The sequence below is a fragment of the Sphingomonas parapaucimobilis NBRC 15100 genome (assembly GCF_000787715.1).
GTDB lineage: Bacteria > Pseudomonadota > Alphaproteobacteria > Sphingomonadales > Sphingomonadaceae > Sphingomonas > Sphingomonas parapaucimobilis.
The window spans coordinates 1-57671 of sequence record NZ_BBPI01000097.1 but is presented as its reverse complement, the minus strand read 5'-3'; the positions used below and the strand labels follow the sequence as shown (position 1 = coordinate 57671).

Annotated in this window: 48 protein-coding genes and 1 riboswitch (1 of these 49 running past the window's edge); of the genes, 35 read left to right on the top strand and 13 right to left on the bottom strand. The window is 65.2% G+C overall.

Translation table 11 applies throughout. The annotated features are described in order from the left end of the window. Positions 1-735: the 5' portion of an aminotransferase-like domain-containing protein gene (locus SP5_RS16805; protein WP_042490839.1), read on the bottom strand. 678 nt of this gene lie to the left of the window's left edge; 735 of the gene's 1413 nt are visible here — the first part of the coding sequence; its start codon is at positions 733-735; the stop codon falls past the left edge of the window. Between the two features lie 106 nt (positions 736-841). On the opposite strand from SP5_RS16805, the gene SP5_RS16800 reads away from it, so the two are divergent. Next, on the top strand, positions 842-1684 hold the full coding sequence (locus SP5_RS16800; RefSeq protein ID WP_042490905.1) for a PhzF family phenazine biosynthesis protein: 843 nt from the start codon (positions 842-844) through the stop codon (positions 1682-1684). After that, positions 1684-2289 (top strand): DJ-1/PfpI family protein, encoded by a 606-nt coding sequence (locus tag SP5_RS16795; protein WP_042490836.1) that lies wholly within the window; start codon positions 1684-1686, stop codon positions 2287-2289. Before SP5_RS16800 ends, SP5_RS16795 begins: the two co-directional genes overlap by 1 nt. A gap of 39 nt (positions 2290-2328) precedes the next feature. On the opposite strand, the gene SP5_RS16790 is transcribed toward SP5_RS16795, so the two are convergent. Beyond that, positions 2329-3360 (bottom strand): zinc-binding alcohol dehydrogenase family protein, encoded by a 1032-nt coding sequence (locus tag SP5_RS16790; RefSeq protein ID WP_042490835.1) that lies wholly within the window; start codon positions 3358-3360, stop codon positions 2329-2331. Between the two features lie 100 nt (positions 3361-3460). Here SP5_RS16790 and SP5_RS16785 point away from each other — a divergent pair, with 100 nt between their 5' ends. The 13 genes from SP5_RS16785 (at position 3461) to SP5_RS20005 (ending at position 16971) form a co-directional block, all read left to right on the top strand. Continuing rightward, positions 3461-3808 (top strand): winged helix-turn-helix transcriptional regulator, encoded by a 348-nt coding sequence (locus tag SP5_RS16785; RefSeq protein ID WP_042490832.1) that lies wholly within the window; start codon positions 3461-3463, stop codon positions 3806-3808. 156 nt (positions 3809-3964) lie between these two features. Then, positions 3965-5047, top strand: a complete 1083-nt coding sequence (dinB, locus tag SP5_RS16780) for a DNA polymerase IV (protein ID WP_042490830.1) — start codon at positions 3965-3967, stop codon at positions 5045-5047. After that, positions 5047-5607, top strand: a complete 561-nt coding sequence (locus tag SP5_RS16775; protein ID WP_042490828.1) for an alpha-ketoglutarate-dependent dioxygenase AlkB — start codon at positions 5047-5049, stop codon at positions 5605-5607. Before dinB ends, SP5_RS16775 begins: the two co-directional genes overlap by 1 nt. A 264-nt stretch (positions 5608-5871) precedes the next feature. Then, a complete protein-coding gene (locus SP5_RS19335; protein WP_157013787.1) occupies positions 5872-6444 on the top strand; it encodes a restriction endonuclease subunit S in 573 nt (190 codons plus the stop codon). Further along, complete coding sequence (locus SP5_RS16770) at positions 6432-7985, top strand: type I restriction-modification system subunit M (RefSeq protein WP_042490825.1); 1554 nt, start codon at positions 6432-6434, stop codon at positions 7983-7985. The genes SP5_RS19335 and SP5_RS16770 overlap by 13 nt, the downstream gene beginning before the upstream one ends. A gap of 40 nt (positions 7986-8025) precedes the next feature. Further along, positions 8026-9234, top strand: coding sequence for a restriction endonuclease subunit S (locus SP5_RS16765; protein ID WP_157013786.1), 1209 nt, complete (start codon positions 8026-8028; stop codon positions 9232-9234). Then, positions 9231-12467 carry a type I restriction endonuclease subunit R gene (locus SP5_RS16760; RefSeq protein WP_042490822.1) on the top strand — a complete coding sequence of 1079 codons (3237 nt, stop codon included), beginning with the start codon at positions 9231-9233 and terminating at the stop codon, positions 12465-12467. The genes SP5_RS16765 and SP5_RS16760 overlap by 4 nt, the downstream gene beginning before the upstream one ends. After that, on the top strand, positions 12464-13171 hold the full coding sequence (locus tag SP5_RS16755; RefSeq protein WP_042490819.1) for a M48 family metallopeptidase: 708 nt from the start codon (positions 12464-12466) through the stop codon (positions 13169-13171). Before SP5_RS16760 ends, SP5_RS16755 begins: the two co-directional genes overlap by 4 nt. Beyond that, positions 13129-13986, top strand: coding sequence for a hypothetical protein (locus SP5_RS16750; RefSeq protein ID WP_245613531.1), 858 nt, complete (start codon positions 13129-13131; stop codon positions 13984-13986). Before SP5_RS16755 ends, SP5_RS16750 begins: the two co-directional genes overlap by 43 nt. Positions 13987-14400: 414 nt before the next feature. Beyond that, on the top strand, positions 14401-14979 hold the full coding sequence (locus SP5_RS19675) for a KwaA family protein (protein WP_042490816.1): 579 nt from the start codon (positions 14401-14403) through the stop codon (positions 14977-14979). Between the two features lie 8 nt (positions 14980-14987). Then, on the top strand, positions 14988-15911 hold the full coding sequence (locus SP5_RS16740) for a Kiwa anti-phage protein KwaB-like domain-containing protein (protein ID WP_042490813.1): 924 nt from the start codon (positions 14988-14990) through the stop codon (positions 15909-15911). A gap of 744 nt (positions 15912-16655) precedes the next feature. Next, entirely contained in the window at positions 16656-16796 is a 141-nt protein-coding gene (locus SP5_RS19575; protein WP_167334732.1) for a hypothetical protein, read from the top strand. After that, on the top strand, positions 16774-16971 hold the full coding sequence (locus SP5_RS20005; protein WP_042490810.1) for a GIY-YIG nuclease family protein: 198 nt from the start codon (positions 16774-16776) through the stop codon (positions 16969-16971). The genes SP5_RS19575 and SP5_RS20005 overlap by 23 nt, the downstream gene beginning before the upstream one ends. Positions 16972-17121: 150 nt before the next feature. Here the strand turns inward: SP5_RS20005 and SP5_RS16730 are convergent, their stop codons facing one another. From SP5_RS16730 to SP5_RS16720, 3 genes are read right to left on the bottom strand one after another with little or no spacing between them, the layout of a single operon-like run. Next, entirely contained in the window at positions 17122-18501 is a 1380-nt protein-coding gene (locus tag SP5_RS16730) for a family 4 glycosyl hydrolase (RefSeq protein WP_042490809.1), read from the bottom strand. Beyond that, positions 18485-19408 (bottom strand): carbohydrate kinase family protein, encoded by a 924-nt coding sequence (locus tag SP5_RS16725; RefSeq protein ID WP_042490807.1) that lies wholly within the window; start codon positions 19406-19408, stop codon positions 18485-18487. The genes SP5_RS16730 and SP5_RS16725 overlap by 17 nt, the downstream gene beginning before the upstream one ends. Then, positions 19405-20796: an APC family permease gene (locus SP5_RS16720; protein ID WP_042490805.1), complete on the bottom strand. Its 1392-nt coding sequence runs from the start codon at positions 20794-20796 to the stop codon at positions 19405-19407. The genes SP5_RS16725 and SP5_RS16720 overlap by 4 nt, the downstream gene beginning before the upstream one ends. Before the next feature lie 206 nt (positions 20797-21002). Between SP5_RS16720 and SP5_RS16715 the strand changes: the two genes are divergently transcribed. The 4 genes from SP5_RS16715 (at position 21003) to SP5_RS16700 (ending at position 28680) form a co-directional block, all read left to right on the top strand. After that, on the top strand, positions 21003-21896 hold the full coding sequence (locus tag SP5_RS16715; RefSeq protein ID WP_042490802.1) for a MurR/RpiR family transcriptional regulator: 894 nt from the start codon (positions 21003-21005) through the stop codon (positions 21894-21896). Positions 21897-22046: 150 nt separating this feature from the next. After that, complete coding sequence (locus SP5_RS16710) at positions 22047-24812, top strand: TonB-dependent receptor (RefSeq protein WP_042490799.1); 2766 nt, start codon at positions 22047-22049, stop codon at positions 24810-24812. A 15-nt stretch (positions 24813-24827) separates the two neighbouring features. Continuing rightward, a complete protein-coding gene (locus SP5_RS16705; RefSeq protein ID WP_042490797.1) occupies positions 24828-26330 on the top strand; it encodes a CehA/McbA family metallohydrolase in 1503 nt (500 codons plus the stop codon). A 1-nt stretch (position 26331) separates the two neighbouring features. Further along, on the top strand, positions 26332-28680 hold the full coding sequence (locus SP5_RS16700) for a GH92 family glycosyl hydrolase (protein WP_042490795.1): 2349 nt from the start codon (positions 26332-26334) through the stop codon (positions 28678-28680). A gap of 35 nt (positions 28681-28715) precedes the next feature. On the opposite strand, the gene iolG is transcribed toward SP5_RS16700, so the two are convergent. Beyond that, positions 28716-29699 (bottom strand): inositol 2-dehydrogenase, encoded by a 984-nt coding sequence (gene iolG / locus SP5_RS16695; RefSeq protein WP_042490792.1) that lies wholly within the window; start codon positions 29697-29699, stop codon positions 28716-28718. A gap of 77 nt (positions 29700-29776) precedes the next feature. On the opposite strand from iolG, the gene SP5_RS16690 reads away from it, so the two are divergent. From SP5_RS16690 to SP5_RS16655, 8 genes are all read left to right on the top strand, one after another. Further along, positions 29777-31705 carry a bifunctional 5-dehydro-2-deoxygluconokinase/5-dehydro-2-deoxyphosphogluconate aldolase gene (locus SP5_RS16690; RefSeq protein ID WP_042490789.1) on the top strand — a complete coding sequence of 643 codons (1929 nt, stop codon included), beginning with the start codon at positions 29777-29779 and terminating at the stop codon, positions 31703-31705. Between the two features lie 3 nt (positions 31706-31708). Further along, positions 31709-33535, top strand: a complete 1827-nt coding sequence (gene iolD / locus SP5_RS16685; protein ID WP_042490786.1) for a 3D-(3,5/4)-trihydroxycyclohexane-1,2-dione acylhydrolase (decyclizing) — start codon at positions 31709-31711, stop codon at positions 33533-33535. A 111-nt stretch (positions 33536-33646) separates the two neighbouring features. Further along, positions 33647-34540 (top strand): myo-inosose-2 dehydratase, encoded by an 894-nt coding sequence (iolE, locus tag SP5_RS16680; protein ID WP_042490784.1) that lies wholly within the window; start codon positions 33647-33649, stop codon positions 34538-34540. Continuing rightward, positions 34537-35340 carry a 5-deoxy-glucuronate isomerase gene (iolB, locus tag SP5_RS16675; protein WP_042490782.1) on the top strand — a complete coding sequence of 268 codons (804 nt, stop codon included), beginning with the start codon at positions 34537-34539 and terminating at the stop codon, positions 35338-35340. The genes iolE and iolB overlap by 4 nt, the downstream gene beginning before the upstream one ends. Positions 35341-35565: 225 nt before the next feature. Further along, positions 35566-35973, top strand: a complete 408-nt coding sequence (locus SP5_RS19830) for an L-lactate permease (protein ID WP_369386098.1) — start codon at positions 35566-35568, stop codon at positions 35971-35973. A 2-nt stretch (positions 35974-35975) separates the two neighbouring features. After that, positions 35976-36749: an FCD domain-containing protein gene (locus SP5_RS16665; protein ID WP_245613530.1), complete on the top strand. Its 774-nt coding sequence runs from the start codon at positions 35976-35978 to the stop codon at positions 36747-36749. Between the two features lie 16 nt (positions 36750-36765). Then, positions 36766-37899 (top strand): FMN-dependent L-lactate dehydrogenase LldD, encoded by a 1134-nt coding sequence (lldD, locus tag SP5_RS16660; RefSeq protein ID WP_042490777.1) that lies wholly within the window; start codon positions 36766-36768, stop codon positions 37897-37899. Between the two features lie 334 nt (positions 37900-38233). Continuing rightward, positions 38234-38488, top strand: a complete 255-nt coding sequence (locus SP5_RS16655) for a hypothetical protein (protein ID WP_157013785.1) — start codon at positions 38234-38236, stop codon at positions 38486-38488. Here SP5_RS16655 and SP5_RS16650 read toward each other — a convergent pair. Together SP5_RS16650 and SP5_RS16645 are read right to left on the bottom strand one after the other, a co-directional pair. Next, on the bottom strand, positions 38451-38969 hold the full coding sequence (locus SP5_RS16650; protein ID WP_042490773.1) for an isoprenylcysteine carboxyl methyltransferase family protein: 519 nt from the start codon (positions 38967-38969) through the stop codon (positions 38451-38453). The genes SP5_RS16655 and SP5_RS16650 overlap by 38 nt on opposite strands. After that, positions 38966-40018 carry a type III polyketide synthase gene (locus SP5_RS16645; protein ID WP_042490771.1) on the bottom strand — a complete coding sequence of 351 codons (1053 nt, stop codon included), beginning with the start codon at positions 40016-40018 and terminating at the stop codon, positions 38966-38968. The genes SP5_RS16650 and SP5_RS16645 overlap by 4 nt, the downstream gene beginning before the upstream one ends. A gap of 125 nt (positions 40019-40143) precedes the next feature. On the opposite strand from SP5_RS16645, the gene SP5_RS16640 reads away from it, so the two are divergent. From SP5_RS16640 to SP5_RS16630, 3 genes are all read left to right on the top strand, one after another. Then, complete coding sequence (locus SP5_RS16640) at positions 40144-41700, top strand: DHA2 family efflux MFS transporter permease subunit (protein ID WP_042490769.1); 1557 nt, start codon at positions 40144-40146, stop codon at positions 41698-41700. Between the two features lie 162 nt (positions 41701-41862). Beyond that, complete coding sequence (gene katG, locus SP5_RS16635; RefSeq protein WP_042490767.1) at positions 41863-44088, top strand: catalase/peroxidase HPI; 2226 nt, start codon at positions 41863-41865, stop codon at positions 44086-44088. A gap of 161 nt (positions 44089-44249) precedes the next feature. Continuing rightward, positions 44250-44507 carry a hypothetical protein gene (locus SP5_RS16630; protein WP_042490765.1) on the top strand — a complete coding sequence of 86 codons (258 nt, stop codon included), beginning with the start codon at positions 44250-44252 and terminating at the stop codon, positions 44505-44507. On the opposite strand, the gene SP5_RS16625 is transcribed toward SP5_RS16630, so the two are convergent. After that, positions 44504-45691 (bottom strand): DUF2252 family protein, encoded by a 1188-nt coding sequence (locus SP5_RS16625; RefSeq protein WP_042490764.1) that lies wholly within the window; start codon positions 45689-45691, stop codon positions 44504-44506. The genes SP5_RS16630 and SP5_RS16625 overlap by 4 nt on opposite strands. A gap of 166 nt (positions 45692-45857) precedes the next feature. On the opposite strand from SP5_RS16625, the gene SP5_RS16620 reads away from it, so the two are divergent. Beyond that, positions 45858-47666: a M14 family metallopeptidase gene (locus tag SP5_RS16620; RefSeq protein ID WP_042490762.1), complete on the top strand. Its 1809-nt coding sequence runs from the start codon at positions 45858-45860 to the stop codon at positions 47664-47666. 9 nt (positions 47667-47675) lie between these two features. Here SP5_RS16620 and SP5_RS16615 read toward each other — a convergent pair whose 3' ends face one another. Then, a complete protein-coding gene (locus SP5_RS16615) occupies positions 47676-49502 on the bottom strand; it encodes a DUF885 domain-containing protein (RefSeq protein WP_042490760.1) in 1827 nt (608 codons plus the stop codon). A gap of 246 nt (positions 49503-49748) precedes the next feature. Then, positions 49749-49858: riboswitch (TPP riboswitch) on the top strand. A gap of 82 nt (positions 49859-49940) precedes the next feature. Here SP5_RS16615 and SP5_RS16610 point away from each other — a divergent pair. From SP5_RS16610 to SP5_RS16595, 4 genes are all read left to right on the top strand, one after another. Continuing rightward, positions 49941-52190 carry a TonB-dependent receptor gene (locus SP5_RS16610; protein ID WP_052811616.1) on the top strand — a complete coding sequence of 750 codons (2250 nt, stop codon included), beginning with the start codon at positions 49941-49943 and terminating at the stop codon, positions 52188-52190. 2 nt (positions 52191-52192) lie between these two features. Further along, positions 52193-53350 (top strand): phosphotransferase enzyme family protein, encoded by a 1158-nt coding sequence (locus SP5_RS16605; protein ID WP_042490759.1) that lies wholly within the window; start codon positions 52193-52195, stop codon positions 53348-53350. After that, positions 53347-53907, top strand: coding sequence for a nicotinamide riboside transporter PnuC (pnuC, locus tag SP5_RS16600; protein WP_042490757.1), 561 nt, complete (start codon positions 53347-53349; stop codon positions 53905-53907). Before SP5_RS16605 ends, pnuC begins: the two co-directional genes overlap by 4 nt. 103 nt (positions 53908-54010) lie before the next feature. Continuing rightward, entirely contained in the window at positions 54011-54505 is a 495-nt protein-coding gene (locus tag SP5_RS16595; RefSeq protein WP_245613527.1) for a cupin domain-containing protein, read from the top strand. On the opposite strand, the gene SP5_RS16590 is transcribed toward SP5_RS16595, so the two are convergent. From SP5_RS16590 to SP5_RS16580, 3 genes are all read right to left on the bottom strand, one after another. Then, positions 54456-55151, bottom strand: coding sequence for a nicotinamidase (locus SP5_RS16590; protein ID WP_217995711.1), 696 nt, complete (start codon positions 55149-55151; stop codon positions 54456-54458). The two genes, SP5_RS16595 and SP5_RS16590, sit on opposite strands and share 50 nt — an antisense overlap. 105 nt (positions 55152-55256) lie before the next feature. Further along, the gene (locus tag SP5_RS16585; protein WP_042490753.1) at positions 55257-55499 is read right to left on the bottom strand and encodes a hypothetical protein; all 243 of its coding nucleotides are present in this window, start codon (positions 55497-55499) and stop codon (positions 55257-55259) included. Positions 55500-56073: 574 nt separating this feature from the next. Continuing rightward, on the bottom strand, positions 56074-57606 hold the full coding sequence (locus SP5_RS16580; RefSeq protein ID WP_084220738.1) for a porin: 1533 nt from the start codon (positions 57604-57606) through the stop codon (positions 56074-56076). Positions 57607-57671 lie beyond the last annotated feature (65 nt).

The following is a 57671-nucleotide window of genomic DNA, read 5'->3' as shown; positions in this document are numbered from 1 at the left end:
GAAGCGCGGCCGATGCGTCGCGGCGGCCTCGGTGAAGGCGGTGACGTCCGGCCCGGTCGGCGTCATCGGTACGCCCACCACCGTTGCCCGGTGCGCCCGCAACAACGCCAGAAAGTTGAAATAGCACGGGTCGTCAACCAGCACGGTATCGCCCGGCTGAAGCAGGAAGCGGCACACCAGATCGAGCGCATGGGTGCCGCTGTCGGTCAGCAGGATCTGGTCGGGGCCGGCTTCGATCCCCTGATCCGCCATCCGCCTCGCCAACAACGCCCGGAGCGGGGGCGAGCCCAAGGGGGATGCATAGCCCGCCAGCGTGCCGTTCTCGTCGGATCGCGCTGCCCGGCGCATCGCCTTGCGCAGCGCGTCGCCCGCCAGCCAGTCATCGGGCAGCCAGCCGCATCCCGGCATCATTTCGTGCCGTCGTTCGCCGAGCGACTGACGCAGCATCCAGAGCGGGTCGACCTCGCGCTCCTTCGTGCTGACCAGCCGATCCAATGCCAGCGGGGCCAAGGGCGCGGCGACATAAAAGCCCGATCCCGGTCGCGACCGGATCACCCCCTCAGCGGCGAGGCGATCATAGGCCTCGACCACCGTCGAGCGCGCGACGCCGCTCGTCTCGGCCATGGCGCGGATCGACGGCAGCCGGGCGCCCGGCGTCAGCGTGCGGGCGTCGATCCGGTCACGGATCGCACGGACCACCATGCCGGTGCGGGTTTCGTCGGGCGCGCTCGCCATCGTACTGCCAATCCCACCAATACAGTTCGGCATGATCGTACCGATGTGTATCTGTCGGCGCCAGTCGCTCCGCGATAGGACCAGCCATCATCAACAGGAGATGACCGTGACCCGCCCCTTTCGCCTCGTCGACGTATTCGGCACCGATCCGCTGACCGGCAATCCCTTGGCCGTTATCGCCGATGCCGATGGCCTGACGACGGACGAGATGCAGGCGATCGCAAGCTGGTTGAACTTTTCGGAGACGACCTTCCTGCTGCCGCCGACCGATCCATCGGCCGACTATCGCGTGCGGATCTTCACCATGGCGCACGAACTGCCGTTCGCCGGGCACCCGACCTTGGGCAGCGCGCATGCGTGGGCGGAAGCGGGCGGGCAGCCGAAGCAGGACGGCGTGATCGTGCAGGAATGCGGCGTGGGACTGGTGACGATCCGGCGCGATGGCGATCAGCTTGCTTTTGCCGCCCCACCGCTGCTGCGCGGCGGCACGCCAACCAAGGCGGAGATCGCACAGGTCGCCGATCTGCTGCGGATCGACCGCGCGGCGATCGTCGATGCTGCCTGGGCCGACAATGGCCCCGGCTGGATCGCGGTCATGCTGGCGTCGGCCGAGGCGGTGCTGGCGGTCGAGCCGGCGCGGTACCACCCCGAGCATATCGACATCGGCATCGTCGGACCACATGCACCCGGCAGCGAGGTCGCGTTCGAACTGCGTGCGCTCTTCACCGACGCGCATGGCGGGCTGATCGAGGACCCGGTGACCGGCAGCCTCAACGCGTCCGTCGGCCAGTGGCTGTTCGCCAGCGGCCGGGCCAGCGGCAGCTATGTCGCTGCACAGGGCACGCGCCTCGGGCGGAGCGGGCGTATCCATGTCTCGCAGGATGAAACCGGCCAGGTTTGGGTCGCCGGTGCGACGCGGACGCTGTTCTCCGGACGGACGCAAGGGTGATGCAGGTCGCGGTCCTGACCTTCGACGGCTTCAACGAACTGGATTCGTTCGTGGCTGCCGCGATCATCAACCGGCTGCGCCCGCATGGCTGGGCCGCGCACATCACGGCGCCGACCGAGACGGTGACGTCGATGAACGGCGTCGTGGTCCATCGCCAACGGCCGCTCGCATTTCTCGAGGAGGCGGATGCGGTGCTGATCGGCAGTGGTGTCCGCACGCGGGAGATCGCCAACGATCCGGCGATGCTCGCCCGGCTTCGCCTTGATCCGGCGCGGCAGTTGATCGCGGCGCAATGTTCGGGAACGCTGTTGTTGGCCAGGCTCGGCCTGATCGGTGATTTGCCCGCGTGCACCGACCTCACCACCAAGCCATGGGTGGTGGAGGCCGGTGTCACGGTCATCGACGCACCGTTCGCCGCTTATGGCAATGTCGCGACGGCGGGCGGTTGTCTTGCCGCGCCCTATCTCGCCGCATGGCTGATCGCGCGCAGAGGCGAGCCCGAACTCGCGCGCGAGGCACTTCATTACGTCGCGCCGGTCGGGGAGAAGGCGCGCTTCGTCGACCATGCCATGGCGGTCGTCGCGGGCGAGTTGGCATTCGCCTGACCCGCCCGCGCGCGCATCTCGTAGGGACCCGCGTCGAGCTTACGCCTGCCGGCTGTCCCAGCCTTCCAGGACGATCTTGCCCCGCGTGGTGGCGCTCTCGATGCGGCGGTGCGCCTCGATCAGGTTGGCGGCATTGATCGGTGACAGCGTTTCGGTGGCCGTGGTGCGAATGCGCCCCTCGTCCGCCAGTTCGGCCACCGCATCCAACAGTCGACCCTGCTCGCCGACGTCCGGTGTGTCGAAGAGCGACCGGGTGAACATCAATTCCCAATGAACGGACACCGCCTTGCGCTTGAAGGCGACGATGTCGAGGCTGGCGGGATCATCGATCAGCGCGAAGCGCCCCTGCGGCGCGATCAGCTCGGCGATATCGGCCAGATGGCGATCGGTATGGGTGGTCGAGAAGACGAAGGCGGGCGCGCCGATCTCCAGCGCGGCGATCTGCGGTGCCATCGGCCGGGAATGATCGATGACATGATGCGCGCCGAGGTCGCGCACCCAGCCTTGCGTCTCGGCGCGCGAGGCAGTGGCGATCACGGTCAGGTCGGTCCGAGCACGCGCGATCTGGATCGCCGCGGAACCGACGCCGCCCGCGCCGCCGATGATCAGGATGGCACGGGCGCCGCCGGCCGGCTGGTCGTCGACCTTCAACCGGTCGAACAGGGTTTCCCAAGCCGTGATCGCCGTCAGCGGCAGCGCCGCCGCTTCCGCGAAGCCGATGCTGTGGGGGCGATGGCCAACGATCCGCTCGTCGACCAGCTGATATTCCGCATTGCTGCCGTCGCGCATCAGGTCGCCTGCATAGAAGACCTCGTCACCCACCTTGAAGCGGGTGGCCTCAGGGCCGACCGCCTCGACCAAGCCCGCCGCATCCCAGCCGAGAATGCGCTCGTCACGTCCGTCGAATGGCGCGGCGCCAGTGCGAACCTTCGCGTCGACGGGGTTCACCGAGATGGCCCGAACCGCGACCAGAATGTCGCGCCCGGTCGGAACGGGTCGTGGCAGTTCGACCTCGACAAGGGCTTCGTCCCGGTCAATCGGGCCGGGCTGGCGATAGGCTATGGCGCGCATGGGTCTTGCTCCTTTTGCTGACACACGCGAGATAGGGACGGTGTCAGCTTATGTCGTAGGCACAAAAAACGCTCATAGTGTCGAAAAGGATACCGCCCTGATGGCGAAAGCCCGTCACTCCCGCCTCGATTGTGCCCCGGGTTGCGCCGTCGAGGCGGCGGTGAGCCTGATCGACGGCAAGTGGAAGGCGGTGATCCTCTACCATCTGCAGGACGGACGCACGCGCTTCAACGAACTGCGCCGCCGTGCCGGGGACGTGACGCCGCGCATGCTGACCAACCAGCTGCGCGAGCTGGAGGCCGATGGCCTGATCGAGCGCGAGGTCTTCGCTCAGGTGCCGCCGCGGGTAGAATATAGCCTGTCCGATCGCGGCCGATCCCTATCGCCGATCATCGCGGCGCTGAAGGCTTGGGGCGATGCGAATATGGACCTCTTCGCACGGCGGTGATCATCCGGCTGATGCGGCGGCGACGTTCGCGGCATCGCTCGAACGGCGTCGTGCTCGGATCTAGGCCAAGAGATGGGCAGGTGGGATAAGCGACGGGTTTCCGACGTTTTTGCACAATATGTTCACATCTTGTTCTGCATGCGTTAAAAGGAGCGCATGGCGGTGCGTAAGATCATTCACGTCGACATGGACGCCTTCTTCGCCTCGGTGGAGCAGCGTGACGATCCGTCGCTGCGCGGCAAGCCGGTTGCGGTCGGTCATGCCGCGGCACGGGGCGTGGTGGCGGCGGCCAGCTACGAGGCCCGCACTTTCGGCGTTCGCTCCGCTTTGCCTTCAGTCACCGCACTGCGCCGCTGTCCCGACCTAATCTTCGTGCCGCCCCGCTTCGAAGTGTATCGCGACGTCTCGCGCCAGATCCATGACGTGTTCGCGCGCTATACCGACGTGATCCAGCCCTTGTCGCTCGACGAGGCCTATCTCGACGTCACCGCGAACAAGCGCGGCCTGGAAACCGCATGGTTGACCGCCAAGGCGATCCGCGCCGACATTCTGGCGGAGACCGGCCTGACCGCATCGGCGGGCATCTCGTACAACAAGTTCCTGGCCAAGCTCGCCTCGGATCACCGCAAGCCTAACGGCCAATTTGCAGTCACGCCGGACATGGGCGCCGCCTGGGTCGAGACGCTGCCCGTCAGCCGCTTCCACGGCGTCGGGCCGGTGACGGCGGAGAAGATGAAGCGGCTGGGGATCGAGACCGGGGCTGATCTGCGCGCTAAGTCGCTGGCGTTCCTGCAGCAGCATTTCGGCAGTTCGGCGGAATGGTATTACGCCATCGCGCGCGGGGAAGATGACCGTTCGGTCAATCCGAACCGCGTGCGCAAGTCGTCGGGGTCGGAAACGACGTTCAACCGCGACCTGACCGAACCCAGGGAGATTGAGGCCGGCGTACTCAAGATGGCGGACGATGTCTGGGACTGGTGCGAGGGACGGCAAGCCTTTGGCCGCACCGTCACGGTGAAGGTCAAGTACGCTGACTTCCATCAGATCACCCGGCGGCGCAGCCAGCCCGTGGCGGTCATCAGTCGCGAAGGCCTGCGCCGCGCGGCGCTCGACCTGATCCGGTCAATCCTGCCGACCCAGAAGGGGATACGACTGGTCGGCGTAACGGTGTCGAACTTCGTCGAGGCCGGGGCAGCGGCACCGACCGAATTGCCGATCTTCGCGGAGGCGGCGGCGTGATGCTCGACCTCTTTGACGCGCCGCTCCTGCCGGGGCTCGCCATGCGGGCGAACCTGATCACCGCGGACGAGGAGCGCATGCTGATCGACCGGATCGACGCGACCGGCCTCGAGCCGTTCCGCTTTCAGGGCTGGACAGGCAAGCGGCTGACAACTTCCTTCGGATGGAGTTACGACTTCGAGGTCGGGTGCCCAAAGGATGCGCCACCGATGCCGGACTGGCTTCTCCCCATTCGCGACAGGGCCGCCAATTTCGCCGGGCTCCCGCCCGAAGCACTGATCCAGGCGCTGCTCATTCGCTACGACCCGGGCGCCGGGATCGGCTGGCATCGCGACCGGCCGATCTACGGCCATGTCCTCGGCATCTCCCTCGGCGAACCGGCGACGATGCGCTTCCGGCGGCGGCGAGCCGGCGGCTTCGACCGCGCGTCGTTGCCGCTCGAACCGCGGGGCGGCTATCACATGAGCGGACCTGCTCGGCATGAATGGGAACACAGCATCGCACCGATGGAACGCCCGCGATGGTCGATTACGTTTCGCAGTCTCGTGAAACGGCGGTGACCACTAAAACAGATTACACCTGATGGGCGCCGGTCAATCATGTGGCATGCTGTTCGAATGCAAGCCCGTATAGGGCCTTTCCGCCGCCTAGGTGGTCTACACGGGGGGCGGCAGTGGTGGATTGCGGCCTGTCCGGTTTAAAGCGCGGCAGAGGCTTAGCCGCCGCTCGTTCAGGTCAGGTTTCACATGCTCCTGAGCCTCCTGCATCGCGCCCGTCCCGACTTTCCGTTTGACCTATGGAAACTGGTTCCATAGACAGCGTGTGTGCTACATGCTTTTGCCCTTCGTAGTGGTTCAACAAAGGCCAGCGGCGAGGACGCGCTGTTTGCCTCGGCGCGGACAATCTCGACCGGCGCCTTTGATGACAGCGCTCTTGAGCCAGGAAGGGCACCAAACCGCTCTGCGAAAGAAGCCGAGGTGCAGCCGGGTGATGTCCTGGTTGCGTTGCGCGGCCCGGTCAACTCCGCGGCTGCAATGCGTGATAAGCTGCCGCAGCCAGTGTTCGCGACTTTAGACCTGGCCGTTCTTCGCCCCCACGTCCAGTTGGATGGGGGCTACCTTGCTTGGTTTATCAATCTGCCGACAACTCAGACGGCTCTCGCCGGTCAGCGTGTAAGCGGCGGCGTTCCTCGTCTGCCTCTATCGGCTCTGGCATCACTGGCGCTGTCACTTCCTCCGTTGGAGGCGCAACGTCGCATCGCCGCGGTCAGCGATCTGTCCCGCGAAGAAGCCCGCATCACCGGGACATTGCTACGGCTGCGCGCCACGCTACTTCAAACCACTCTTTCCACCGTTGCTTCGCAAGCCGCTCAGGAGGCGATCTCATGCACGCCGTAAATCAGAAGAGCCTCAACGATGCCGCATGGAAGGCATGCGACACCTTCCGCGGCGTCGTCGATCCGGCGCAGTACAAGGATTACATCCTCATCTTCCTGTTCTGGAAGTATGTCAGCGACCTGTGGCTCGACCATAAGGCGGCGTATGAGCGCGAGTTCGGCGGCGATGCCGAACGCGTGCAGCGCAAGCTACGGTACGAGCGGTTCAACCTGACCGAGGAGACCACGTTCCAAGCGATCTACCGCCAGCGCAACGCGGACAATGTCGGCGAGCTAATAAACATCGCGCTGCACGCGATCGAGGAGGCGAACCGGGCCAAGCTGGCCGGCGTCCTGACCAACATCGACTTCAACTCGACCAACAACCTGGGGGAGACGGCCGACCGCAACCGCCGCCTCAAACACCTGTTCGACGATTTCGCCAAACCCGAGCTCGATTTCAGCCCTTCGCGGTTCAGCGGCGAGCACAAGGCCGAGGACGCGATCGGCGAAACCTACATCTACCTCATCAGCCAGTTCGCATCGGACGCGGGCAAGAAGGCGGGCGAATTCTTTACACCCCGGCGCGTGTCCGAGCTACTGGTCCGCCTCGGCGATCCGCAGCCGGGCAGCCGCATCTGCGACCCCGCCTGCGGTTCATCGACCCTGCTGATCCGCGCAGCCGAGCACGTCGCCCATATTCAAGGCGTCGAGACGGCACGTGCCGATGTGAAGCTTTTCGGGCAGGAGGCGACCCGGCAGACGCAGGGCCTGGCGCGCATGAACATGTTCCTCCACGGGTTAGACGACGCGCGGATCGAGTGGGGCGACACGATCAACAACCCCAAGCTGATCGACGGCGATGCGCTGATACGCTTCGACCTAGTGGTCGCAAACCCGCCGTTCAGCCTGGACAAGTGGGGCGCGGAGAACGCTGCCAACGATCGCTTCCGCCGCTTTCATCGCGGCGTGCCGCCCAAGGGGCGCGGCGACTTTGCCTTCATCAGCCACATGGTGGAGGCGGCCAAGCCCCGCGGGGGTCGCGTCGCGGTGATCGCGCCGCATGGCGTGCTGTTTCGTGGCGGTGCGGAGGGGCGCATCCGCGAGCAGCTTATCGAGGAAAATCTACTCGACGGAGTGGTCGGCCTGCCCGCGCAGCTCTTCCCTTCCACCGGCATCCCCGTGGTCATGCTGATGTTCGATCGCGCGCGCGAGAAGGGCGGCGCGCGCGCGGGTGCCGACGACGTGCTGTTCATCGACGCGAGCCGCGACTTCGTGCCGGGCAAGAAGCAGAACCAGCTCGGCCTCGAGCAGCTCGATCGCATCGTCGCCGCCTGGCGCGCGCGCGAGGACGTGGAACGCTACGCCGCCGTCGTGCCGCGCGCACGGTTGCGCGAGAACGGATTCAACCTCAACATCCCGCGTTACGTCGACACGTTCGAGGCCGAGGAGGCGATCGACGTGGCCGCGGTGCAGCGCGAGATTGAGGCGCTGGAAGCGCAGCTGGCGGCGACGCGGGTAAAGATGGACGGCTATCTGCGGGAGCTGGGCATTGTTGCCTGAGGGAACCACGGAAAGATGGCCTCGTGTAGCTCTGGCCGAGGTGATCGAGAGTATCCGAGGCGGAGTCAGTGTTCTTTGTGACGATGGTGTTTGTGATGAAACTAATCCTGGCGTCCTGACGCTATCTGCCGTCACGTCTGGAGAGTTCCGGCCGGAAGCTTGCAAGCGAGCTCTTACTGCGGAAATAGGGCGTCTTTCTGTTCCTGTTCGAGCTGGAACGATCCTAATAACACGCAAGAACACGCCTGAACTGGTCGGCAGGGTTGCGCTTGTACGCAAAGATTATCCGCACTTACACCTTCCAGACCTTATTTGGGAGATCTGCCCGAAAGCAGGAGTGGATGCGCGGTGGCTCTATGCGTTCCTTTCTAGTCCCTCATTTCGAGCCATCGTGGAGCAGGGTGCCGCCGGTTCCAGTCAGTCAATGGTTGGCATCAGTCGAGATGTGGTCTTGACGGCGAGAGCGCAATTGCCCTCGCTAGATGAGCAGCAGCGGATTTCGGCGGTGCTCGACATGTGGGATGACGCCATTTCTTCTGCCGATCGGCTAATCATAGCTCGTTCATTACTGTTGGCGGGACATGCCAAAGAGGTTTTTTTTCCGGCGTTTTCTGGTCAGCCGCCGCAAGGCTGGACTACATTTCGGCTTGGCGCCTTATTTGACGAGCGGGATGAACGCGGGGGATCAGGACGACTGCTTTCCGTCACGGGAGATCGGGGCATCATTGACAGAGACGATTTAGGCCGCAAAGATACCTCGAACAACGACAAATCAACTTACAAGCGGGTCGGCGTTGGTGACATCGCGTACAATACGATGCGAATGTGGCAAGGCGTATCGGCGTTGTCCACGCTGGATGGCCTAGTCAGCCCCGCATACACCGTAGTTGCGCCTCGCGCGAACATTGATGGTGTTTATGCCGCCTTTCTGTTCAAGCAGCAGCATATGATCGACCGCTTTTGGCGATACTCGCAGGGGCTAGTCGATGACACGCTTAACTTGAAGTATCCGCATTTCTCTGAGGTGATTGTAAACATCCCCACTCTCGCTCAGCAACGTCGGGATGTGAACGCATTGGCCTTATTTTCTAAGGCAACATCGGCAGCTGTTGAGCTGGCCGCACTCCTCCGCCGCCAGAAGCGCGGCCTTATGCAGAAGCTACTCACCGGCGAGTGGTGTGTGCCTGTCACCGGCGACGCCTTGGCCCCCGGCGGCCCCGCCGCCGACCGGCTGGAAGCCGCCGAATGAACGCGCCAGACTTCGCCACGTCGGAAGCGGGCGGGGTCCAGCTTCAAGCGCTGCACACGCTCGCCAATCTCGGCTGGCGCTATCTCACCCGCGTAGAGGGCGAGGCGCAGAGGCGCGGGCGGCTGGCCGAGACGCTGCTGGACGACGTGCTTGCCGAACGGCTCCGCGCGCTCAACCCGCTGCGCCAGGGCAATGCCCGCCACGCGCTGCCGGACGAGGCCGCGAAGGAGGCAATCGGGCGGCTGCGACGTGCGGTCGCCGACCGGGGCAAGGGGCTGCTCGGCGGTAACGCGGCCGTCACCGACCTGCTGCGGCTCGGCACCTCGGTCGACGTGACGCTCCCCAACGAGCGCGGCGAGATGCGCGCGCAGGGCCGCCAGCTCCGGTTCGTCGACTGGGACGCCCCCGAAAAGAACGTCCTCCACATGACGGCCGAGTTCCCCGTGCAGCGCGAGGGCGCCGCCGACACCCGCCGACCCGACATCGTGCTGTTCGTGAATGGCGTGCCGCTGGTCGTGATCGAGGTGAAGGCATCCAGCGTCGCCACCGATCAGGGCATCAGCCAGCAACTGCGCAACCAGAACGCCGACGAGATCCCGCGCCTGTTCGCCAGCGCGCAGCTGCTGATCGCCGCCAACGCCGCCGATCCGCGCTATGCTACCACCGGCACTCCCGCGCAGTTCTGGGCCTTGTGGCGCGAGCAGGAGGTCGGCGAGGCGCAGATGCACCGCGTGGTGAACGCCGGGCTCGCCCCCCCGACCGCGTCCGCGATCTTCGCCGACTTCTCGCCCCACCGTGGGCGCCACGAGCGGATGATGGAGGCGGGCGGCGGGCGCCAGCCGACCGCGCTTGACCGGCTGCTGGTTTCGCTCTGCTCGCCCGAGCGGTTGCTAGATGTCGTCCGCCACTACACGCTGTTCGACGCGGGCGAGAAGAAGGTGCCCCGCTACCAGCAGTTCTTCGGCGTGCGCCGCACGATCGAGCGGCTGCGCACCCGCGATGACGCTGGCCGACGGCGCGGGGGCGTGATCTGGCATACCCAGGGCTCGGGCAAATCGCTGACCATGGTCATGCTGGCGGGCGAGATCATACGCGCGGTGCCGACGGCGCGACTGCTGCTGGTCACCGATCGCACCGACCTCGACATCCAGATCGGCGATACGTTCAAGGCTACGGGCAAGCGGGTGGTGCAGGCCGGTAGCGGCGCAGACCTCGGCAAGCTAATCCGCGACAAGGCCGACATCGTCACGACGCTTATCCACAAGTTCCGCAGCCTAGTCGAGCGCGGCGGCCTGCGCGACGATGATCCCGACGTCTTCCTGCTCGTCGACGAGAGCCATCGCAGCCAGACGGTGAAGGACGACGAGAGCCTGCACCGGCAGATGCGGACCGTATTCCCCGCCGCCTGCTACATCGGCTTCACCGGCACGCCGCTGCTGAAGCGCGAGCGGTCGACCTTCACCACCTTCGGCGGGCTGATCCACAGCTACAAGATTGATGAGGCGGTGCGCGACAAGGCCGTGGTGCCGCTGCTCTACGAGGGGCGGCACGTCGAGATGGACGTCGAGCAAGACGGGCTCGACCGCTGGTTCGACCGTGTCACCAAGGGGCTGACCAACGAGCAGAAGGCCGACCTCAAGCGCCGCATGGGTCGCACCAACGAGGTGCTGGGTGCTGCGCCTTGGCTCAAGGAGGTAGCGTTCGACGTCTCTGAAGACTTCGCGCGCAACTGGAAGGACACTCCCTTCCGCGGCCAGCTGGTCGCGCGTGGCAAGCGCGAGGCGGTGCTGCTCAAGCAGCTGATCGAAGGCTTTGGCGACGTAACGGCTGAGGTCGTCATCTCCGATATTGACGACCGCGAGGGTCACGAGGAGGTCGGCGAGGAAGACGATCTGGTTCGCGCCCACCTGAAGCGCGCCAAGGCGCTCCAGGGCGACTTGAAAACCTTCGAGCGGTACGTGATCGACCGCTTCAAGAAAGGCACGGGCGCCGACCTACTGATCGTGGTCGACAAGCTGCTCACTGGGTTCGACGCGCCTCGCAACCGCGTGCTCTACCTCGCCAAGCCGCTGCGTGAGCACGGCCTGCTTCAGGCGATCGCGCGGGTGAACCGGCTGTATCAGGATGATGAGGCTGAAAAAACGCACGGCCATATTGTCGATTATGCTGGCGTGCTCGGCGAGCTCGACCGCGCGATGACCAGCTACCAGGCCTTCGCGGATTACGACGAGGGCGACGTCGCGCAGGCCCTGGTGGCGATCCGCGAGGAAACCGAGCGGTTACCTGACACGCACTCCGCGCTGCTCGACCTGTTCAAGGGCATCGCGAACACGGCCGACCAGGAAGCCTATGAACGCTACCTCGCAGATGAGCTGATCCGGCGCGACTTCTACGGTCGGCTACGCGCCTTTGCCGGCGCGCTGCAGGCGGCGTTCACCTCGCAGGACTGGGTTGAGCGTACCTCCGAGCGGGCGATCTGCGGCTACAAGGAGGATTTGAAGCGGCATGAAGCGCTGCGCCGTGCGGTCGCGCGCCGCTATGCTGATGCCGCTAACGACTACGACGCGCGCGAATACCAGGCGCGTATCCGCAAGCTGCTCGACCAGCACATCACCGCGACCGGCATGGTGGAGCTAGTCGGGCCGGTCGATATCTTCGACGAGAGCACCTTCAAGGCGGCTGTGGAGGAGGCGACCGGCGGCTCGGCTTCTGTCGCGGACGCGATCGCCAGCGCGACGGCCCGCACCATCACGGAGCGGATGGAAGAGGACCCGATCCGCTTCCAGCGCTTCTCCGCCATCGTTGCGCAGGCAATCGAGGAATTCCGCGCAGGCAGGCTGTGCGAAGCGGACTATCTTGCCCGCGTGACGGCGGTGCGCGACGAGATCGTCGGCGCCAAGGTCGCCGATGATTTGCCCGACGTAGTGCGCGGAGACGATTTCGCTGCCGCGGTTTGGCGGCTGCTGCGCGAGACGCTGGCACCGATCGCCCGGTCGGACTTGGACGAGGTCGCGGCCGAGGCCGCGCTCGCCATAGCGATCCTGGTACGCGCGGAGTGCCGGGTCGGCTGGCAGGACGACGCCGGCCCGCAAAACGTAATGCGTGCCGGCATCGACGACTATCTCTACGCCGAGGTGAAAGGCCAGCGCGGGCTGTGGGCCCTCGATGCAGCCGGCATGGACCGGATCGCTGATGGCGTGATCAGCATCGCCCGTCGCCAGTTGGCGAGATGATGGGCGAAACCGTCACGCTTGGCGCGACCGAGGTCGCCTATGACCTCGCATTCAGCGAACGGCGCACGCTTGGCATTACTGTCAGACCGGATGGAATGTTGTGCGTGACGGCACCCGTCGGCACGCCGCTCGAGGCGATCGAGGCGAAGCTTGTCAGGCGCGGTGCTTGGATCTTGAGCACGAAGCGTGATTTCGACCGATTGCGTCCCGCAACCCCGCCCCGTCGCCATGTCGCAGGCGAAACGTACCGCTTTCTCGGCCGCCAGTATCGTCTGCGTGTCGAACCGGATGCGCCGCGCGGAGTGGTGCTATCCCCGGAACACCTGACGATCGGCGGCATTGCCGCGGACGAACCACGTCGCATCGCCGTCCGGCTCGGTCTCTGGTACCAGCGCGAGGCGCGCCGCGTCCTGTACGAGCGGTTCGATCGGTGCTGGCTGCTTTTCGGCGAGGGGGCCCGTCCGCCTCGGCTGACTGTGCGTCCGATGGAGAAACGCTGGGGCAGCCTTTCCGCCAGCGGCCAATCGCTGATCCTCAATCGGCGGCTGGTGGAGGCCGACGTTGATGCAATTGACTTCGTGATCGTCCATGAGCTCTGCCACCTGCGCCATCACGACCATGGTGAAGCTTTCCATGCACTTTTGGCAACGCGCATGCCGGATTGGCGAGCCCGCAAGGCTCGCTTGGAGCGCTGGATGGCGTAACGAACGTAAGTGAGAAGATTTTGCCGAAATTAAACCGCAATCAAATTCAGGATGAAGCCCGCGCTATCCTTGCAGCAAATCCCGGAGGAATGCGCTGGGCCGAGGTGCTGAAGGCCATCGGAGCAGCTCACCCGGAGACGCCCACCAACAGCGTTCGCGGTGCGACGCACGTCCTCTTCCAAAGCGCCGACGACATCGTGAAGATTGCACGCGGCACCTACCAGCTCGCCCGCTTCGCTCAGGCCGACGCTGCCGAAGCCGTCGCGCAGGATGAGGCGGTCGCCGCCGCCCCAATCACGGTCGACGCAGACGTGCCCGGCACGGCATCGGCCTCTGAGCAAGCCTTCTACGCCAGCTTCGCCGAATGGCTCGAGGAGAATGACGAGGTGACCGTCGCCGGCGCGCTCGGCGGCAGCGTCCTGGGTGGGAAGTGGGGCACCCCTGACGTGATTGGCGTTCTGAAACCCCGTGCGCAGGACATCTTCAAATTCGAGCCGCAGATCGTGACGGCAGAAATCAAGGCCACACCAGGCCAGCCTGTCGTCGCCTTCGGCCAGGCGGTCGCTTACCGGTTGTTCAGCCACAAGAGCTACATCGTCGTACCCCGCACAACCACCAGCGACGACATGAACCGTCTGACCTCGCTCTGCAGCATTCACGGCGTTGGCCTGGTGGTCTTCACTCTCGACATCGACCAACCGGATTATGGCGTCGTCGTCCTCCCCGCCCTCGCCAACCCCGATATGTTCTACGTCAACACCATGCTGGACCGGCTGAAGGCCAGTGAGCCTCGTCTGCTGAACCGGCTGTTCTGATAACGCGCCGCAAGGACTCTCAAGGTAACCACCGGGCGGTTGTGACACCAGCGAATCACCACTCGGCCATGAGGCGGAGTTGACACGCGTCGCTTGCACGCCACCTGCGGCAGCGGCTGAACCTAATGAATGACGGCAACAATGGGGAAGGGGAACAAGCGTCCCGAGTGTCCGCAATAGGGTCAGCGCCGCCGCGAAGTTGACGGCATCTCTCGACCAGCGCCGGCCATCCAGATCAGCTATCGCAAACATCTGCTCATGCCAAAAGTTGCCGGTGGGGCGCTTCGAGACGGACCAGCGGAAATCAGTGGGAAATCGCGCTCGGTTGCCCTTACAGTTTACGCCCCTCCAATTTTGCGACTTGCGAATGAATAAAGGCAAATTAGAAAGGAAGGGCTTGGCGAGAGGGCTGGGATGCAATTCAGGCTCCTGACTGCGATTATGGTATTCCTGGGGTCATACCTGCCGTTGGCAGTCATTCTGTTCTCGCAGAATGTCGATTACGCAGCGTGGCGACGTGCTTTTTGTTGGCCTCTCGAATCCGGTGGCTGTTCCCTCCCCATCACCGAGGCATGGTATTCGCTGACTCTGCTTGTAGTTACTCTCGTCTGTTTTGGTATGACGATCCTGTCGCTGGCGCTTGTTCGTCCGAAACAGGACGTCATCGTTAGAGAGGCCGAATACGTCCCGACAGACCTCATGAACTATACGCTGCCGTACATTGTGTCGTTTATGGGAATAAACTACAATGAAACCAGCAAGTTTGTAGGTTTTTGCGTATTTTTAGCATGGATGTTTTGGATTACCCATCGCTCTGGGCAAATCCTTCTCAACCCTGTTCTGATTGCACTTGGCTGGCGGCTTTACAACGTCACCTACAATTTTCCCGGCAGTTCGGAGCAATACAAAGGTCGGGCGCTCGTCAGAGGCTATCTCGATCCCGGACGTTACAAGCAATGGCCGGTTCAGGACATCCAGATCATCAAACCCTAGGGACCTCGATGCCGATTCCAGCAGCTCTCACCCAGTTCAACATTCAGAACGCTGGCTTGACCGTATGGCTCTTTAAGAAGTCAGGCGGCGGTGCCGGCTCAGCTCCGACTTACACAGGTCGCTGGATCACGACCGAGCCGGATCTGGATGCTGCGCTCAAGGCTTCCTTGATCGCCGCTAGAGCGCGCATCACAGAAGTTCACGAATATGGATTGCTCGCCCAAAATAACGAGGCGAGCGCGCTTCTTATCGATACCGTCGAGACGCATGCAGGCTTGATCGTTGCTCAGTCGGCCAATCCAGTCATTCAAAAAAAGGTCAGGAGCGAGAAAGAGGTCACAAACACCAGCTTCTTCGTGGTTCGTCTGACGGACGGAGACAAGGTCCTTCTGTCGGTACGAAAAACTGATGCCTCCTGGAGGAGTAAGCAGCGCAAAGGGATTATTGACATCGGCTTTCGCGACAATGCTCTGGAATTGGATCAGGCTCCGAGCTTCTCTCTATCTAAGGAAGTCGACTTCTTCATCGTCGATGATAAGATCATCATCCCCCATAAGGGAAATTTCGAATCCGTCCTAAGCTATCGTCAAGCACACGCCGAAGATTTCACAAGCCTCAAAGCAGAGCCCGAGTTTACGCAGATCTTCACCGACCTTGCGCCTCTCACTGCATTTGTGGGTGACAATAAAATCCACCTTCGTCGCATGTGCTCAATCCGGCAGAAGGGTCATTACAAAGACCAGAATTTCATGGCAAAACTCAGGCAGCATCATGCCGCGAACAGCCTGAATCTGGACTTTGATGTGAATGGTCTGATCGTATGTACCGAAGAAAGCTGCAGCGATATCATCACGGCTCTGCTGGATCATCGGCTTGCATCGGCTTTCTCGACCAACGTCTATGACGTTCCCGATGCGACGAAAATCGCATGATGAAATACAGCAGCGACTGTTAAATCGCATTACGAAATTCAAAGCCGCTGTGCTGTAGGCGGCCCAATTGCAGCTGATGTGCGAGGTCGACCGGGCAAGGGCTGAACGTCCGATCGCGGTGATATCTGACGTTCAGCGCAGGCTTTAGAACGACGGCTTAGTCCCGCTTCTCGCCAACTTCACCATCGCTAGTCGAGCGTCGGACGAACGTGAATGGATGTCCGAAGTTGGGGAGCTTGAAACGACCGCTGAATGTCCAATACTGGGTCTTTGTACCGCCTTCGGTTTCCCGCTGCGTGGCGTTCGATCACTTGTATACCTGCACACCCTGTTGTACCCATCACTGTGCAACTCGCTGGCAGACGGGTTGTGCGGCAACGCAAAATCAATGACTTAGTGCGCGGCAAAAGTAGGTCAGGAATCCTGTCTCCCCGACCAGAATGGCTGTTATTCGCCATTCTTGCGCTGACGAAAGCGTCACCAGTCATCTGAAACCGGAACAGACCGGAGACAGGTGAAAATCATGGGAAATCAAAACCACGGAATAGTCCCGGAACGGGTTGGCAGTTCGCTCGCGGATGCCGAACAGGCTTGGGTGGATTGGCGCGGCGGTGAACGCCCCGTTGATGCAAACGCGCTGATACGTCCGCGCTATGGCGATCGCGAACTGTTCATCCGATCGGCATGGGCGCACGACTGGTCCCGGCCGTGCCAATATCGCGTCGCCGTCTTCGGAGACAATCCATGACGACGACTGAGGAGGGGCTGCGGCATTTGCGCAAATTGGCTTCTGGAAAAGGTGCCAAGCCTCAGCCGCTCAAGCAGGGCTACGTTTATTTTCTGCGGTCAGGAAGCCGGGCCGGTGAAAATCGGTTGGTCGACTGACCCGAGCGAGCGCCTCTATCGCCTGCAAACCGGCAGGGCCTCACGTCTGCATATCTGGGCTGACGTGTCGGGCACAAAGGCTGACGAGAGCGTCTATCACAACCGCTTTGCCGATGCTTGGGTTGGCGGCGAGTGGTTTGCGCGAACCCCGGCGCCGGAGGCCCTTATCGCCTAGGCCGCCTCGTGGTCGAGGGCCGTGGGCGCGGCCCCTGATGCGCCGGTGACGCTCAGCCCGACCAGACCGGCCGAACCGAGCATCAGGGTCCGCCGCGTGGTGCCCGTTACCACGCGGGCGCGATCCGTCGTCACTGCGCCGCGTCCCGGCTCAACAATGCTGGCAGGTCGGGTCCAGCAGGTCGGCCAGCAGCGCGCCGGTCGGGTCCCACTCGCCGATCGCCGGATGGATCAACAGCGCCTTGCGGGCGGTCGGCCGTTCGCCGGTCAGTGCGGCTTCAATGGCGGCGCGCTCATAGGCTTTGATCCCGTGGACCAGTCCGATGGCCGGATCGGGCAAGGGCGCGATCGGCAGCGGGGTGATCGAGTCCCGTTCGATCCGGGAGGACGTCTCGACGATCGAACGTTCGGGAAGGTCGGGCAGGGCGCCCCGGTTGCGCGTGTTGACCACGATCGTGGCGGGCTTCGCGCCGGTCAGCGCGCTCATCACGTCGATCGCGATCCGGTGATAGCCGCTGGCGACGCGGAACGGATCGATGTCGAAGGTCGACTCGGGATCGAAGGCGGAGCCGCCCTCGGCTTCCAGCTTCATATAGGAGCCCGACCGCCGGTTCAGATAGGCCGCATAGGCCGCGATCGCACCCGCGCCGTCATCCGCCGACAGGCGATCGCGCAGCGTCGCGATCAGGTCGACGTTCAACGCCTCGACCTCGGTGCCGCGGCTGGCGCCGTGCTTGCACTGGTTGGCCAGAGCGCGGCGGCGTTCGTAATAGAAGAACAGATATTCGGTCGGGATCAGCCGCAGGGCGCGGATCATCGCCTTGTCGAAGACGGGGGCCGAGTAGAGCTTGTCCAGGACCGCGTCGTCACCCAATACGCGGTCGAACACGTCTTCGCCGTGCAGCCGGATCCCGCGCACCCAGCCGAGATGGTTCAGGCCGACATAGTCGCATTCGACATCGGCCAGCGTCGCGCCCAGGGCATGGGCGATGTTATGGAACAGCTCGGTCGGCGTGTCGCAGATGCCGACGATCTTCGCATTGGTATGATCGCTGATCGCCTGGGTGATGAGGCCGGCGGGATTGGTGAAATTCACCACCCAGCCGTCGGGGCTCAGGCGTTCGACCAGCCGGGCCTGTTCGATGGCGATCGGCACCGTACGCAGGGCCATCGCCGCACCCGCCGGGCCGGTCGTTTCCTGTCCGGGAAAGCCGTGTTCGATGGCCGTGCGCTCATCGGCGGCGCGACCGGCGATGCCACCGACGCGGATCGAGTTCATGACGAACGACGCGCCCTCGACCGCATCCTCGATCGAGGATGCCTCGCGGACGATCAGGTCGCCGCCCTCGGCCTTGACGATGGCCCGGCCGAGCGCTGCCATGATCGCGAGACGGTCGGCGTCCGGATCCCACAGGACCAGTTCGCGCGCCCCCAGCGCCTCGGCGGCATCGTTCACGCCGAAGGTGACGAGTGGCGTGCGGACACCGCCGCCGCCGATGAGCGTCAGCTTGCGGTCAGTAGGTGCGGTCATAAAAACTCCGAAGTTCTTGGGTATCGGGAATGGCGGCCAGTGCGCCGGGCTGGCGGGTGGACAGCGCGCCGGTCAGGCAGCCACGACGCAAGCGGGCAAGCGCGTCGCCACCATCGAGCAGCGCGTCGATGAACCCTGCGTCAAAGGCATCGCCCGCGCCGGTGGCGTCCACGGCCACGACGGCGGGCGGAGCGGCCTGGACGATGATGCCATGCTCCAACGCGGCGGCCCCGCGCGCACCCAGTTTCACCATGGGGTGACGCAGTCCGATGCGGGCGGCATGGTCGAGATAGGCAGCCGGGTCGGCGCTGCCGCAGATCAGCTCGGCCTCCTTCTCGTTGGGCATCAGATGGTCGATGGCGGTCAGCGTCGGGCCATTGGCCGGATCGGCGAGCCAGGCGGGTTGATAGCCCATGTCGAGTGAGGTGGTGATCCCGGCGGCGGTTAGTTCCGGCAGCACGATATCGGCCACGTCGCGGGGCAGGGGCATGGCGAAATGCACATGCCGGGCATTCTTCAGCGTCTTCAATCCCTCGCCAACGGCCAGGACGCCGACCTGACGGTTGACCCCGATATGGGTGAAGAAGGACCGGTCCTGCGCTGTGGAAACGCTGATCGAGGTACCCGTCGCGCCGTCGCCGATGCTCAGGCCGTCACTGGCCACACCGAAGCGAGCAAGGCGTTCGCGGAACCATGGCATGTCATCCGCGCCGACCAGTCCGACCAGCGCCACGCTGCGCCCCAGTTTCGCCAGACCGCAGGCGGTGGCCGCCGCCCCGCCGCCCATCTCACGCACATAGGAGTCGGTGACGATTTCCTCGCCGGGCTGCGGCCAGGTCGGAAAGCCGCTGAAGACATGATCGACATAGATCTCGCCGATCACGGCGACGTCGTGGTGGTGGGTCATAGGACAGGCTCGGGCTTCGGGGCGAAGGGCCAGCTCGCGCGGGCACGGGCGACCGCGAGGAACACGATGGTGCCGATCATCATCGCGGCGATGCCGCCCAGGACATGGACGGGGCGGCTGGTGCCGACGATGAACAGCCATCCGATCAGGGTGACGATGACCGGCAGGGGATAAAGCGGCATGCGGAAAGTGTGCGCGGCGTCCGCCTTGCGTTGGCGGCGAAGCAGTACGACCGCGAAACACTGCGCCGTGTACTGGAACAGCGTCTGCACGACGATCAGCGCCGCGATCAGATTGTCCAGCGACATCAGGCAGGCCACGGCCGATGCCCCTCCCATGAACAGCAGGGCGACGGTCGGGAAATTCCCGCGGGGATGTAGTCGGGCGAAGCGGGCGAAGAATTCCCCTTCGACGGCCGCGGCATAGGGAACGCGCGAATAGCCGAGCAGGACGATCAGCGCCGATCCCCAGCTGGCGATCAGGATCAGGACGGCCACGGTGACCCCGCCCGCCGAGCCGTAGATGGCCTGCATGAAGTCGGCGACCACGGCATTACTCTTCATCGCCTGTTGCCAGGGCAGCACGCCCAGGATCGACAGGTTCAGGCCGATATAGAGGAAAGCGACGAGCGGTATCGATATCAGCACCGCGCGCGGAATGGTGCGGCGGGGCTCGCGCACTTCGCCGCCCAGCATACAGACGGCATTATAGCCACCATAATCATACACGCCGACCAGCGTCGCCGCGCCTAGGCCCGTCCAGAAGGCGGTGGTCGGCGAGAAGGCCCCCTTGGGAAAGGAAAAGGCGCGCCCGGCGTCGAAATGCAAAGCGCCGCTGAGAATGATCCACAGACAGGCGGCGATCACGATCACGCTGACCGTGATCGACAGGCGCTCGATCGACCGCACATCGCGCCACAACAAACCGGTGTTGAGCAGACAGATCCCCGCTGCCAGGGCCGCGATGCCCCATCCGGTCAGCGAGGGCCAGACGAAGGTCGCATAATGCGCCAGTCCGACAGTGCCCGATGCGATCGACATCGGGCCGATCAGCATGGTCTGCCACAGGTAGAGAAAGCCGAACAGACGTCCCAGCCTGGCGGGGCCATAGGCTTCGCGCAGGTAATGGAATGGACCACCCGAGCGCGGCACGGCGGAGCCTAGCTCGGCCCAGACCATTCCGTCGCAGATGCACAACAGCGCGCCCAGCAACCAGCCGAGCAGCGCCTGTGGACCGCCCATGGCGGACAGGGCCAGCGGAATGGTGATGAAGGGGCCGATGCCGATCATGTTCAGCAGATTGGCGGAAAGTCCGCCAGCCAGTCCCAGCGTGCGCGGCGTCGCCTCGACAGGCGCAGAGCGCTCGGACGGCATCGCCAGGCCGGTCATTCGGGATAAGCTCCGACCATGTTCGCCGCCACTTTGGAAGGCATGCAATGCTGTCGTTCCTGGTACGTCATGGCCGCCCTCCCAGATTTGCCCCTATTTAGACAAATAATGTCAAATATAAGTCAATATGAAAATTACATTTCATAAATGCGCTTTGTAATCGACGTGGTCCCATTTATGATGGCGGCATCGATGCGGAGACGATCATGACCGATGCCGGTATTACGGTGCCCCAGACGGCGGCGGAATTGCGCCAGGCCATTCTCGATCGGCACGACTCGCTCAGCAAAAGGCTTCAGCATGTCGCGCGCTATGTCCTGGATCATCCGGACGACATGGCGCTCCAGCCGCTGAGCGTCATTGCCACGCGATCGGGCACGCAGCCGTCCGCCATCGTCCGATTTGCCAAGTCGCTGGGCTTCACCGGGGCGGGGCCGATGCAGCGATTGTTGCGCGACAGCCTGCTCGCGAACAATGCCGCTCTGGGTTATGGTGAGCGGGTTCATCAGTTCACGGCGTCGGTCGACCAGTCGGTTTCCGAGCGGGGTGTCGGTTCGCTCATCGACGAGTTCACCGAGGCCGATATCCTGGCGTTGCAGAATACCCGGGCTACAGTCGGTGAGGACGGCCTGGCCGAGGCGGTGGCGATGATCCGCAAGGCCCAGGTCGTGCATCTGGCCGGTATGCGCCGGGCCTTTCCCGTTGCTGCCTATCTGGCCTATGCCATTCCGCAGGCGGGCAAGCCGACCATGTTGATCGACGGGATTGGCGGACTCGCCTTTCAACAGTTTCGCGCCATGTCGTCCCGCGACCTGCTGGTCGCGATCAGCTATCATTCCTATGCCCCCGAAACCGTGAGCGCGGTTGAGGCAGCGGCGGCGGCGGGGGCCAGCATCCTCGCCATCTCGGACAGTCTGGCCAGCCCGATTGCGCGACATGCGACCCACACGCTGATCGTCCGCGAGGCGGAGGTGCGGGGATTTCGATCCCTCGCGGCGTCGCTGTGCGTTGCCCAGGCGCTCGTCGTCGGCTTGGCTTATGAGAAGCAGCGCGGCGCGCGCCGGGCCAAGGCGGCCAAGGCGGGGACCGATGCCTCCTGAGGCTGGGGTCTCGGCAGTATCCTGGAATGTGAAACTCCGTAAATTTTTAAAATGAAATATTCAGATTGACACAAAACTGACCAATCTATTTTCTAACGGCCGTGCATTGGGGTGCTCATACCGGGCACTGTAAAAGTGCAGGGGGTTCAGATGCGGAATCGGTCGGGCAAGGGGCGTTTGCTGTCGGGCGTCGTGATGGCAGTGGCAGTGGAAATGGTGGCGCCTGCCGCCATGGCGCAGACGGTTCCGTCGCCCGCCGTGGACGCCGCGGATGCCGATGCGACCCAGCAGACCGCCAGTGAGTCGCTGACCAGCGATATCGTTGTCAATGGTCGCCGCCAGCGGACCGCGCTGGACGAAGAGCGTAACGCCATCGCGACGATCGACATCGTGACCACCGGCGACGTGGCGATCAATTCGCAGACCGGCGTCGCCGATCTGGCCAAGGCCCTGCCGGGCGTGTCGGTCAGCCGCGACCAGGGGCGCAACCAGAGCGCGACCGGCGAAGCGCAGTTCGTCTCGATCCGCGGCTTCGACACCAGCTACAATGCCTATACGCTGGACGGCCTTCGCCTGCCCCAGACCGCGGGCAACACGCGCGCCATTTCGCTGAACCTGTTCTCGCCCTTCGCGATCGGTGGCATCGCCGTCGACAAGACGCCGGGCGCGGCCAAGGATGCCGACGCGATCGCCGGTATCGTCGACCTGCGCTCCCCGACCGCATTCGACTTCAGCAAGTCCTTCACCCGTGCGCGGGTGCTCGGTCAGGGGGCGCAACTTGCCCTCGATCACAAGATGGAGGGCATGGGCGGTGCCATCGGTCTGGACGCGGCACGCCGGTTCGGGAGCGCGGGCCAGTTCGGCGTCTATGTCGCGGGCTATTACGAGGAGCGCGCGAACACGGCCGAGTCCACCGCCGTGCAGAACGACTATAAGGCGGCGAACCGGACCACGGATACCGTTCGTACCGTGCTGGCCAATGGCGGCGCCCTTGCGGCGGACGGCGTGCAGTGGAATTTCTACAACAACCGGATCAAGCGTTATGGCGCGACCGGATCGTTCGACTTCCGCAGCGAGTCGTTCGATGCCTTCGCGCGGGTGAACTACGCCACCTATCTCAACACCAACACGATGAACCAGACCGCGCTCCGCAACGAGCTGACGCGCGGCCAGACCAATCCGAATGGCGGTTCCTATAATGCGGCGGGCGTCTACACGCCGCTGGGCATCAATCCGGCCAGCTATTTCCGCACCGAGGACGTCGAGCAGGAACTGCTGTCGACGCAGATCGGTGCGAAGTGGCATCATGACGGCTTCACTGCCTCGCTCGAGGGGGCCTATGCCGATGGCCGCTTCGATCAGCCGCGCCGTATCGAGGCAGCGTTCCGTGGGATTGCCTATAACGGTGCCGCGGGCAACACGGGGGCGTCGACCGAGGGTGTCGTCGTCGACCTGTCGGACAATCGTTCGCCCCGTCCCGTCCTGTCGCAGGGCGCCATCGCCTATGTCGGCTCGCTCGACCGGCCGACCCAGCTCTATGTCCAGGCGGGCTATGACTATCTGTCCGAGGTCAAGAAGACCGTGAAGGGCAGCGTGGGATGGGAAGGCGAGGGCCTGATCTCGAGCGTGTCGGTCGGTGGCCTGTATGAGGATTCGGATCGTGACGGCCGCTCGCTGGCCCCGGATGCGACGCGGTATCGCTTCCTTACCCCGCTTCAGGCGGGAACGGTGCAGGGACCGTCGATCTCGCAATATCTCGGCACCGTGCTGACCGATTTCCTGAGCTACTACCCCGCGCGTCCCATCAAGGTGCTCGAGCGTTCGCAGCTCGACTCGCAGGTCACGCAGTTCGTGAACTATGCCGCCCTGTCGGCGACCACGATCAACCAGGGGCTGCTCAAGGGCGTCGAAAAGCGCAAGGCGGTGTATGCGACTGCGACCCTGAAGGCGGGCAATCTCGAAGTGATGCCGGGCATTCGTTACGAGGATAATGATTTCACCGCGCGTTTCTACTCGCTCGGGAATCTCGTCAACGCCGGACGCAAATATGATCATGTCGATCCGTCGTTGCTGGCGTCGTGGAAGCCGGACAGCCGCATCGTCGTTCGCGGCGCCATCCGGTCGAGCTATTCGCGTCCGGCCTTCGGCCTGCTGGCGGGGCCGACCACGACGAGCGATCCGAGCGGCGGTTTCGTGACGGTCACGCGGCCCAACCCCGATCTGAAGCCGGTCGAGGCGTGGAGCTATGATGCGGGTCTCGATTATTATGGCGGCGTCGGACGCTATTTCCAGATTGCGTTGTATTACAAGGATCTGAAGAACATCCTGGTGCCGTCGGGCACTCGTTCGGTCGGCACCGATGGCGGCACCGACGCCAATGGCAACCGGATCATCCTGTTGCAGACGGCCAATGGTCGCAGCGGCAATGCCAAGGGGGTCGAGGTCTCGGGCCGCTACACGCTGGGCGATCTGGTCGGCGGCGGCGTGCTGGGCAATTTCGGCTTCGGCGGCAACGTCACCTATCAGCAGACGCGTGCAACCTATCAGGTCGCGGCCAACGATATCCGCACGACGAACCTGCCCCAGGCCCCGGACCTGATCTATAACGCCGAAGTCTTCTATGCGGGCGGCGGTCTGCGCACCAACTTGTGGTACAACTATACCAGCCGTATCCTCGCCACCGTGCAGGACAGCCAGCCGGACATCTATGTCCAGCCGGTCGGCGAATTGAATCTGGGTCTGGCCTATGAAGTTACGGCGAACCTGGAAGTAGGTTTTGCGGCGCGCAACCTGCTGAACCAGCACACCTACTGGGCGACGGTAGGTAAGGAAAAGACCTATATCTCGAACGATCGGAACGGCGGCTATATGAAGACCGGCCGCGTGTTCCAGTTCAGCCTCACGATGAAGATGTAAGAAGGAGTCCGAACGATGCGGTGGCTGCTCCTGATCTGCATGGCCCTGATGGCCGTGCCCGCCACCGCATCGGATCGGGCACCCGATATAGTCCTGCAAGGCGTCGTCCGCAGTGCCGACCGCGCCACGACCAGGGACCTGACCTTCGCCGTTCCCGAAGGGATGGCGCAGGTCCGGGTCGTCTTCACGTTCGAGGGGCGCGACCGGGGCGTTGCGATCAACCTGGGCGTGACCGACCCGCAACGCTTTCGCGGCTGGGGCGGGGGCACCAAATATGCCTTCACCATCGGTGAAGCTTTCGCCTCGCCCTCCTTCCTGCCGGGTCCCATTCCGGCAGGGCCGTGGCGCCTGACGCTCAGCGTACCGTCGATCCGGCCCCATGATGCGGCGAAATGGTCGGCGAAGATCTGGTTCTCGCGTTTTTCCAACCTGGATGAAGTCGCCTTTTCCGCCACGCCGATCCGGTCGGGTCCGGGCTGGTATCGCGGCGACCTGCACAGTCATAGCGGGCAGAGCGATGCGCGATGCCGCAGTCTGGCAGGCCGCGAGGCGGGCTGTCCCCCCTTCCTGACCTTTCAGGAAGCGGCCGACCACGGTCTCGATTTCATCGCCTTGACCGACCATAATGTGACGTCGCACTTCATCGAGATGGGCTATCTCCAGCCGCATTTCGACACGCTGCTGCTGATGCCGGGCCGCGAACTCACCACGCGTGACGGACATGCCAACCTGCTGGGTTATATGGGCTTCGTCGATACAGAGATCGGTCGCCCCGGCACGCCGACCGTCAATGCGCTGCTGTCGGCCGCTCATGCCACGGGTGGCTTCCTGACGATCAATCATCCCTCGCGCCCGACCGGCGAGGATTGCCTGGGCTGCGGCTGGGCGCCGCGCGATACCGATTATTCCAAGGTCGATGCGATCGAGGTGGTCAACGGCGGCAGCACGATCGAGACGCCGGGCGACCGCGAGGCGGCGATCACGAAGCAGGTCCGCTATTGGGAGGGGCTGCTCGATCGGGGATATCGGCTGGTCGGCGTCGCGGGCTCGGACAATCACGACGCGATCCAGTATCGCGGCAGGTCGCCCATCGGCCCCCAGGCCGCGATCGGCAGCCTGGCGACGGTCGTGCGGGCGGATGATCTTTCGCAGGGCGCGGTCCTGCGGGGCCTGAAGGGCGGTCGGGTCTTCGTCGATCTGGACGAGGGGCGTGGACGCGTGCTCGACCTGTCGGCGCGTCGCGGTGCGGCGCAGGCGGTGATGGGCGGCACGTTGCCCGCCGGGCGCGACCCGATCACGGGCAGCGTTCATGTCGAGGGCGTGGAGGGCGGCACGGTCGACCTGGTGGTCGATGGTCGTCATGTCCGCCCCCACACTAAGGCCGGGCCGTTGGGGCGTGGGGCGGCGGACATCGCCTTCACCCTGCCGCAGGGATCGGTACGACACTGGTTTCGCGCCGATGTGCGGCGGGCGGACGGCAGGCTCTGGCTGATCGGAAATCCCATCTATGTCCGGTGACATGGCCATTTCCCGCCGGGCATTGATCGGCGGCACCGGAGCGGCGGCGCTGACTGCGTCCATGCCCGCCATCGCTGCGCCCAGGACAGGCAAGCGGCCGGTGGATTGGGTCGATCCGTTCATCGGAACCGGCGGCCATGGCCATACCTATCCGGGCGCGACCCGCCCGTTCGGCATGGTGCAGCTGAGCCCCGACACGGACAATGCACGGTGGGACGCCTGTTCGGGCTATCACCATGACGACACCACGATGCTGGGCTTTTCGCACACGCATCTGTCGGGGACCGGAGTCGGCGACCTGATGGATGTGCTGCTCGTACCCCGCACCGGCCCGATCATCCTGGATCCCGGCAGCCTGGAGCGGCCCGAGGGTAGCTATCGCCAACGTTTCGTCCATACCGACGAGCGCGCGAGGCCCGGCTATTATGCGGTGCGCTTCCCCGATAGCGGGATCGCGGCGGAACTGACCGTCACCGACCGGGTCGGTTATCATCGCTACCGCTTTCCGGGGTCGGGCCATATCCTGGTCGATCTGGCGCATGGCGCACGTGACGAGCCCGATCCCGCCAGCATCGGCTTCGATCCGCCGCGTCCCACGCCGGTCAGCGATGCGTCGCTCCGCCTGATCGGTCGCGATACGCTGGTCGGATCGCGGCGGGTGCAGCAATGGGCGAACGGGCGGGTGATCCACTTCGCGCTGCGGGTGTCGCGGCCTTTCGCCGAGGCGCGCTTCTTCAGCAATGACCGGGCGGTGGCACCGACCGGGGAGGGCGTATCGGGGGCGTCCCTGAAGGCCGCACTGCTCTTTCCCGACGCCGCCACGGGGCCGATCGTCGTTCGCGTCGCGTTGTCGGGCGTCGATGTCGACGGTGCGCTGGCCAACCTGACGGCGAACGGCGCATCGGAAGATTTCGACCGCGTCGTCCGGGAGGCCGATGCGGCCTGGGACGTGGCGCTGGACGGCCTGTCGATCGAGGGCGCGAGCGAGGCCGAGGAGCGGATATTCTACACGGCGGCCTATCACGCGATGCTGGCGCCGACGCTGTTTTCGGACAGCGACGGTCGTTATCGCGGCATGGATACCGCCGTTCACCGGCTGTCCGACGGTGACCATAATTACAGCACCTATTCGCTATGGGATAGCTATCGCACCCTGCATCCGCTGCTGGGGCTGATCCGGCCGGAGCGGAACGCCGATCTGGTTCGCGGTCTGGCCCGCATGACGCTGGAAACCCCGGCCGGGCCGCCGGTATGGCCGCTTCAGGGGATCGAGACCCATTGCATGATCGGCTGGCACTCGGCGGTGGTGATCGCCGAGGGCTTGGTGAAGGGCGTGCCGGGTCTCGACGCGGCGGCCATCTGGCCCGCTATTCGCGAACTCGCCTTTCACAGCGAGGCGCGCGGCCTGCGGCCTTATCGGGAGCTTGGCTATATTCCGTCCGACAAGGTCGGGGAGGCGGCCAGCAAGACCCTGGAATATGCCTATGACGACTGGGCGATGGCGGTCATCGCCGAGCGGGCGGGGGCCAGCGGGGATGCGGCGCGACTGCGCGCCCGGTCGCGCAACTATCGCAACCTGTTCGACCACAAGACGGGTTTCATCCGTCCGCGCCTGGCCGACGGGACATGGGCCGAGCCGTTCGACCCTCGCGCGCTGGGCCATGATACGGCGCACTGGCGCGACTTCACCGAATGTAACGCGTGGCAGGCGACATTCCTCAACCAGCATGACGTCTATGGCCTGATCGACCTGTTCGGCGGGGATGCGGCGTTCGAGGCGAAGCTGGATGCGCTTTTCGCCGCCGACAGCAGCCTTCCCAAGGACGCACCACCCGATGTCAGCGGATTGGTCGGCCAATATGCGCATGGCAACGAACCGAGCCACCACGTCGCCTATCTCTACGCCTATTGCGGCGTTCCGTGGAAGACGCAGGCGCGGGTCCGCATGTTGCTGGAGGGGCAGTATCGCGCCGCGCCGGACGGTCTGTCGGGCAATGAGGATTGCGGCCAGATGAGCGCCTGGTACGTGATGAGCGCATTGGGGCTCTATCCCGTCGATCCGGTCAGCGGGGCCTATGTCTTTGGTGCGCCGCTTCATCCCCGCGCCACGGTGCCGGTCGGGCGGGGCCGCAGCCTGGTGGTCGAGGCACCCGGCATTTCCGCCGATGCCGTCTATGTTCAGCGGGTCAGCTGGAATGGGCAGCCCTGGACGCGCAGCTGGATCGGCCATGGCGAACTGGTTAAGGGCGGGCGGCTGATCTTCCAGATGGGGTCGAGGCCCAATCCCGCCTTTGGCCGCGATCCGGCCGATCGCCCGCCCTCGTTCGGAATGGTCGGGCGCTCCGCATGACCTCTACCGGCGGGAGCGATCGCGACCGGTCAGGGTCAGACGGGCTCCATCCGGCCGGAGGCCATCGACCGGCGGGCGGCTTCGGCGAGGGCGAGCGCCGCCACCCCGTCATGATGATCGATCAGCGGCGCCGCGCCTTCGAGCATGTCGGCGAAGTGGGCGATCTCGTGACGATAGGCATCGGCATAGCGATCGAGGAAGAATGTCTGGATGGGCGCGCTCCGGCATCCGTCCGCGCTCCACTCCTCGACGCTGGTCCGGGCGATGTTGCCTGCCCGGATCAGCCCGCGTTCGCCGAAGACCTCGATACGCTGGTCATAGCCATAGCCGCTGCGTCGGCTGGAACTGATCGTACACATACGGCCGTCCGCGGTGGTCAGGATCGTGCGGGCCGTGTCGACGTCCCCCGCCGCACCGATCGCGGGATCGATCAGGCAGGCCGCCTGTGCGAACACGCCGGTAAAGGGCGCATCCATCAGCCAGCGCGCCATGTCGAAATCGTGAATGACCATATCGCTGAACAGCCCGCCCGACGTCTCGACATAGGCGATCGGGGGCGGGGCGGGATCATGGCTGACGATATGAACGGCTTCGACCGCGCCCAGGGCATTGTCCGCCAGCCGCGACCGCAGCGCCGCGAAATGCGGATCGAAGCGGCGGTTGAACCCGATGAGCACCCGCGCGCCCATCGTATCCAGCATCTCGGCGGCGGCACGTGCGCGGGCCAGGTCGAGGTCGACGGGCTTTTCGCAGAAGACGGTGTGCCCCCTGCGTGCGGCGGCGAGCATCAGGTCGACATGCGTCGGCGTGGGGCTGGCGATGACGACCCCGTATATGCCCGGCATCGACAGGGCGGTTTCGACATCGACCGCTGGCACGCCATGATGGCGGGCCAGTCGCCCGGCCGCATCCGGCAGGGCGTCGGCCACGCAGGCCAGCCTCAGGCGTGGGTGGGCGGCAATCGATTCCGCATGAACCGTTCCGATCCGCCCCGCCCCGATCAATGCGATCTGATGCACGCCCGCTCCCAGATAAAACCGCCTCCATTTTCCACCGCCGAAGGACTTTCGGCAAGTCCGCGCCGGGACCGAGCCTTATGACGACAGAGCCGAACGCCCGTCGACTGGACCTGATCACAATCGGCCGGTCCTGCGTCGACCTGTATGGCGAGCAGATCGGAGGCCGCCTGGAGGACATGGCCAGTTTCGCCAAATATGTCGGCGGCAGTCCGACGAACACGGCGATCGGCGCGGTCCGTCTGGGCCTGCGCGCCGGGCTGCTGACGCGTGTAGGCGACGATCATATGGGCCGGTTCGTTCGCGAACAGCTGACCCGCGAGGGGGTCGCGACGGACGGCGTCGTGACCGATCGGGAACGGCTGACCGCGCTGGTGATCCTGGGCATCCAGGACGCCGAGACCTTTCCCCTGATCTTCTACCGCGAGAATTGCGCCGATGCCGCGCTATGCGAGGAGGATATCGACCCCGACTATATCGCCACGGCCGGCGCGGTCCTGATCAATGGCACGCATCTGGCGCAGCCGGTGCCGCGCGCGGCCAGCCTGAAGGCGGCGCGGCTGGCCCGGGCCGGGGGCGGGCGGGTCGTTTTCGATATCGATTACCGGCCGGTCCTCTGGGGACTGACCGCGCGCGACAGGGGCGAAACCCGGTTCGTCGCCGACGAAGTCGTGACGGCGACGCTGCAATCGGTCTTGCCGCTGGTCGATCTGGTGGTCGGGACGGAGGAGGAAATCCATATCCTGGGTGGGACGGTCGATACGATCGCCGCGCTGCGCCGGATTCGTTCGCTGTGTGACGCGACGGTGGTGGTCAAGCGGGGTGCTCAAGGGTGCCTGATCGTCGATGGCCCGGTCCCCGCCACGGTCGAGGATGGGCTGGTCGTTCCCGGTTTCGCCGTCGCCATGTTCAACGCACTGGGCGCGGGCGACGCCTTCATGGCCGGGTTCCTTCGAGGATGGCTGCACGGCGAGCCGCTGACCGTCTGCGGGCTTTGGGGCAATGCGTGCGGCGCGCTGGTCGTCTCCCGTCATGGTTGCGCGCCCGCGATGCCCGGCTGGCGCGAGTTGCAAATGTTCATCGCGACGACCGACCGGCCCCACCGGCTTCGCGACGACCGGAGGCTGGAACGGGTACACCGGACGGTCGAACGGGGCATATGCTATGACAGCCTGATGGTCCTGGCCGTGGATCATCGCACCCATTTCGAGGAATTGGTGGCCAGCCTGGGCGGGGAGAGCAGGGCGAGGGTCGCCACGTTCAAGTCGCTGGTGTTGCGCGCGACGGATCGGCTGGCGGCGGGGGATACGGGCTTCGGCGTCCTGCTGGACGGCGGTGACGGCGCATCGGCGCTGACGGCGGCGGCGGGCTTGCCCTATTGGGTCGGACGCCCGATCGAGATACCGGGGTCCCGGCCCCTCCGCTTCGAGGGGGATATCGATCCGGCGATCACCCTGCGCGAATGGCCGGTGACGCAGGTCGTCAAATGCCTGGTCTATTACCGTCTCGACGATCCGGCCGAATTGCGTGCGGCGCAGGATCGCGAGCTGTTGCGGCTTTACGAGGCGTGTCGGGCGACACGGCACGAAATGCTGCTCGAAGTCATCGTCTCGGCCCACGGCCCGGTCGATGCGCGGACGACCGCGGATGTGCTGGCGCATTTCTATGCGATCGGCATCTATCCCGAATGGTGGAAGCTGGAGCCGTCCGACGATCCGGCAGTCTGGTCCGCCATCGCGCGCGTGATCGAGGAGGGGGACGCGGATTGTCGGGGCGTCCTGCTGCTCGGTCTGTCCGCGACGCCCGAGGTCCTGCTCGAACGCTTCACCGTCGCGGCGGCCTGTCCGATGGTGAAGGGTTTTGCGGTCGGGCGGACGATCTGGCACAAGGCTGCGGCCGACTGGCTGGCCGGTACGATCGACGAGGAAGAGGCGGTGACCCGGATCGCGATGAATTTTCATGTGCTGGTGGACGCTTGGCGGCGCGCAAGGGCCGCCTTTCCCGCCTGAGCGATGGCTGTCGAACCGAAGCTGCGGCTGACCGCAGGTCAGGCGCTGGTCCGATGGATGATCGCGCAACAGGTCGAGACCGCCGGGGGCATCCGGCCTTATTTTGCCGGGGTCTGGGCGATCTTCGGTCATGGCAATGTCGCGGGACTGGGAGAGGCGCTGGCGGCGGCGTCCGATGACCTGCCGACGCTGCGGGCGCATAGCGAGCAGGGCATGGCGCATGCCGCCATCGCCTTTGCCAAGCAGAACCGTCGCGAGCGGGCCATGGCCTGCACCAGTTCGATCGGTCCCGGTGCTACCAACATGGTCACCGCCGCTGCACTGGCGCATGTCAATCGCCTGCCGATCCTGCTTCTGCCCGGCGACGTCTTCGCCAGTCGCCGCCCCGATCCCGTTCTTCAGCAACTGGAGAGCTTTGGGGATCCGACCACCAGCGTCAACGATTGCCTGCGCCCCGTATCGCGCCTGTTCGACCGCATCCTGCGGCCCGAACAGTTGATCGATGCCCTTCCCCGCGCGATGGCGGTGTTGACCGATCCGGCGGCTTGCGGACCTGTCACGCTGTGCCTGTGCCAGGATGTGCAGGCCGAGGCGTTCGATTATCCGGTCTCGCTGTTTCGCACGCGGGTCTGGCGGCGGCGCCGACCCGTCCCGGATCATCGCGAAGTCGACGATCTGGTGACGGCGCTGCGCAATGCCCGCGCGCCGCTGATCGTGGCGGGAGGGGGTGTTCTCTACGCTCGCGCCGAAAAAGGGCTTGCACGGTTTGCGGCCGTCACCGGCATTCCGGTTGCGGAAACCCAGGCGGGGAAGGGCGCGATGCCCGATGATCATCCCCAGGCGCTCGGCGCGGTCGGCGTGACCGGAACGTCGGCGGCGAATGATGCGGCGGCGGCGGCGGACGTGATCGTCGCCATCGGCACGCGGTTGCAGGACTTCACGACGGGGTCGCGCACCCTGTTCGACGTTGATGCCACGCTGTTCCAGGTCAACGTCGCGCTGCATGACACGGCCAAGCATGATGCACGACCTGTGCTGGGCGATGCGGGCGTCGTGCTGGACGATCTGGCGGAGCGGCTGAAGGGCTGGCAGGTCGATCCGGCATGGCGCGCCCGCAACCTGTCGGCCCGAGCCCTATGGCTGCGGCAATGGGCAGAGGTCGTTGCCCCGGACGACAACGTTCCGTCCGATGCTCAGGTGGTCGGTGCAGTCTGGCGGGTGTCGCGACCGGATGACGTGGTCGTCTGCGCGGCGGGCGGCCTGCCCGGCGAGATGCACAAATTCTGGCGGGTGTCGCGTCCTGGCGGCTATCATGCCGAATATGGCTTCTCGTGCATGGGATATGAGATTGCAGGCGGGCTGGGCGTCGCGCTGGCGGCGCCCGACTGTCGTGTGACCGTGATGGTCGGTGACGGCAGTTATCTGATGCTCAATTCTGAGATCGCCACGGCCGTTGCGATGGGGTGCCGCATGACGATCGTCCTGGTCGACAATGGCGGCTTCGGGTGCATCGACCGTTTGCAACGCGCGACCGGCGGCAGGGCATTCGGAAACCTGCGCGATCAGGCCGCCCCGACCATCGACTTCGTCGCCCATGCCCGCAGCCTGGGGGCCAGCGCCGAGCGGGTCGGTGACATTGCCGCGCTCGAGGCGTCGCTGGCTCGGGCGAGGGACGCCGGGGGCGTCAGCCTCATCGTCATCCCGACCGACCCGGCGCGATCGACCGGGGTGGGCGGTCATTGGTGGGACGTGCCCGTCGCCGAATGCTCCGATCGCTCCGATGTGCGCACGGCACGTCATCTTTATGATGCCGAGCGACGGAGGATATAAGGAAGCCCGCCCCGGTTTCATGCCTTGGCCTGGACCGCCGGACTGGCTTATGACGCTCGTCGCTTCGCTCGGCGTGATCCTCATCTGCCCGGGCCTGCTGGGAGTGCGTGGATGGCCATAAGCTGGGGAGTCAGTCCCATCGCCTGGGCGAATGACGATCTGCCCGCGCTGGGTGGCGCCATCACCGCCGATCGGATCATGGCCGAGGCAAATGGGATCGGCTTTGAGGGCATAGAACTCGGCAACCGCTTTCCCCGCGATCCCGCGCTCTTGTCATCGCAATTGTCCGCCCATGACCTCCGGCTGATCGGCGGCTGGTATGGCAGCAGCCTGCTGACCCGGTCGGCCGAGGCCGAGATTGCGACGCTGCAAACGCATCTTGCCCTGCTGCAAAAGCTGGGCAGCGATGTCTTTATTCTGGCCGAAACCTCCAACGCCATTCATGGGCAACAGGGAACGCCACTGACATTACGGCCGCGCCTGCAATCCGCCGACTGGGCCGTTTTCGGCGCCCGGCTCGACCGGGTTGCGGCCTATCTGGCGGATCGGGGCTTTCGCCTGGCCTATCATCATCATTTGGGTACGATCGTCGAGACAGGTGAAGACCTGCATCGTCTGATCGAGGCAACGGGCGATCAGGTCCGGCTGACCCTGGACACCGGCCATGCGACGCTGGCCGGGATCGATCCCGTCGCTATCGTTCGGCAATATCCGTCGCGGATTGCGCATGTCCATTGCAAGGATGTCCGGGCCGCGCGTTTCGGGGCGCTGAAGCGCGCCAAAGGCAGTTTTCTGGACGGTGTCGTCGAGGGCATGTTCACGGTCCCCGGTGACGGTGACATCGACTTCGCGCCCTTGCTCCGCGCGCTCGCCGACATCGGCTATGACGGTTGGGTGGTGATCGAGGCGGAGCAGGATCCGGCGAAGGCGGACCCGGCAACATATCAGCGTCTGGGGTTGGACACGCTCCGCCGGATTGCGGCCGACACGGGATTGGTCGCGTGACGCTGCGCCTGCGCCCGCAAGAGCCCGATGCCGAGGGTGTGGTGATCGATGTGACGCCCGAGAGCGCGGGTTGGTCGTATGTCGGCTTTCGCGTGGTACGGCTGGCCCCCGGCGCGCGATATGCCGGGGGTGAAGCGGGACGGGAAGTCTGCATCGTCCTGGCGAGCGGTCGCGCGACGATCTCGGCCGGGGACAGGATCTTTCGCGCGATCGGGGGCAGGACGACGGTGTTCGACGGTCCGCCCATATCCCTCTATGTCCCCGCAGGCGTTGGCTATGATATCGAGGCGCATACGCCCGTCGAGATCGCGATCTGTTCCGCGCCGGGTCTGGGGAACAGGGTGGTGCACTTGATCGCGGCCGAGGATGTCGGTCTGGAAACCCGTGGTAGCGGCACCAACATGCGTTTCGTCCGCAACATCCTGCCGGACACGTCGGACGTCGCGGAAGCGCTTCTCGTCGTGGAAGTCGTGACACCCGGCGGGCACTGGTCGAGCTATCCGCCGCACAAGCACGATGCCGATGCCTGGCCGGACGAAACGCAGCTGGAGGAAAGCTATTGGCATCGGACCCGCCATCCCAAAGGCTTTGCGTTCCAGCGCGTCTATACTGACGACCGCTCACTCGACGAGACCATGACGATCGAGGATGGCGATGTCGTGCTGGTGCCGCGCGGCTATCACCCGGTCGCGGCGGCCCATGGGCATGATCTCTATTACCTCAATGTTATGGCCGGTCCTCGCCGGGCGTGGCGATTTACCGAAGATCCCGCCTTCCGCTACGACGTGGCCGTTGATTGACGGAGGCCAGGCCGCCGAAGCTACACCACCAACCGGGACACGACCTGCCATTAGGGCTCTCGGGACCATCCCGCATACCCGGCCGCCTGCCATATGCGGCTGCTATCGATTACCAGTTCGGGGTAGATAGGCTTTTACCAGCAAGCCCGGCAGCCCTTTATGGTAGTACCAGAAAACGCTAGATATGAGGCTGATTAATTGACGCTGAGCGTCAAATGGCGAATTGTGACTTTAGTGACCAGAATTTGGTACTACCAGAAGCCAAGAAGAGGTGCCGTGGTGGCTTGGTCGCAGAATTATGATTCGTTGGGCGGTATCCGGCAGTCAATCCTGAACGTCACCAAGGACCAGCGTCTGCAAGTGTTACTGGCCGGTTTCGGGTTAGGAGTCTCTCTGAAAGGAGTCGTCAGGTTCGGAGCGCCGGTGGCGATCACCGTGGCCCTGCTGATCGGGCTGGGCTTTCGGTCGCTCTATGCCGCTGGCCTGTGCCTGATCGCGAACATCGCGCCCTTCCTGATCCTGACCAAGTTCGTCTTCGGGTGCAGCATCGACCCGGTCAAGGCGGTGTTCGCCGCCGACGGGTCGCTCGCGCATCTCGTGCTGAAGCTGCACCTATCGTGGATGATCCCGTGAATATGCTCATGACAGCGCCCGCCAGCGTATCCCACCGGGCGGAGGCTGCGATCGAGGAACTGATCGCCCAGCGCAAATTGCTGCCGGGTGCGCGGCTGCCCTCCGAACGGTCGCTGGCCGAAACGCTCGGCGTATCGCGCAACATCCTGCGGGAGGCGATGAACCGGCTGGCGGCGCAGGGGCGCATCATCATCCGCCCGCGCGCCGGGGCGATCCTGGCCGAGCCGTCGGCGCAATGGACCGAACAGATGATCGCCGAGCCGCTGGCCCCGCTGGTCGAGGCCGATCCGGGTTATCGCCACGATATCTTCGAGGTTCGGGAGTCGCTTGACGGCGCGGCCGCTTATCACGCCGCACGGCGCGCCGATGCGGTGGACAAGGACCGTATCCGCCGCCGCTTCGATGCAATGGAGAAGCTGCACGGGGCGGGCGACGTGGCGGCGGAGGCCCATGCCGATGCCGCCTTCCACCTCGCCATCGCCCATGCCTCGCGCAACGCGGTGCTGACCCATGTCATGTCCAGCCTGTTCGGGCTGCTCCATACCAGCATCTCGCAGAGCCGCGAAAAGATCTATGCCGTGCCACTGACGTTCGAAGCGCTGTCGGGGCAGCACCGTGCGATCATGGATCGCATCGTCGCTGGCGATGCGGACGGCGCGCGCGATGCGGCCGATGTCCATCTCGAATTCGTGCGCAACACCGTCCGGCGGGTCGAGGAGGACCAGGCCCGGACCGAACGCGCCGCCGCCGCGCGCAGTGCGGACCTCTCGTTATAGATTTGGGAACAATCCAATGATCATTTCCGCCACCACCGACTATCGCGAAGCCGCACGGCGCCGTCTGCCCCCGTTCCTGTTCCACTATATCGACGGCGGCGCCTATGCCGAACATACGTTGCGCCGCAACGTCGCGGACCTGTCCGACGTGGCGCTGCGCCAGCGGGTGCTGCGCGACGTCGCCGATATCGACCTGGGTACGACGTTGTTCGGACAGTCGCTCGGGATGCCGGTGATACTGGCACCCGTGGGGCTGACCGGCATGTATGCCAGGCGCGGCGAAGTGCAGGCGGCACGGGCGGCGGCTCAGAAGCGGGTGCCGTTCACCCTGTCGACCGTGTCGGTCTGCGCCATCGACGAGGTACAGCGCCAGTCGCCCGCGCCGATCTGGTTCCAGCTCTATGTGCTGAAGGATCGCGGCTTCATGCGCGACGCGCTGGAGCGGGCGCAGGCGGCTGGGGTGGAGACCCTGGTCTTCACCGTCGACATGCCGGTGCCGGGCGCACGCTACCGCGATGCGCATTCGGGCATGTCGGGGCCGAACGCGGCGTGGCGGCGGATGCTGCAGGCGATCACGCATCCCCGCTGGGCATGGGATGTCGGCATCCATGGGCGGCCGCATGACCTGGGCAATATCTCGGCCTATCGCGGCGCAGCGACGGGCCTGGCCGACTATATCGGCTGGCTGGGCGCGAATTTCGATCCGTCGATCGGGTGGCGCGATCTGCAATGGATCCGCGACTTCTGGAAGGGATCGATCGTGATCAAGGGCATTCTCGACGTCGAGGACGCGCGGGAGGCGGTGCGCTTTGGCGCGCAGGGTATCGTCGTGTCCAACCATGGCGGGCGGCAGCTCGACGGCGTGTTGTCCTCGGCGCGGGCGCTGCCGACCATCGCCGACGCGGTGAAGGGACAACTCACGATCCTCGCGGATTCGGGTGTCCGGTCGGGCCTGGACGTGGTGCGCATGCTGGCCTTGGGCGCGGATGCGGCCATGCTGGGGCGGGCCTTCATCTATGCGTTGGCCGCCGATGGCCAGGCGGGGGTCGCCAACCTGCTCGACCTGTTCGACCGGGAGATGCGGGTGGCGATGGCGCTGACCGGCGTGCGGACGATCGCGGACATCGATTCGACCATCATCGCACGCTGATGCGGAACGGACCGGCGCAAACGTCCGCCATGTCGAAACGGGGATGCAGGATTCCGCATTTCCGGCAGCGGACGGGATGTGCCGCTTGGCTTTCCGGTCCGGTGGCGGCGGGAGCGACGCTCGCCACCACCAGACCGCAGAGGATTATCTGACGCCGCGCCGGAAGGTTGGACGGTTGCAGCACCATCTCGACGCGGCGCAACAGCAACCAAGCGGAATTGCGGTTTCGGGGTAACCGACGCCCAGGCTGCCGCTATCCATGAGCCCAAAAACCTGGCGTTTCGCGTTTATTATGGGATACATCGCAGCCACGATGTCACGAGGTGCAAGTCACATGATGTACGCAGTCCTGATCGCCGCCGCCCTCTTGTCGCCCCTGACCGTCGGCGTCGCCCAGGCACAGCCCGATCCCGGCAAGAAGGCCTGTGTCGCCGAAGCGCGGCGGCTGTGCCCGATGGAGATGAAGTCGATGAGCCGCAAGAAGGTCGAGGGCTGCATGATCCAGAAGATCGACCAGACCTCGCCCGCCTGTCACGCCGCGATGCTGCGGATCAAGGCCGAGCGGGAGGCGGTGGCGACCCGGCGCTGAGGCCCAGCGCGCGGTTCTCCGCACCGATACGGACATACAGCATCGCCGCGTTCAGGATGGTGAACAGCGCAGCGATTCCGAACAGCCCGAAGGTGAGGGGCAGCACCGCGATCTCGGCGGTGACGACCGCGTAGTTGGGGTGGCGCAGGAAACGGAACGGTCCCCGGGCAACCAGCGAGGCGCCCGGCAGGACGATGATCCGCGTCGTCCAGCGCGAACCCAGGGTCGCCAGCACCCAGATCCGCATCCCCTGCAACACGGCGAAGACCAGCAGCAATGGCCACGAGACCGCCCGGTCGCCCACGCTGAACCACAGGGCGATCAGCCAGGCGGTGTGCATCGCGACCATCACCGGATAATGGTTTGCACCATATTCGCGCGCTCCCGCCGCCATCAGCCGGGCGGTGTTGCGCCGCGCGATGACCAGCTCGCTCAATCGCTGGAGCGTGACGAACGCCATGATGGCATAGGGCAGGGTCATCGATCGCACTCCAGCACCAGCGAAGACGCGGTGAAGCCCGGCCCCAGGGCGCTCAGGAGAGAGCGGGGCGGCAGGCCTTCCCGGCGATAACGGTCCAATACGAACAGCACGGTCGGCGCGGACATGTTGCCATGGTCGCGAAGGACCGTGCGCTCCTGCGCCAGCGCACCGTGCGCCAGTCCGAGGGCGCTTTCCAGCGCGTCCAGCACGCGCGCCCCGCCGGGATGGCAGATGAAGCGGTCGATGTCCGACAGGGCGAGGCCTTGCCTCTCCAGCATACCGGTCACCGCCTGGCGCATCTCGCGTTCGACAAAGGTCGGGATCGCGCGGTTCAGGACGACCGCCAGCCCCGTCTGCTCGGTTCGCCACCCCATGATGTCGAGCGTGTCGTTCCAGGTGTTTTCCGCGCTGCCGACGACCTGTGCAAAGCCTTCGCGACCCGTTCGCAGGAGGCACGCCGCCGCGCCGTCACCGAACAGCGCGGTGGAGATCAGGTCGGCCTTGTCCGCGCCGTTGGTCCTCAGGGCCAGGCTGCACAGCTCGACCGTGACGAACAGCACGGTCGAGCCGGGTCGCGCGCGGGCCAGATCGGCGGCGAGGGCCAGCCCGGTGGCGCCGCCCGCGCACCCCAGGCCGAAGACCGGCACGCGTCGCACATCGTTCCGGAATGACAGATGCGCCATGGCCCGCGCCTCCAGGCTGGGCGTGGCGATCCCGGTCGAGGAGACGGTGACGATGGCATCGACGTCCCCGGCCTCCAGTCCGGCCTCCTCCAGCGCACCGCCACCGGCGGCGACGAACAGGTCGAGCGCGACGTCGAGATAGGCGGCGCTCCGCTCCTCGAACGAGCGGGGCGTGCGATACCAGTCGAGCGGCATGGCCAGCTGGCGCTCGGCGATGCCCGCATGGTCGAATACGGGCGCCAGCCGATCGAAATCGGTGAAGCGGTCGCCGATCAATTCCCGCGCCGTGGCGAGGGCCTGATCCTGGGACAGTCGATGAGGGGGTGTGCGGGTCGCGAGCGACAAAAGGGCAACCGGTTGAGACATGCACCGTCCGAGTAGCCGGTCAACCGGCGGAAATGGATACCGGAGCGCAACGATCCGCGTCTCGGCTTGTTCAACCTGTCGAAAAATACAGGATAGGGCGGACGGATGGAAGGCGAAGCGACGATATGACGGCGGCAACCGCATCGCCCGCTGTGGAGCCGCAGACGGCCGGGTTCGCCGCTTGGGCGGGCTTCACCTTCATGTGTCTGGGCATGTTCATGGCGATCCTGGACGTGCAGATCGTCGCCACCTCGCTGCCGACGATCCAGGCGGCGCTGCGCATCACGCCCGACCGGATGGTCTGGATCCAGACCGCCTATCTGACCGCCGAGATCGTCGCGATCCCGCTGACCGGCTATCTGACCGATGTGCTGGGGATGCGGCGGCTGTTCGTCGGCGCGATCAGCCTGTTCACGCTGGCCTCGATCGGATGCGCGATGAGCGGCAGTTTCGAGACCCTGATCCTGTGGCGGGTCGTGCAGGGCTTTTCGGGCGGCACGCTGATCCCCATCGTGTTTTCGGCCGTCTTCCTGCTGTTCCCGGCGCGGGTGCAGGGGCTGGCCACGACGATCGCCGGTGTGGCTGCCGTGCTGGCGCCGACCATCGGGCCGATCGTCGGCGGATGGGTGACGCAATCCTTTTCGTGGCACTGGCTGTTCCGCATCAACATCGTGCCGGGCATCGTCGCGGCGCTGGGCGTTGCGTGGCTGTTGCGCGGGCAGGCGGCGGTCGAGCGGTCGGGCACGCGCCGTACCATCGATATCGCGGCGCTGCTTCTGCTCGCCGCCGCGCTCGTCGCGTTGCAGATCGGCTTGAAGGACGCACCGGCGCGCGGCTGGGGCGATGGGCGCGTGCTGGGCCTGCTGGCGGCCTTCGTGGCGTGCGGGACCGTGTTCGTCGTGCGGACATGGCGTGCGCAGGTGCCGCTTGTCGAGCTGCGTTGCTTCGCCGACCGCAATTTCGCGATCGGGTGCCTGTTCAGCTTCGTGCTGGGGTTCGGCCTGTTCGGCTCTACCTATCTGATGCCCTTTTTCCTGGGGCTGGTGCGCGAGCATGGTGCGCTGCGCATCGGCGAGATCATGCTGGTCACCGGCATCGCGCAGCTGGTGAGTGCGCCCATCGCGGTCTGGGCGGAGCGTCGGGTCGATCCGCGCTGGCTGACCGCCTTCGGCTTCGGATTGTTCGCGATCGGCCTGCTGATGAGCATGGGACAGACCGCGCAGACCGATTTCCACGCGATGATCCTGCCGCAGGTGGTGCGTGGGGCGGCGATCATGTTCTGCCTGTTGCCGCCGACCCGCATGGCGCTGGGCCGCTTGCCGCGCACTTTGGTCGCGGATGGCAGCGGGCTGTTCAACTTGATGCGCAATCTGGGCGGCGCGGTCGGGCTGGCGCTGGTCGACACGGTGATCTTCAGCCGCGCCGCGACCGAGGGACGCCATATCGCCAGCCGCCTTCAGGCGGGCGACCTCGACACGGCGCTGCGCATCGGTATCCCCAAGGACGCGTTTCTGGAACAACGTGGCCAGCCGCTCGACGATTTCGCTGTCGAGATGGTGCGGCCGCTGGTGGAAAAGGCCGCGCTGGTCCCTGCCGTCAACGCGGCCTGGGCCATGTGCGGGGTGCTGACCGCCATCGTCCTGATCGCGGTGCTATGGGTGCGGCGTACCCCCGCCGAATGAGGCGGGACCTCGGTTCGCTATGGGCGTTTTTGTTCCATGAACGCAGCGTCGATAGTGATCGATTAATGAAATCTGTCAGGCCCGAAAAATCGCTTGGACAGCGTATCGTCGGATGCGGCACCTTCCCTCGCATAGGAACACCCGTTGGAAGAGGACTCCGAGATGGCCGATTACGAAAAGCCCAAGGGCGGCGGTTGCCCGATGGGCGGCAAGGGCGGCGGCGAGGTCAAGGCGCGGTCGCTGCTGGGGCGGACCAACAAGGATTGGTGGCCCGACTCGCTGCCGGTCGACATGCTGCACCAGCATGGCGTCTCGCCCAATCCGATGGGCGAGGATTTCGACTATGCCGAGGCGTTCAACGCGCTCGACTATGCCGCCGTCAAGGCCGACCTGCTCGCGCTGATGACCGACAGCAAGCCGTGGTGGCCGGCGGACTATGGCCATTATGGCCCGTTCATGATCCGCATGGCCTGGCACGCCGCGGGCACGTACCGCGTGACCGATGGGCGCGGCGGGTCGTCGTCGGGGCAGCAGCGTTTCGAGCCGCTCAACTCGTGGCCGGACAACGGCAATCTCGACAAGGCACGACGCCTGCTGTGGCCGATCAAGCAGAAGTACGGCAAGCATATCAGCTGGGCCGACCTGTTCATCCTGGCGGGCAATGTCGCGATCGAGAGCATGGGCGGGCCGACCTTCGGCTTTGCGGGCGGCCGCAAGGACGTCTATGCGTCGGAGGGTGATACCTTCTGGGGCGCCGAGGAGCTGTGGGTCGATGAAGGCGCGCAGACCCGCATCACCGAGGAACTGCCCGAGTTGGAAGGGCCGCTCGCCGCGATCCAGATGGGCCTCATCTACGTCAACCCCGAAGGTCCCGGCGGCAATCCCGATCCGCTGACCTCGGCGCGCGACATGAAGGCGACGTTCCAGCGCATGGCCATGAACTCGGAAGAGACGGTGGCGTTGACCGCCGGTGGTCACGCCTTCGGCAAGGCGCATGGCGCAAAGCCCCCGACGGGCTTCAAGAACCCTGCGGCGGAGGCGATCCACCAGCAGGGACTCGGCTGGCTGACCGACAGCGAGGAGATCGGGAAGGGCCACATCACGACCTCGGGCATCGAAGGTGCGTGGTCGAACAATCCGACCCAGTGGACCGGCGACTATCTGCGGCTGCTGTTCAAGTACGACTATGAGCTGACGCAGAGCCCGGCGGGTGCCAAGCAGTGGACCCCGGTCAACCCTGATCCTGAGGATATGGCCCCCGACGCGCGCGACCCGAACAAGCGCGTCCCCACGATCATGACCACCGCCGACATGGCGCTGAAGATGGACCCCGAGTTCCGCGAGATCGCGCTGCGCTTCCGGGACGACCAGTCCGCGCTCGACGATGCCTTCGCCCGCGCCTGGTTCAAGCTGACCCACCGCGACATGGGACCGAAGATCCGCTATCTCGGGCCGGAAGCCCCCGAAGAGACACTGATCTGGCAGGATCCCGTGCCCGAAGGCACCGCGCCGTCGGATGCCGCCGTGGCCGCGTTCAAGGAGGCGGTGCTTTCGAGCGAGCTGACGGTCGCACAGCTGGTCAAGACCGCCTGGGCTTCGGCATCGACCTATCGCCGGTCGGACCATCGCGGCGGCGCGAACGGTGCCCGCATCGCGCTGGCGCCGCAGAAGGACTGGGCGGTGAACGAGCCCGACCAGCTTCAGACGGTGCTGGCCAAGCTGAACGAGCTGCGCGGCGACATGTCGCTGGCCGATGCGATCGTGCTGGCGGGCTCGGCGGCGGTCGAGAAGGCGGCGCGCGACGCCGGGTTCGACGTCAACGTTCCGTTCCTGGGCGGTCGCGGCGATGCGACGCAGGAATGGACCGATGTCGAGAGCTTCAAGTGGATGGAGCCGCAGGCCGACGGCTTCCGCAACTATCTGAAGACCCGCAACCCGGTGAAGACCGAGGAACTGCTGCTCGACCGGGCGGCGCTGCTGGGACTGTCCGCGCCGGAGATGACAGTGCTGGTCGGTGGCCTGCGCGTACTGGGCGCGAATGTCGGCGATGCGCCGGAAGGCGTCCTGACCGACCGTCCGGGTCAGTTGACCAACGACTTCTTCGTCAACCTGCTCGACAACGATACCTTCTGGGATCTGGTCGATGCGTCGAGCGATGAGAAGTTCATCGGTTACGACCGTGGCGGCCGCCAGGAAAAGTGGCGGGCGACGCGGACTGACCTGGTCTTCGGCTCCAACTCGCAGCTGCGCGCGACGGCCGAGGTCTATGCCGAGAACGGGCATGAAGAGAAGTTCGTCCGCGACTTCGTGCGGGCCTGGGTGAAGGTGATGAACGCCGACCGCTTCGACGTGACCGCCAAGCCGGTGTCGGCCGACCAGGCCAGCTAAGTTCTCAGGTTGCTCTATGGGGGCGCGATGCACGGGACGCTGGTCCGGTGTGCCGCGCCCCTTTTTTCGTATTCGCGATGCTGTCTCGTATGGGGCAGGGGGAGAAACGACTTCGCGCGCGTGGATGCGAATGCTATCCGGAGGCTCGATCAGAGGATGATATGGCGCAAATTGCTGGTTCGGGCGAATATGTTATCGATGAGGTCCAGAGGATCGTACGGACGCATGTCCCCGGGGCGACTTGCGCGTTGCTGGACTATGGCAAGCGGATCGGCTGCGGTGAACTCGACGAACACGGGAATCTCCACGAGATGCGATGGTTGCGCCGTGAGCTGGACGACGAACAGGTCGCCAAGGATGCCGAGCGCATGGCGCGGCTGATCGCCGAGGCCAACGGGCAAATCCCGACGGATCGCTAGGCGGCGATGGCATAGCGTCGGCAGTGTTCGAGATAGCCCGCTTCGTGGCTGCCGGAGAGCATGACGACGCTTTCCCAGAGCCATGACGGCGTGTCGAGCGCGCCGCTCCTATCCGCTTCGATCGTCGCCAGCCAATCGGAACGGGCGGCCATGTCCAGCTGACGCGCATGGGCGGTGCCGACGACGAAAGCGAGGTGCCGGGCAGCGCGGACCGCCTCGCCCTGGCTGAACTGCTCGACCTCCAGCTTCATGTCGTGCGGGGTCAGTTCGCGCATGAACAGCGAACGGTCCAGCATCGTGACGGGCATCATCCGCTCGCCGAGATAGGGGGACATATGGCGGGCCGCGGTCACCACGCGTTCCGCGGGATCGCCCGGCATTTCCGCACCGGACGCTGCGGGTGCGATGGGGGCGGTCGCTTCCTTCAGGTCGACCAGCGCATAGGACCAGTTGCCCTTGCGCGTCCGGAGCGCCACGATCGCGGCATAGCGCAGCAGTCCGAGCGAACTACACCCCTTCATCCAATAGGCGGCGTCGACCAGCCGGACCTCGCGGTCCTGCGGCTTGCCCTTCAGCGAGAGGACCATGGCACCGACCCGTTCGTCGGCGAACAGCGCGGTCAGGGCTTCGCGTTCGTCGGGCGACAGCTCCCAGAATTTCTTGCCCAGCGGGATGCGGGGTTCGACCGCGTCCAGCCGCTCCTTGGCCAGATGGCGCCAGCGCCGACCCAGGGCCTCGCGCTCGACGCTGCGGACGATCTCGGAGTCGAGGTCGGGATCGTCGTGATCGGGGTCGCCGATGGCCGCGGCATAGCCTTCGACCATCGCCTCCATCATGCGCATGGTCACGACACCGGGCAGGTCGGAACCGCGCGCGGCCGTGGCCAGCGACAGGCCGAGCCGGATGAGGTCGTGCGCGGGATTGCCGACCACGGCCTGATCGAGATCGCGGATCTGGATTTCCACCGAGCCACGCCCATCGGCGACCGGCCCGAGATTGCCCAGATGGCAGTCGCCGCAAATCCAGATCGCCGGTCCCTGCGGCACCCGCCGCGCCGCCTTGGACGCCGCCAGCCATTCGTAGAATTTCGCCGTGTTCCCCCGGACATAGGCATGGGCGGATCGCGCCATCTTCAGAGTACGTCGGGCTTCGAGAATAGCACTACGATCGGCAGGCAGGGGCATGTGTGGCGGGACCTCAAGCGAATGGAATGACAACAACGCGAGGGCGCGCGGAAAGTAACAAAACATTGCTGGCTGTGCTATTTGCACTGCCGCCACCGAAGCCGCGTCGTGCGGGCACAGCCGCTGTCTTGTGTTACACTATAACGTATCATATTGCGGCGGCGTTATGACCGCTTCCCACAAAAGTGCTGCCTTGCAAACCAAGCGCGCCTCTTTTCTCGCCCTTTTGCTGTTCGCAACGGCAGGCAATCTGAACGCGCAGCAGCCCGCACGCTTGCCGCCGACATTGCCATGGTCGGGGAAAAGCGAAGCCCTGATCGCAAAGGCGGGGGACCCCTGGATCACCCCGGCCGAGGCATCGGAGTTTCGGACGACGCCACGCTATGCGGAGGTCAGGGCATGGCTGGCACGTCTGGAGGCCGCGTCACCCCTTATCAGCGTCAGGACGTTCGGCCGCACCGCCGAGGGGCGCGAGATGATCTATGTCCGCGCCAGCAAGGGCGGCACGGGCAAGCCGGTGGTGCTGGTACAGGGCGGCATCCATTCGGGCGAGATCGACGGCAAGGACGCCGGTCTGATGCTGCTGCGCAACATTGCGCTCCGCGGAAAAGACAGTCTGCTCGACAAGGTCGATCTGGTGTTCGTGCCGATCTACAATATCGATGGGCATGAACAGAGGAACGCCTACAACTATCCACACATCCGTGGCCCCGCCGAGAAGGGCCGGGATGCCAATGCGCGCAATATCGACCTCAATCGCGATTATGCCAAGCTGGACGCGCCGGAGTCGCGCGCGATGATCGGTCTGATCCGGGGGCTCGATCCGATCCTCTATATCGACTGCCATGTCAGCGAAGGCTTCGACATGCAGTATGACGTGACCTTCACCTATGCCGGTTGGGGCACCTATGCGCGGCATCGCGCCACCGCCGAGTGGCTGGAGGGGCGCTTCGGTCCGGCGGTATCCAGTGCGCTGACCGCCTCAGGCCACACCCCCATCATCTATCCCAGCCCGATCGACACCCGCCACCCTGAGAAGGGCATCCGCTACAGCCCGGAGGGGCCGCGCTACTCGACCGGCTATGGCGATTTCATCGGCATGCCGACCGTGCTGGTCGAGAACCATATGCTCAAGCCCTATCGCCAGCGCGTCCTGGGAACCTATGTCCTGTTGGAAGCCGCGCTGAAGGTCGCCGCCACCGAGCGCGCCCGTATCGCGGAAGCCAAGGCGGCCGACCGGGCGAGCCGCCCCACCGAGTTGCTGACGCGGTGGAAGCCCGCCGCCGCGCCGATCGGCTGGATCGAGAATTTCAAGGGCGTCGCCTTCGACACCTATCGCTCGCCCGCCTCCGGGCGCGACGAACAGCGCTGGCTGGGCAAGCCGATCACCTTCCGGATGCCGATCATCGGCCAACAGCCGGTCGAGAGCGTTCGCCTGCCCAAGGCCTGGTGGATTCCGCCCGAGCAGACCGAGGTGATCGAACGGCTCCGCCTGCACGGCATCCGGTTCGAGACGCTACAAGCGCCGCAGACCCGCCAACTCGACCGCGTGCGGCTGATCGACCCGAAGCTGTCCCAGCCCAATGAGGGGCGCTATCCGATCACCGCCCGCTTCGCCCATGAGAGCGTGGAGCAGGAGATGCCGGCGGGCAGCGTCCGTGTTCCGGCCGACCAGCCGCTCGGCTTGCTGGCCGCCTCCCTGCTGGAACCCGAAAGCCAGGACTCGTTCCTGGCCTGGGGCTTTTTCCCGGAGATGCTGGCACCGGCGCCCAGCACCGACGCCTATGTCCTCGCCGCTTTGGGAGAGCGGCTGCTCGAAACCGATGCCGATGTGAAGCGGCGTTTCGAGCAGAAGCTCAAGGACGAGCCCGCCTTTGCCGCCGACCCGGATGCCCGGCTGGCCTGGCTCTATGCCGAGGCCGGGCCGGGGCATCCCTATCCGCTTCGCTATCCGATCGGGCGCGAGGTGGACTGACGCACGACCTCAGACCGCGCGGGCGCGCTCTTCGACGATCCGCTCGAGCATCGACAGCGGCATCGCGCCCGCTTCCAGCACGTCGTGGAAATGCTTCAGGTCGAAACGACCGCCCGCGATCGTCCTGGCCTTTTCGCGCGCCCGCAGCCAGGCGGCATGGCCGATCTTGTAGCTGCACGCCTGGCCGGGCGAGACGCAATAGCGCTCCACCTCGCGCTGCGAACGGCCGGGGGCGAAGCCGACCGTATCGACGAGATATCTGGTGGCCTGGTCGTGCGTCCAGCGCTTGGTATGGATGCCCGTATCGACCACCAGTCGCGCGGCGCGGAACAGGAAGGACTGGAGATAGCCTGCGCGCTCGACGGGTGAGGCATAGCCGCCCAATTCGTCGGCCAATTGCTCGGCATAAAGCGCCCAGCCTTCGAGATAGGCGTTGAAAAAGGCGATCTTGCGCAGCGGATGGGTCGGCGCGCGCTGGGCGGTCGAGATCTGAAGGTGATGGCCCGGCACGCCCTCATGATAGGTCAGGCTGGGCAGCGTGTATTTCGGCCAGTCATGGACGTTCTTGAGGTTGATCCAGTAGATGGCGGCGCGCGAACCATCGAGTGGGGCACGGAAATAATAACCATTGGGTGCGCCGTCCTGGATCTCGGGCGCGACCCGGCGGATTTCCAGCGCGGCATTGGGCGGGTTCGTGAACGCCTGGGGCAGGCGGGCCTGCATCGCCTTTACGCTGGCGTTGAGGCTGGCCAGCAGCTCGGCGCGCCCGGCGTCGTCATCGGCAAAGAGCTGCGCAGGCTGGCGGTTGAGCTGATCGAGGCGCGCACCGACGCTGCCTTGCGTCAGGCCCTGGCCTCGCAGGATCGTGTCGAGCTGCGCGGTCAACTCTGCGACCTGTTGCAGGCCCATGCGATGCACCGCGTCGGGCGACAGGGTGGTGGTGGTGGCCTGGGCGAGCGCCGCGGCATACATCGCCTCGCCATCGGGCAGCGCCCAGATGCCCGCAGCGCTGCGGGCCGAGGGGCGTAGAGAGCGCAGCAGGGCGATCTGGCGGTCGAGCGCGGGATAGACCTGTTCCGCCACGATCCGGGTCGCGCGCGCCTTCCAGTCGCCACCGATATTCGCCGCAGCGGTGCGGCGGGTCAGCGCCTCGACCAGCTGGCTGTCGGCGGCGGCGGGCGAGCGAAGCTTCGCCATCTGGCCCAGCGCAAGGTCGAGCGAGAAGTCGGGGGCCAGGCGGCCCTTGGCGGCTTCCCGCCGCTGCACGTCGGTTTCGTTGTCGAGCTGACGCCCCATCAGTGCAAGCCGGTCCAGATACGCCTCGGCATCGTCCGTTGTCTTCACCGGGTGGGTCGAGGCCAGGAAGTCGGGTAGCGAGAAATACACGCCGTCCTGCTGCGAGATCGGATAGGGTCCCTGTGGCGAGGATAGGCCGAACTGCTCCGGGCCGATCATGTTCGACTTGATGTTGTAGAGCACGACCTCGCGATCGATCCGCGCCTGTGGCGACAGCGAGGCGGGGTCGACGGCGGTGACGAGCGCAAGGGCCTTGCGGTTGCGGGCCAGGTCCTTGGCGATAGCGCCATAGCTGTTGTCGCCCAGCTTGTGACGAAGATCGGCATTCTGGCCGGTGTCGAGACCCAGCGACGTGGCGAATTCGGGAGACTGGCGTACCGTCTCGGCCAGGACCTGATCGAAAGCCGTGTTCAGTCGCGCGTCGCCCGGCGACGAGGCGGCGGGTGTGGCGCCGGACGCCTGCGCGAAGGCGGACCGTGCGGGCAACATGGTCAGCCCGGCGGTCGCCGCACCGGACAAGATGAAGTTGCGGCGATCCATGTCGATTTCCCCCTTTATAACGCTAGTTACGGGAAGCTAGGCGACAAAGTGGCTGCTGGGCAAGCGGGGCTTTCGCGCAGCCGATGCTATTCCACAGGTGCGGTTCTACCGTCATTGCTCCCCGGTAGGGGGAGGGGCCATGCGGAGCATGGTCCAGGGATATCCCCGCTCGCCATGGGTCAGCAAGGACTTCTGGCAACGCCAGGCGCGATAAGCATTTGCACGCGACGCATAACCGCCTAGACGGCGCCATCCCCGGGGGGCCGCTGATGCGCGGTTGAGAGATGGGCAGCAGCCCATGACCCGCTGAACCTGATCCGGGTCATACCGGCGTAGGGAGGGTGCGCGGTTCCTCCGTCGTCCCTCCGTGAAGTGGACGAAGAGACGATGCCGGTTGTGATTTCGCGCGATCAGACGATGATCCGCCTTGCTGTCCTGATGCTGTCCGCCGCATGGCCGGTGGCCGTCTCGGCGCAGCAAACTGCCGATGCCTCGGCCGATATCCGGGTGATCGGCCACCGCGATCCCGAAGGCTTGCTGCCCGATCAGACCGATCCCCGCGCGGTGAGCGAGGTCGCGACAGACTTCATCGTCAAGCAGGCCCCGACCCAGAACGCCTTTCAACTCGTCAATCTGCTGCCCGGCGCGAACGTCGCCTCCAGCGATCCTTACGGCCTGTCGACCAGCTCCAGCCTGACGCTACGCGGCCTGGGGCAGGACGAGATCGGCGTGCTGATGGAAGGGGCGCCGCAGAATGATATCGGTTATTATTACGCCTATCCGTCGCAATTCGCCGATACCGAAAATCTGCGCCGCATCGCGCTGTCGCCGGGATCGGTGGATCTCGATGCACCGACCGTCGTGGGCGCGGGTGGATTGCTGTCGCTGAGCCTGGACGATCCCAAGGCCACGCGGCAGCTGCTCGCCGACCTGGCGCTGGGTTCCTATGACATGCGCCGCGTCTTCGTCCGGGTCGATACGGGAGAGATCGGGAGCACGGGCCTGAAGGCGTTCGTCTCTTATTCCAACACGCGCGCGGACAATTGGCGGGGGGCGGGATATGACATGCGCCAGCATGTCGATGCCAAGCTGCTACGCGAATGGGGGAACGGCAATCGCGCCAGCCTGGCGCTGTCGTACAATGACGCCAATTCGTCCGCTTATCCCAGCCCGACGCTGGCGGAATGGCAGGCGCAAGGGCGCGGGTTCAATTACGACGCGCGCTATACGCCGGGCGACACCAATTACTGGGAACTGTACCGCGCGCCGTTCCGCAACCTCTATGCCTCGGCACCGGTGCATCTGGTGCTGTCCGACCGACTGACCTTCGACAGCACGAGCTATCTCCAGTTCGGCTATGGCAATTCGCCTTATGGCGCCCAGCTGGCGACGACCGGCAACTTCCTGGGCAATGAGGAACTGACCCAGCCGATCCTATTGCCCGGGGCCGTGGACGGCGTGGCGACGGTGCTGGGCAATTATACGGGCGACCAGATGCGGGCGGGGCAGGTCGCCAGGCTGACCTTGCAGGCTGGCATCCACCGGCTGACCGGGGGGCTGTGGTTCGATTACGGCACCGACCGGGTGACGCAGACCTATAGCGCGATCGACGCGGAGGGCCGCCCCGTCGACCGCTGGGGCTATCGCAGCCGGGCGATCCGCACCGCCGACGGCCGCCTGCTCGCCTATGAGAACCAGCGCACCGTCACCGTGACGAAGAGCGTCTTTCTGGCCGACAGCATCACGCTGACCCCGCGCCTGACCGTCGATATCGGGTTCAAGGGCGTCAACCTGCTGCGCAATGGCCGAAACTATCTGCCTGGGCCGCAAAGCGAAGTCCGCCGCAACAGCTTCGTCGCCTTGCCGCGCGCCGCCGTCCATTACGACATCGATGATCGGCAGCAGCTGTTCGCCAACATCACCACCAATTTCCGCGCGCCCAACGAATTTACGCTGTATGACAGCTATTATGGCGGCGTGGTCACAACGCGCGGCACAGAAGCTGTAAAGAACGAGTATTCGGTGTCGCAGGAACTGGGCTATCGCTATATCGGCCCCAGCCTGTCGGCGTCCGTCACCGGCTTCCACTACAAGTTCCGCAACCGACAGTTGGCGACCGTCGTCGACAATGGCGGTGCGCTGGTCAACACCACGCTGAATGCCGGGGGACAGACCTCTTATGGCGTCGACGCCGAGATCGACTATCGCCCGGCCAGGGGCGTCAGCGTCTATATCTCGGGCGAATATCTCCGCGCGCGGATCGACGATGATCTGCCGGTCGGCATGGACTTGCTGCCGACGCAGGGCAAGCGCGCGGTGTCCAGCCCGACCGTCCAGGTCGGCGGCGGCGGCACCTATGACGACGGGCTGTTCTTCGGCAGCATCGCGGGCAAATATGTCGGTCGCCAATATGCGACCTTCATGAATGACGAGAGCATTCCCGGCTATGCGACGCTGGATCTGGCGATCGGTATCCATCTGGCCGACTGGCTCGACGGCAAGCGGACCGACTTGCGCCTGAATGCGATTAACGTCACCAATCCGCATGTCCTGGCGGGCGTGCAGGCCGTGACGACCAATGCCCGCGATACGATCGGGCGCGGTGGCACGGTCATTACGGGCAATGCGCCAGGCTATTATGTCGGCGGCGGTGCAGCGGTGGTCGCCACCGTGTCGCGCGCTTTCTGAGCATGATCGGGGCAGGCGATCCGGCCGGGGCGCACCGTGTCCACGGCATGGGGCTGGCGATGGAGGCCCCCACCTGGCCCGCGATCACGCCCGATGAAGCGGCGGCGGTGCTGGCGAGCTTTCCAGATGCGTCCGCGCTCGAGGCGCTGCACTGGCATTCGCCGCGTCCCTTTTCCGCCGCCACGCTGATCCATACGAGCGGCGGCTCGCTTCTTTTGAAGCGGCATGATCGCCGGGTGCGGAGCGTGGCGGGACTGGCCGAGGAGCATGGCTTCATCGCCCATCTCGCCGCCGCCGGGATGCCGGTGCCCGACCTGCTGCGTACCGGGGAGGGAGCGAGCGCGATCGCACGGGGCGACTGGACCTACGAGCTTCACCGTCAGGCGCTCGGAGAGGATCTGTATCGGGATCGATTGTCCTGGACCCCTTTTCAGACCGGCGATCACGCCCGTGCCGCCGGTGTCGCACTGGCGCAATTGCATCGCGCCTCCGAAGGCTATGACGCCCCGGCACGTGCCGTCCAGCCTCTGGTCGCAAGCTTCTCGATCCTGTCAACTGCCGATCCGATAGCGGCGGCTCAGGCCTATATCAATGGCCGGCCAGCGCTTGCCGAGTTTCTCAAGAAAAGAAATTGGTATAACGGCTTGGCATCATTGTTTGCCACATTGGGAGAAGGGCTTGCGCCTGGGTTGGCCCGTCAAAAGCCCTTGTGGACGCATAATGACTGGCATCCCTCCAATCTGCTCTGGTCCGCGGATGGCGGGGTCGAAACCGTGTTCGACTTCGGGCTGGCCGACCGGACCTGTGCGGTGCATGAACTGGCGACCGCGATCGAGCGGACGGCCTTTGCCTGGTTGGAGCTGGGGGAGCGGCGGGATGACCACATCGGCGACCCCGTGGCCGCTCTGTCCCTGATCGCCGGGTATGAAACGCTCCGCCGGCTCGATGCCGTCATGAAGGAGGTGATCGTCCGGTTGCTGCCGCTGGTCCATATCGAGTTCGCCTTGTCGGAGATCGACTATTTTGCCGGGGTGGTCGGGGATGCCGATGCGGCATTGCTGGCGTGGGAGGGATATCTTCTGGGCCATGCCGAATGGTTTCAATCGTTCGCGGGGCAGGATTTCCTCGCTCGCCTTCGCGGCGAGCTGGACCTGTCATGACGGCATTGGAGATCGCGGCGGTCGCGATCAGTTTCCTGGCGATCTGGCTGACGGCGCGGCGCAACGTCTTTTGCTGGCCGCTGAACCTCGTCGCCTGCGCGCTGTATTTCAAACTGTTCCTCGACATACGGCTCTATGCCGACATGGCGCTGCAGGCGGTGTTCGGCATCGGTATCGTCTATGGCTGGATCGTCTGGCGCCGGAGCCGGAACGCCACCGGCGCGGTCGTCGTCAAGCCTCTGACACGCCCACAAGCCGGGGCGGGGCTGGCGATCGGCGCGCTGGGGGCGCTCGCGATCGGCTGGTTCACCAGCCACCACACCGATGCGGCGTTGCCATGGCTGGACGCGACGCTCAGCAGTTTCAGCCTGGTCGCGCAATATTGGACGGCGCGGCGGCACCGCGAGAACTGGCTGCTCTGGATCGCGGTCGATATTGTCTATGTCGGCATGTTCGTCTTCAAGGGCCTGATGCTGACCGCAGGGCTGTACGCGGTGATGATTGGCCTTGCGGTTATCGGCTATCGTGATTGGCGTAAGGCCGCGTCTCGGGAATGACGGATGGGGCATCGGGTGCGGGCCTGTTGCCCCGGTCGCCTCTTGATGCAACAACGATCCGATAACAGGGAGGGGTTGTAAGATGCGGAGTTCCATCAGAAAAATGTCTGCCGCTATGGCGGCGGTGCTGCTGGCGGGCGCAGTGGCGTCGACCGGCGCGACGGCGCAATCGGGGAACGTTCCCGCCGGTCCCGGCGCGCCCGATCTGGCGAGTGCCAGCGATGTCCGTACGCAGATCGCAGCGATGCTGGCCGGCATGAAGCCGGGCCAGGGCTTTGCATGGCGTCCGTTGCTCCGCGACGGCGCGCGTGTCGCTGCGATCGAAATATGGAAGAAGCCTGGCCGTCCGGCGGTTCATCCGGCAGAAGCGGAATATGCCATCGTGTTGGAAGGGGTCGGTACGCTGATCTCCGGCGGCACCCTCGTCGCGCCGGCCACGCGCCGCGCCGACCTGATCGAGGGTGAGCGGATCGAGGGGGGTACGACGCGCCCCCTGCGACCCGGCGATGTGTTGTTGCTCCCTGCGGGGGTGCCGCACTGGTTCGGGATTACGGGCGATCGTCTGGTGCTGCTGGGGACCAAGCTACCCGCCCGATGAACCGGACATCGGCGGCGCGGAACCGTGCCTCTGCTTCGTCGATCGTCGTCCCGTCGCCAAGCGGCATGCCGATTGCCCTTGTGTGATCCTTCAGGACGACGGCCTCAAAACCCTCGCGCCGGGCATCCAGGGCCGACCAGGCCACGCAGAAATCATAGGCCAGCCCGACAAACACGCATCGTCGGACCTGTTTGTCACGGAGATAGCCCGCAAGGCCGGTCTTCGTCGTCTGGTCATTCTCATAAAAGGCCGAATAGGAATCGACCTGCGGATTACAGCCTTTCCGGATGATGAGGTCGGCACGGTCGATCGCGCCTTGCACGCCGGGATGGAATTCGGCTCCGGCCGTTCCCTGGATGCAGTGATCGGGCCATAACACCTGTTCGCCATAAGGCATTGATATGCTGTCGAACGGCTGCCGACCGGGATGGCTGCTCGCAAAAGACAGATGTCCGGCGGGGTGCCAGTCCTGCGTGACGACGACGTGGCGAAAACGCGAGGCGAGCGCGCCGATATCCGCCATTATCTCGTCGCCACCCGCCACGGCCAACCGGCCGCCGGGACAGAAATCGATCTGCGGATCGACGACGATCAAGGCGTCCGACCCCATGATGGCCTGATCGTCCGTCAAAGGCTGGGTGCCCATCTGCGTCTCCCTTGCAAGCGGACGCGGTTTACGATGGGAGGAACCCTAAGGCCAGCGTCGGCGCGACGTAGCCATAGGGGCCGATGCAGCGGACCCGGTGCGTGGTCAGCTCGGATGGGCGGCGCTGATGATCGCGGCTTCCTCATCCTCGATCGGCATCACGGTGTCGTGGCGGGAAACGCCCTCGACGCCCTGGCCCCGCGGTTCGTCCGCCGATGCGGCGTCGCCATTGGCCAGTTGCATCTGCTCATAGGCGATCTCGAGATCCTGCACGCCCGATCCGGTCGGCTGGATAGGCAGATCGGCAAAGCTGGCAGGTTCTGGGGCCGTGGGGACTTCCTGGGACATGACCTTCTCCTTCTTCCTAGGTCCAACGCACGGTCCACGATTTTGAGGCGGGCCCTTTCCGTGTTTGTGAAGATAGGGGGAGGTGCCAGCCATTGGGCGGGAGCTGTTTCGGGTCGCGACCGGCGATGCCCTTCGGATCACGTCGGTCCCATGTCGGGATTTGACTCCTGATGGATGGTGCATATCGTTGCGAACCCCGCTCTGGCATACAGGGAAGGCCGCGCTTTCGATGCCGGGGCAGCTCCACCATCAGGCGGGGTTAATCATTGTGCGCGACCAGGCGGGGATGCCGATCGGCACGCGACTTGTTCGAGAGTGACGGGCGGCTGCCGTTGACCGCAGGGGGCGAAAACCGGGCTGTACCGGGTGTTGACCTGCTCCGCGTGCTTTTCGACCCGACCCTGGCCTGGGCGCGGCTGGCGCGTTATCTGGCGGACGGCGTCGTGCTGCAGGGTGCGGCGGCAGGGCGATCGGGTCGGGCTTCTCAGCCGGTACAGCTCGCCCGTTTCATAAGGCATTCGTCCAGTTCGGGCACGTCACGGTCGGCGATAGCTCGCGCTTGCGCTCCGTGCCGTCAAAAGGCGATCTGGGCGCGCCCGATCAGGGTCTGGCCGTGGTCCTTGGCTCCACGGAGCTGGACGGGATTGGCAATGGTCCAGTCGATCGCGTTCACCTGCAGCCGGACGAAATTGTTGAGATACCAGTTGATGCCCAGCGTCAGCGCGGTGCCGCGTCCGGCCGTAGGATTGTCACTGTAATCCAGTTCCTCGTAACGGGTGGCAAGCTCGATCGCGCCGCGCCCGCCCGAGGTGAAGGGACGCAGCACCTTGGGGCGGCTCCATACGCCGCCGCGCGTCAGATAGGGCGGGGTCTCGCCGGTCAGGAACCAGCCCGCCTGTACCGCCCAGGCCGACTGGTCGGTCGAGGCGCCCGCGCGGTTCTCGATCCGCCGCTTGCCATATTCGCCATAGGCCCAGAGCGACTTGTGGAAGGTGCCCAGCTCGAAGCCATAGCCTTCACCCGTCCGCGCGCCGGTGAACGTGCCCGGTACGATGCGGAGATTGTCGTTGAAGAAGCCGCCGACCGCGATGCTGCGCGTCGGGCGGGTCGCATCGGCGGCGATCGTCTCGCGAAAGCCCCAGAGGCCCAGATGGACCAGCCAGCCGGCGGTCTTGACCGGGTTCCAATGCGCACGCCCCGCGATGGTCAGGCCGTCGCTTTCCGTGCCCGGATTGCTGATGTCGTCGCCCGACACCTGCACCCCGACATGCCAGCCATCGCCGTATACGCGGGCGGCCGCGCCCAGTCCGAAGAAGCCGCGCACGGGGATGATCCCTGCGCCGACGAAATTGCGTTCCATGAAGGGGACCGAGATGGTGCCGCTCGACCCGTCCAGCCCGCGATCGTTCAGGCGGTTGCCCAGCGCGAACTCGGCCTGTTGTCCCAGAAAGCCGGTCGTCCAGGCGAGATAGGCGGATTTGATCGCCGGGTCGTTGTCGGCGAAATCGCCCTCGAGCAGATAGGAGAGGTGTGATCCGATCGATCCCTCGAAACCCAGGCGCAGCGAGCGAGCGGTGGTGGCGGTGATGTTCCGGCTCGGGAGCGTGCTGCCGGTCGTGGTCGCAAGGTCGACCAGGATACGGCCGCGCGGGCGGAACGAGAATTTGCCGTCCGCGCTGGTGAACTCCGGCGTGCCCTTCGACCAGTCGACATGCACGCCTTCGTTCTGCGCCTTCTCGATCCGCGCCAGACGCGCGTCGAGCGAGGGCGGGTGTGCATCGCTGGGCAGCGACTGGCCGAGCGGCGCGGGCGTACGAACAGCCTGCCTGGCCTGTGCCGTGATCTGCGGCGGGGTGAGGGGATGCGCGTCGCTGGGCAGCGGCTGGCCGAGCGGGGCGGCGGCGAGCGCCTGGGGCTTGCCGCCTTCGACCGCCGCCAGCCGGGCTTCCAGCCGCTCGATCTGCGCCTGTTGCTGTTCGACGAGGCGGGTCAGGCGTGCGACATCCTCATCGGGCTGTGCGATGGCGGGGGCGGGGACGGGGGTGGTTTGCGCGGCGACCGGCAGGGGCGCGCAAAGGCCGATCGCGAGCAAGGCTCCACGATGCATGAAGGCATCCTCTCAGGGGGTGGGCGAGCGGCTGCTTGGCCACTGCCTCGGATAGGAAAAAAGAT

Excerpts from the sequence above, each read along its gene's own strand:
- SP5_RS16630 (WP_042490765.1), top strand. The coding sequence starts at position 44,250 with ATGGCGCAAATTGCTGGTTCGGGCGAATATGTTATCGATGAGGTCCAG.
- SP5_RS16755 (WP_042490819.1), top strand. The coding sequence starts at position 12,464 with ATGATGGGCGAAACCGTCACGCTTGGCGCGACCGAGGTCGCCTATGAC.
- SP5_RS16725 (WP_042490807.1), bottom strand. The coding sequence starts at position 19,408 with ATGACCCACCACCACGACGTCGCCGTGATCGGCGAGATCTATGTCGAT.
- SP5_RS16775 (WP_042490828.1), top strand. The coding sequence starts at position 5,047 with ATGCTCGACCTCTTTGACGCGCCGCTCCTGCCGGGGCTCGCCATGCGG.
- SP5_RS16665 (WP_245613530.1), top strand. The coding sequence starts at position 35,976 with ATGCTCATGACAGCGCCCGCCAGCGTATCCCACCGGGCGGAGGCTGCG.
- SP5_RS16785 (WP_042490832.1), top strand. The coding sequence starts at position 3,461 with ATGGCGAAAGCCCGTCACTCCCGCCTCGATTGTGCCCCGGGTTGCGCC.
- SP5_RS16610 (WP_052811616.1), top strand. The coding sequence starts at position 49,941 with ATGCTGTCCGCCGCATGGCCGGTGGCCGTCTCGGCGCAGCAAACTGCC.
- SP5_RS16650 (WP_042490773.1), bottom strand. The coding sequence starts at position 38,969 with ATGACCCTGCCCTATGCCATCATGGCGTTCGTCACGCTCCAGCGATTG.
- SP5_RS16770 (WP_042490825.1), top strand. The coding sequence starts at position 6,432 with ATGCACGCCGTAAATCAGAAGAGCCTCAACGATGCCGCATGGAAGGCA.
- lldD (WP_042490777.1), top strand. The coding sequence starts at position 36,766 with ATGATCATTTCCGCCACCACCGACTATCGCGAAGCCGCACGGCGCCGT.
- SP5_RS16690 (WP_042490789.1), top strand. The coding sequence starts at position 29,777 with ATGACGACAGAGCCGAACGCCCGTCGACTGGACCTGATCACAATCGGC.
- iolD (WP_042490786.1), top strand. The coding sequence starts at position 31,709 with ATGGCTGTCGAACCGAAGCTGCGGCTGACCGCAGGTCAGGCGCTGGTC.
- dinB (WP_042490830.1), top strand. The coding sequence starts at position 3,965 with ATGGCGGTGCGTAAGATCATTCACGTCGACATGGACGCCTTCTTCGCC.
- pnuC (WP_042490757.1), top strand. The coding sequence starts at position 53,347 with ATGACGGCATTGGAGATCGCGGCGGTCGCGATCAGTTTCCTGGCGATC.
- SP5_RS16605 (WP_042490759.1), top strand. The coding sequence starts at position 52,193 with ATGATCGGGGCAGGCGATCCGGCCGGGGCGCACCGTGTCCACGGCATG.
- katG (WP_042490767.1), top strand. The coding sequence starts at position 41,863 with ATGGCCGATTACGAAAAGCCCAAGGGCGGCGGTTGCCCGATGGGCGGC.
- SP5_RS16580 (WP_084220738.1), bottom strand. The coding sequence starts at position 57,606 with ATGCATCGTGGAGCCTTGCTCGCGATCGGCCTTTGCGCGCCCCTGCCG.
- SP5_RS16720 (WP_042490805.1), bottom strand. The coding sequence starts at position 20,796 with ATGACCGGCCTGGCGATGCCGTCCGAGCGCTCTGCGCCTGTCGAGGCG.
- SP5_RS16620 (WP_042490762.1), top strand. The coding sequence starts at position 45,858 with ATGACCGCTTCCCACAAAAGTGCTGCCTTGCAAACCAAGCGCGCCTCT.
- SP5_RS16740 (WP_042490813.1), top strand. The coding sequence starts at position 14,988 with ATGCCGATTCCAGCAGCTCTCACCCAGTTCAACATTCAGAACGCTGGC.
- SP5_RS16640 (WP_042490769.1), top strand. The coding sequence starts at position 40,144 with ATGACGGCGGCAACCGCATCGCCCGCTGTGGAGCCGCAGACGGCCGGG.
- SP5_RS16615 (WP_042490760.1), bottom strand. The coding sequence starts at position 49,502 with ATGGATCGCCGCAACTTCATCTTGTCCGGTGCGGCGACCGCCGGGCTG.
- SP5_RS16760 (WP_042490822.1), top strand. The coding sequence starts at position 9,231 with ATGAACGCGCCAGACTTCGCCACGTCGGAAGCGGGCGGGGTCCAGCTT.
- SP5_RS16625 (WP_042490764.1), bottom strand. The coding sequence starts at position 45,691 with ATGCCCCTGCCTGCCGATCGTAGTGCTATTCTCGAAGCCCGACGTACT.
- SP5_RS16590 (WP_217995711.1), bottom strand. The coding sequence starts at position 55,151 with ATGGGCACCCAGCCTTTGACGGACGATCAGGCCATCATGGGGTCGGAC.
- SP5_RS16795 (WP_042490836.1), top strand. The coding sequence starts at position 1,684 with ATGCAGGTCGCGGTCCTGACCTTCGACGGCTTCAACGAACTGGATTCG.
- SP5_RS19675 (WP_042490816.1), top strand. The coding sequence starts at position 14,401 with ATGCAATTCAGGCTCCTGACTGCGATTATGGTATTCCTGGGGTCATAC.
- SP5_RS16705 (WP_042490797.1), top strand. The coding sequence starts at position 24,828 with ATGCGGTGGCTGCTCCTGATCTGCATGGCCCTGATGGCCGTGCCCGCC.
- SP5_RS16645 (WP_042490771.1), bottom strand. The coding sequence starts at position 40,018 with ATGTCTCAACCGGTTGCCCTTTTGTCGCTCGCGACCCGCACACCCCCT.
- SP5_RS19575 (WP_167334732.1), top strand. The coding sequence starts at position 16,656 with ATGACGACGACTGAGGAGGGGCTGCGGCATTTGCGCAAATTGGCTTCT.
- SP5_RS16595 (WP_245613527.1), top strand. The coding sequence starts at position 54,011 with ATGTCTGCCGCTATGGCGGCGGTGCTGCTGGCGGGCGCAGTGGCGTCG.
- SP5_RS16655 (WP_157013785.1), top strand. The coding sequence starts at position 38,234 with ATGATGTACGCAGTCCTGATCGCCGCCGCCCTCTTGTCGCCCCTGACC.
- iolE (WP_042490784.1), top strand. The coding sequence starts at position 33,647 with ATGGCCATAAGCTGGGGAGTCAGTCCCATCGCCTGGGCGAATGACGAT.
- SP5_RS16700 (WP_042490795.1), top strand. The coding sequence starts at position 26,332 with ATGGCCATTTCCCGCCGGGCATTGATCGGCGGCACCGGAGCGGCGGCG.
- SP5_RS16710 (WP_042490799.1), top strand. The coding sequence starts at position 22,047 with ATGCGGAATCGGTCGGGCAAGGGGCGTTTGCTGTCGGGCGTCGTGATG.
- SP5_RS16730 (WP_042490809.1), bottom strand. The coding sequence starts at position 18,501 with ATGACCGCACCTACTGACCGCAAGCTGACGCTCATCGGCGGCGGCGGT.
- SP5_RS16715 (WP_042490802.1), top strand. The coding sequence starts at position 21,003 with ATGACCGATGCCGGTATTACGGTGCCCCAGACGGCGGCGGAATTGCGC.
- SP5_RS16790 (WP_042490835.1), bottom strand. The coding sequence starts at position 3,360 with ATGCGCGCCATAGCCTATCGCCAGCCCGGCCCGATTGACCGGGACGAA.
- SP5_RS16585 (WP_042490753.1), bottom strand. The coding sequence starts at position 55,499 with ATGTCCCAGGAAGTCCCCACGGCCCCAGAACCTGCCAGCTTTGCCGAT.